Source organism: Sphingomonas canadensis (genome assembly GCF_026013525.1).
Lineage (GTDB): Bacteria > Pseudomonadota > Alphaproteobacteria > Sphingomonadales > Sphingomonadaceae > Sphingomonas > Sphingomonas canadensis.
This window is the reverse complement of the sequence record NZ_JAPDRA010000002.1, coordinates 221,485-277,922: the sequence shown is the minus strand read 5'-3', so window position 1 is coordinate 277,922 and position 56,438 is coordinate 221,485. Positions and strand designations below refer to the sequence as shown.

General features: G+C 68.2%; 53 protein-coding genes and 1 other RNA gene (1 of these 54 running past the window's edge). 12 read left to right on the top strand and 42 right to left on the bottom strand.

Annotated elements, in window-relative coordinates; genetic code table 11:
• Positions 1-100: 100 nt before the first annotated feature.
• Positions 101-1,111, top strand: a complete 1,011-nt coding sequence (locus OM513_RS06340) for a zinc-dependent alcohol dehydrogenase family protein (RefSeq protein ID WP_264943307.1) — start codon at positions 101-103, stop codon at positions 1,109-1,111.
• A 78-nt stretch (positions 1,112-1,189) separates the two neighbouring features.
• Positions 1,190-1,906, top strand: coding sequence for an alpha/beta fold hydrolase (locus tag OM513_RS06335; protein WP_264943306.1), 717 nt, complete (start codon positions 1,190-1,192; stop codon positions 1,904-1,906).
• Between the two features lie 17 nt (positions 1,907-1,923).
• Here the strand turns inward: OM513_RS06335 and OM513_RS06330 are convergent, their stop codons facing one another.
• The 7 genes from OM513_RS06330 to OM513_RS06300 are packed head-to-tail and all read right to left on the bottom strand — an operon-like array spanning position 1,924 to position 7,511.
• A complete protein-coding gene (locus tag OM513_RS06330; protein ID WP_264943305.1) occupies positions 1,924-2,934 on the bottom strand; it encodes an aldo/keto reductase in 1,011 nt (336 codons plus the stop codon).
• Between the two features lie 41 nt (positions 2,935-2,975).
• A complete protein-coding gene (locus OM513_RS06325) occupies positions 2,976-3,368 on the bottom strand; it encodes a hypothetical protein (protein ID WP_264943304.1) in 393 nt (130 codons plus the stop codon).
• 3 nt (positions 3,369-3,371) lie between these two features.
• The gene (locus OM513_RS06320; protein WP_264943303.1) at positions 3,372-4,313 is read right to left on the bottom strand and encodes a Gfo/Idh/MocA family oxidoreductase; all 942 of its coding nucleotides are present in this window, start codon (positions 4,311-4,313) and stop codon (positions 3,372-3,374) included.
• A 57-nt stretch (positions 4,314-4,370) separates the two neighbouring features.
• The gene (locus OM513_RS06315; protein WP_264943302.1) at positions 4,371-5,216 is read right to left on the bottom strand and encodes a class III extradiol dioxygenase subunit beta; all 846 of its coding nucleotides are present in this window, start codon (positions 5,214-5,216) and stop codon (positions 4,371-4,373) included.
• A gap of 2 nt (positions 5,217-5,218) precedes the next feature.
• A complete protein-coding gene (ligA, locus tag OM513_RS06310) occupies positions 5,219-5,629 on the bottom strand; it encodes a protocatechuate 4,5-dioxygenase subunit alpha (RefSeq protein ID WP_264943301.1) in 411 nt (136 codons plus the stop codon).
• Positions 5,626-6,651 (bottom strand): amidohydrolase family protein, encoded by a 1,026-nt coding sequence (locus OM513_RS06305; protein ID WP_264943300.1) that lies wholly within the window; start codon positions 6,649-6,651, stop codon positions 5,626-5,628. Before OM513_RS06305 ends, ligA begins: the two co-directional genes overlap by 4 nt.
• Entirely contained in the window at positions 6,648-7,511 is an 864-nt protein-coding gene (locus OM513_RS06300; protein WP_264943299.1) for an NAD(P)-dependent oxidoreductase, read from the bottom strand. The genes OM513_RS06305 and OM513_RS06300 overlap by 4 nt, the downstream gene beginning before the upstream one ends.
• A 223-nt stretch (positions 7,512-7,734) precedes the next feature.
• Here OM513_RS06300 and ligK point away from each other — a divergent pair, with 223 nt between their 5' ends.
• The 5 genes from ligK (at position 7,735) to OM513_RS06275 (ending at position 13,234) form a co-directional block, all read left to right on the top strand.
• Complete coding sequence (gene ligK, locus OM513_RS06295) at positions 7,735-8,409, top strand: 4-carboxy-4-hydroxy-2-oxoadipate aldolase/oxaloacetate decarboxylase (protein ID WP_264943298.1); 675 nt, start codon at positions 7,735-7,737, stop codon at positions 8,407-8,409.
• A complete protein-coding gene (locus OM513_RS06290) occupies positions 8,402-9,457 on the top strand; it encodes a 4-oxalomesaconate tautomerase (protein ID WP_264943297.1) in 1,056 nt (351 codons plus the stop codon). Before ligK ends, OM513_RS06290 begins: the two co-directional genes overlap by 8 nt.
• On the top strand, positions 9,454-10,335 hold the full coding sequence (locus tag OM513_RS06285) for an amidohydrolase family protein (protein ID WP_264943296.1): 882 nt from the start codon (positions 9,454-9,456) through the stop codon (positions 10,333-10,335). The genes OM513_RS06290 and OM513_RS06285 overlap by 4 nt, the downstream gene beginning before the upstream one ends.
• Positions 10,336-10,337: 2 nt before the next feature.
• Positions 10,338-11,891 (top strand): benzoylformate decarboxylase, encoded by a 1,554-nt coding sequence (gene mdlC, locus OM513_RS06280; protein ID WP_264943295.1) that lies wholly within the window; start codon positions 10,338-10,340, stop codon positions 11,889-11,891.
• Positions 11,892-11,977: 86 nt separating this feature from the next.
• Entirely contained in the window at positions 11,978-13,234 is a 1,257-nt protein-coding gene (locus tag OM513_RS06275; protein WP_264943294.1) for a gallate dioxygenase, read from the top strand.
• 48 nt (positions 13,235-13,282) lie between these two features.
• Here OM513_RS06275 and OM513_RS06270 read toward each other — a convergent pair whose 3' ends face one another.
• The 11 genes from OM513_RS06270 to OM513_RS06220 all read right to left on the bottom strand — a co-directional run bounded on the left by OM513_RS06270 (position 13,283) and on the right by OM513_RS06220 (position 27,100).
• A complete protein-coding gene (locus OM513_RS06270) occupies positions 13,283-14,515 on the bottom strand; it encodes a LysR family transcriptional regulator (protein ID WP_264943293.1) in 1,233 nt (410 codons plus the stop codon).
• Between the two features lie 61 nt (positions 14,516-14,576).
• Positions 14,577-15,872 (bottom strand): MFS transporter, encoded by a 1,296-nt coding sequence (locus OM513_RS06265; RefSeq protein ID WP_264943292.1) that lies wholly within the window; start codon positions 15,870-15,872, stop codon positions 14,577-14,579.
• Entirely contained in the window at positions 15,872-17,029 is a 1,158-nt protein-coding gene (locus OM513_RS06260) for an iron-containing alcohol dehydrogenase (protein ID WP_264943291.1), read from the bottom strand. Before OM513_RS06260 ends, OM513_RS06265 begins: the two co-directional genes overlap by 1 nt.
• 50 nt (positions 17,030-17,079) lie before the next feature.
• Entirely contained in the window at positions 17,080-17,988 is a 909-nt protein-coding gene (locus tag OM513_RS06255) for an amidohydrolase family protein (RefSeq protein ID WP_264943290.1), read from the bottom strand.
• 114 nt (positions 17,989-18,102) lie between these two features.
• Positions 18,103-20,664, bottom strand: coding sequence for a TonB-dependent receptor (locus OM513_RS06250; protein WP_264943289.1), 2,562 nt, complete (start codon positions 20,662-20,664; stop codon positions 18,103-18,105).
• 198 nt (positions 20,665-20,862) lie between these two features.
• Positions 20,863-21,225 (bottom strand): hypothetical protein, encoded by a 363-nt coding sequence (locus OM513_RS06245; protein ID WP_264943288.1) that lies wholly within the window; start codon positions 21,223-21,225, stop codon positions 20,863-20,865.
• A 23-nt stretch (positions 21,226-21,248) separates the two neighbouring features.
• Complete coding sequence (locus OM513_RS06240) at positions 21,249-22,202, bottom strand: AraC-like ligand-binding domain-containing protein (protein WP_264943287.1); 954 nt, start codon at positions 22,200-22,202, stop codon at positions 21,249-21,251.
• A 146-nt stretch (positions 22,203-22,348) separates the two neighbouring features.
• Complete coding sequence (locus tag OM513_RS06235; RefSeq protein WP_264943286.1) at positions 22,349-23,233, bottom strand: amidohydrolase family protein; 885 nt, start codon at positions 23,231-23,233, stop codon at positions 22,349-22,351.
• Positions 23,234-23,294: 61 nt separating this feature from the next.
• Positions 23,295-25,178, bottom strand: coding sequence for a nuclear transport factor 2 family protein (locus OM513_RS06230; protein WP_264943285.1), 1,884 nt, complete (start codon positions 25,176-25,178; stop codon positions 23,295-23,297).
• Positions 25,175-26,185, bottom strand: a complete 1,011-nt coding sequence (locus OM513_RS06225; RefSeq protein WP_264943537.1) for an ABC transporter substrate-binding protein — start codon at positions 26,183-26,185, stop codon at positions 25,175-25,177. Before OM513_RS06225 ends, OM513_RS06230 begins: the two co-directional genes overlap by 4 nt.
• Before the next feature lie 159 nt (positions 26,186-26,344).
• On the bottom strand, positions 26,345-27,100 hold the full coding sequence (locus OM513_RS06220; protein ID WP_264943284.1) for an HpcH/HpaI aldolase family protein: 756 nt from the start codon (positions 27,098-27,100) through the stop codon (positions 26,345-26,347).
• A 175-nt stretch (positions 27,101-27,275) separates the two neighbouring features.
• On the opposite strand from OM513_RS06220, the gene OM513_RS06215 reads away from it, so the two are divergent.
• Complete coding sequence (locus OM513_RS06215) at positions 27,276-27,734, top strand: nuclear transport factor 2 family protein (RefSeq protein ID WP_264943283.1); 459 nt, start codon at positions 27,276-27,278, stop codon at positions 27,732-27,734.
• Between the two features lie 73 nt (positions 27,735-27,807).
• Here OM513_RS06215 and OM513_RS06210 read toward each other — a convergent pair whose 3' ends face one another.
• The 11 genes from OM513_RS06210 to ccoN all read right to left on the bottom strand — a co-directional run bounded on the left by OM513_RS06210 (position 27,808) and on the right by ccoN (position 37,736).
• On the bottom strand, positions 27,808-29,277 hold the full coding sequence (locus OM513_RS06210) for an aldehyde dehydrogenase (RefSeq protein WP_264943282.1): 1,470 nt from the start codon (positions 29,275-29,277) through the stop codon (positions 27,808-27,810).
• Positions 29,278-29,403: 126 nt separating this feature from the next.
• Positions 29,404-29,874, bottom strand: a complete 471-nt coding sequence (locus OM513_RS06205; RefSeq protein WP_264943281.1) for a MarR family winged helix-turn-helix transcriptional regulator — start codon at positions 29,872-29,874, stop codon at positions 29,404-29,406.
• 97 nt (positions 29,875-29,971) lie between these two features.
• The gene (locus OM513_RS06200; protein ID WP_264943280.1) at positions 29,972-30,196 is read right to left on the bottom strand and encodes a hypothetical protein; all 225 of its coding nucleotides are present in this window, start codon (positions 30,194-30,196) and stop codon (positions 29,972-29,974) included.
• Complete coding sequence (ccoS, locus tag OM513_RS06195) at positions 30,189-30,344, bottom strand: cbb3-type cytochrome oxidase assembly protein CcoS (RefSeq protein WP_264943279.1); 156 nt, start codon at positions 30,342-30,344, stop codon at positions 30,189-30,191. The genes OM513_RS06200 and ccoS overlap by 8 nt, the downstream gene beginning before the upstream one ends.
• Positions 30,341-32,440, bottom strand: a complete 2,100-nt coding sequence (locus tag OM513_RS06190; RefSeq protein ID WP_264943278.1) for a heavy metal translocating P-type ATPase — start codon at positions 32,438-32,440, stop codon at positions 30,341-30,343. The genes ccoS and OM513_RS06190 overlap by 4 nt, the downstream gene beginning before the upstream one ends.
• Positions 32,437-32,892, bottom strand: a complete 456-nt coding sequence (locus OM513_RS06185) for a FixH family protein (protein ID WP_264943277.1) — start codon at positions 32,890-32,892, stop codon at positions 32,437-32,439. Before OM513_RS06185 ends, OM513_RS06190 begins: the two co-directional genes overlap by 4 nt.
• Complete coding sequence (ccoG, locus tag OM513_RS06180) at positions 32,889-34,343, bottom strand: cytochrome c oxidase accessory protein CcoG (RefSeq protein WP_264943276.1); 1,455 nt, start codon at positions 34,341-34,343, stop codon at positions 32,889-32,891. Before ccoG ends, OM513_RS06185 begins: the two co-directional genes overlap by 4 nt.
• Positions 34,343-35,221 (bottom strand): cytochrome-c oxidase, cbb3-type subunit III, encoded by an 879-nt coding sequence (gene ccoP / locus OM513_RS06175; RefSeq protein WP_264943275.1) that lies wholly within the window; start codon positions 35,219-35,221, stop codon positions 34,343-34,345. The genes ccoG and ccoP overlap by 1 nt, the downstream gene beginning before the upstream one ends.
• Positions 35,218-35,382 (bottom strand): cbb3-type cytochrome c oxidase subunit 3, encoded by a 165-nt coding sequence (locus OM513_RS06170; RefSeq protein ID WP_264943274.1) that lies wholly within the window; start codon positions 35,380-35,382, stop codon positions 35,218-35,220. The genes ccoP and OM513_RS06170 overlap by 4 nt, the downstream gene beginning before the upstream one ends.
• On the bottom strand, positions 35,379-36,113 hold the full coding sequence (gene ccoO, locus OM513_RS06165; RefSeq protein WP_264943273.1) for a cytochrome-c oxidase, cbb3-type subunit II: 735 nt from the start codon (positions 36,111-36,113) through the stop codon (positions 35,379-35,381). The genes OM513_RS06170 and ccoO overlap by 4 nt, the downstream gene beginning before the upstream one ends.
• 12 nt (positions 36,114-36,125) lie before the next feature.
• Positions 36,126-37,736, bottom strand: coding sequence for a cytochrome-c oxidase, cbb3-type subunit I (ccoN, locus tag OM513_RS06160; protein WP_380916279.1), 1,611 nt, complete (start codon positions 37,734-37,736; stop codon positions 36,126-36,128).
• A 419-nt stretch (positions 37,737-38,155) separates the two neighbouring features.
• On the opposite strand from ccoN, the gene OM513_RS06155 reads away from it, so the two are divergent.
• Positions 38,156-39,802, top strand: coding sequence for an MFS transporter (locus tag OM513_RS06155; RefSeq protein ID WP_264943271.1), 1,647 nt, complete (start codon positions 38,156-38,158; stop codon positions 39,800-39,802).
• Between the two features lie 121 nt (positions 39,803-39,923).
• On the opposite strand, the gene OM513_RS06150 is transcribed toward OM513_RS06155, so the two are convergent.
• From OM513_RS06150 to OM513_RS06125, 6 genes are all read right to left on the bottom strand, one after another.
• Positions 39,924-41,723 (bottom strand): nuclear transport factor 2 family protein, encoded by a 1,800-nt coding sequence (locus OM513_RS06150; protein WP_264943270.1) that lies wholly within the window; start codon positions 41,721-41,723, stop codon positions 39,924-39,926.
• 4 nt (positions 41,724-41,727) lie between these two features.
• Entirely contained in the window at positions 41,728-42,882 is a 1,155-nt protein-coding gene (locus OM513_RS06145) for a sialidase family protein (RefSeq protein ID WP_264943269.1), read from the bottom strand.
• A gap of 146 nt (positions 42,883-43,028) precedes the next feature.
• Positions 43,029-43,952, bottom strand: a complete 924-nt coding sequence (locus tag OM513_RS06140; protein WP_264943268.1) for an amidohydrolase family protein — start codon at positions 43,950-43,952, stop codon at positions 43,029-43,031.
• Between the two features lie 98 nt (positions 43,953-44,050).
• Entirely contained in the window at positions 44,051-46,654 is a 2,604-nt protein-coding gene (locus OM513_RS06135; protein ID WP_264943267.1) for a TonB-dependent receptor, read from the bottom strand.
• Positions 46,655-47,039: 385 nt separating this feature from the next.
• Entirely contained in the window at positions 47,040-48,197 is a 1,158-nt protein-coding gene (locus OM513_RS06130; RefSeq protein WP_264943266.1) for a sialidase family protein, read from the bottom strand.
• A gap of 4 nt (positions 48,198-48,201) precedes the next feature.
• Positions 48,202-49,353, bottom strand: coding sequence for a sialidase family protein (locus OM513_RS06125; protein WP_264943265.1), 1,152 nt, complete (start codon positions 49,351-49,353; stop codon positions 48,202-48,204).
• Positions 49,354-49,598: 245 nt separating this feature from the next.
• On the opposite strand from OM513_RS06125, the gene OM513_RS06120 reads away from it, so the two are divergent.
• The 3 genes from OM513_RS06120 to OM513_RS06110 all read left to right on the top strand — a co-directional run bounded on the left by OM513_RS06120 (position 49,599) and on the right by OM513_RS06110 (position 52,527).
• Positions 49,599-50,972 (top strand): MFS transporter, encoded by a 1,374-nt coding sequence (locus tag OM513_RS06120; RefSeq protein ID WP_264943264.1) that lies wholly within the window; start codon positions 49,599-49,601, stop codon positions 50,970-50,972.
• A 119-nt stretch (positions 50,973-51,091) separates the two neighbouring features.
• A complete protein-coding gene (locus OM513_RS06115) occupies positions 51,092-52,015 on the top strand; it encodes a cupin domain-containing protein (protein WP_264943263.1) in 924 nt (307 codons plus the stop codon).
• Positions 52,016-52,116: 101 nt separating this feature from the next.
• On the top strand, positions 52,117-52,527 hold the full coding sequence (locus OM513_RS06110) for a SufE family protein (RefSeq protein ID WP_264943262.1): 411 nt from the start codon (positions 52,117-52,119) through the stop codon (positions 52,525-52,527).
• Here the strand turns inward: OM513_RS06110 and OM513_RS06105 are convergent.
• From OM513_RS06105 to OM513_RS06075, 7 genes are all read right to left on the bottom strand, one after another.
• Positions 52,512-52,841, bottom strand: coding sequence for a (2Fe-2S) ferredoxin domain-containing protein (locus OM513_RS06105; protein WP_264943261.1), 330 nt, complete (start codon positions 52,839-52,841; stop codon positions 52,512-52,514). The two genes, OM513_RS06110 and OM513_RS06105, sit on opposite strands and share 16 nt — an antisense overlap.
• Positions 52,826-53,341 (bottom strand): J domain-containing protein, encoded by a 516-nt coding sequence (locus OM513_RS06100; RefSeq protein ID WP_264943260.1) that lies wholly within the window; start codon positions 53,339-53,341, stop codon positions 52,826-52,828. Before OM513_RS06100 ends, OM513_RS06105 begins: the two co-directional genes overlap by 16 nt.
• Positions 53,342-53,458: 117 nt before the next feature.
• An RNA gene (gene rnpB / locus OM513_RS06095) (RNase P RNA component class A) lies at positions 53,459-53,854 on the bottom strand.
• Positions 53,855-54,258: 404 nt separating this feature from the next.
• Positions 54,259-54,552, bottom strand: coding sequence for a hypothetical protein (locus tag OM513_RS06090; protein ID WP_264943259.1), 294 nt, complete (start codon positions 54,550-54,552; stop codon positions 54,259-54,261).
• A gap of 102 nt (positions 54,553-54,654) precedes the next feature.
• Positions 54,655-55,278 carry a DUF2306 domain-containing protein gene (locus OM513_RS06085; protein WP_264943258.1) on the bottom strand — a complete coding sequence of 208 codons (624 nt, stop codon included), beginning with the start codon at positions 55,276-55,278 and terminating at the stop codon, positions 54,655-54,657.
• Positions 55,275-55,982 carry an N-acetylmuramoyl-L-alanine amidase gene (locus OM513_RS06080; RefSeq protein ID WP_264943257.1) on the bottom strand — a complete coding sequence of 236 codons (708 nt, stop codon included), beginning with the start codon at positions 55,980-55,982 and terminating at the stop codon, positions 55,275-55,277. Before OM513_RS06080 ends, OM513_RS06085 begins: the two co-directional genes overlap by 4 nt.
• Positions 55,983-56,021: 39 nt before the next feature.
• Positions 56,022-56,438, bottom strand: the end of a protein-coding gene (locus OM513_RS06075; protein WP_264943256.1) for a CheR family methyltransferase. The gene runs 450 nt beyond the window's last position; only the last 417 of its 867 coding nucleotides appear in the window; its start codon lies beyond the right edge, outside the window — the gene reads right to left on this strand; the stop codon is at positions 56,022-56,024.

The following is a 56,438-nucleotide window of genomic DNA, read 5'->3' as shown; positions in this document are numbered from 1 at the left end:
ATCGTCCGCGGCGGCCCAATGCGTGGCGCCGGCCGGATCGTATGACTTGCAAACAATCTTCCGCGCGCGCAGTCTCCGGCGCAACAAGGAGGGGAAGCGCATGAAGGCGTGGCAGCTCGGCAAGGGCGCGAAGTCGCTCGACGACCTGCATCTGGTCGAGCTTCCCACCCCTATTCCCGGCGCCGGCGAAGTGTTGATCCGGGTGCGCGCCTGCTCGCTCAACTATCGCGACCAGGCGGTGGTGACCGGCAACTATTTCGGCGGCGTGATCCAGCAGGACCTGATCCCGCTGTCCGATGGCGCGGGCGAGGTGGTGTCCACCGGCCCCGGCGTCACCCGCTTCAAGGCGGGGGACCGCGTCGCCGGGCTGTTCTTCCAGAACTGGCTGGAAGGGCCGCCCAATCCGGCCGCCGGCCCCGCGCTCGGCGCGCCGCCGGCGCATGGCATGCTGGCCGAATATGTCCTGCTGCCCGAACGCGGCGTGACGCATATCGCCGCCTCGCTCAGCTTCGATCAGGCCGCCACCCTGCCCTGCGCGGGCGTCACCGCCTGGCATGCGCTGATGGAGGGGCCGAAGCATGTGGGGCCGGGCCGCAGCGTGCTGGTACTCGGCACGGGCGGCGTTTCGATGCTCGCGCTCCAGATCGCCAAGGCGGCGGGCGCCTTCGTCATCGCCACATCGGGATCGGACGCCAAGCTGGAGCGCGCCCGGGCGATGGGGGCGGACGCCACGATCAACTACAAGGCGATCCCCGAATGGGGCGCAGAGGCCGCGCGGATCGCTGGCGGCGGCATCGATCATGTCGTGGAGGTGGGCGGCACCGGCACGATCAACCAGTCGATCGCGGCGGTCGGCTTCGGCGGCGAGGTGGCACTGATCGGCGTGATGACGCGCGGCGACACCCAGCCGCACGGGCTGATGATGAAGGGCGCCAGCATCCGCGGCATCTTCGTCGGATCGGGGGCGATGGCCGCGGCGCTGAACCGCGCGATCGACGTCAACGGGATCAAGCCGGTGATCGGCGCCACCTTCGCCTTCGATGCGGCGAAGGAAGCCTATCGCCATGCGATATCGCCGGACCTGTTCGGCAAGACGGTGATCACGGTTTGAACCGGCGGACACGCCGGCAGGGCAATTGGAGGCATTGCGGATGGATATGAAACCGGCCCGGATGCTAGCGGGCGGCGCATGACCACTTTCGTGATGATCCACGGCGCCTGGCACGGCGGCTGGAGCTTCGAGCCGCTGCGCGCGCGGATCGAGGGCGCCGGCCACGCACTCGTCGCCCCCGACCTGCCCGGCATGGGCACCGCCGCGCCGACGCTGGCGCAGTGGGGCGATTTCGCCGCCGCGCTGTGCCGCGCCGCGCGGCCGGGCAAGGTGATCCTGTGCGGCCACAGCCGCGGCGGCATCGTCGTCAGCCAGGCCGCCGAGACGACGCCGGAGGCGATCGACGCGAGCGTCTACATCTGCGCGATGCTGATCCCGCCGGGCATGTCGCGCGCCGACTGGAAGGCGCGGCAGGTACCCAATCCGGCGTTCGACGCGATCATTCGCCCCGGCCCCGGCTACAGCACGATCGACACCGCCCACGCGATCCCGGTGTTCGCCCAGCTAAGCCCGCCCGATGCCGCCGCAGACGCCATGACGCGGCTGGCGGGCGAGCCGAACGGCCCACGCGGCACGCCGCTGATGCTTACACCGGAGCGCTACGGCAGCGTTCCGCGCCACTATATCGAATGCCTGCACGACCGCACGATCCCGATCGCCGACCAGCGCGCGATGCAGGCGATGCAGCCCTGCGCCAGCGTGCGTTCGCTGGAGGCGGATCACAGCCCGTTCCTGTCGGCGCCGGATGCCCTTGCCGACGCGCTGCTGCAGATTGCGGAGACGGTGGCGCAATAGGCCAACCGCCGTGCGGCTCAGGCCAGTTCCTCGTCCGGGAAGGTCTCGGTATCGATCTGCGTCTGCTGGAGTGCCGGATAGCGCGCACCGCGGATCGCGCCGGGGGCGAAGATCGCGTCGATCGCGGCAGTCAGCTCTGGCGTGATCGTCACCTTCAGCGCGCCCAGATCGTCGTCCAGATGGGCGATGCTGCGCGTGCCGGGGATCGGCACGACATTCGGCCCGCGCGACAACACCCAGGCGAGCACGAGCTGCGCCGGCGTACATCCGGTCTCTCCCGCCAGCGCGACGAACCGGTCCACGGCGTTCAGATTGTGCGCCAGATTCGCGCCGTTGAAGCGCGGCATCGCCTTGCGGATGTCGCCGTCCCGGTAATCGTCGCTGCGCACCGAACCCGCCAGCAGCCCGCGCGCCAGCGGCGAGAAGGCGACCAGCGCGATCCCCAACTCGCGGCAGGCGTCCATCACCGCGATTTCCACGTTGCGCGAGGTGGGCGAATATTCGTTCTGCACCGCCGCCACCGGATGCACGGCATGCGCGCGCCGGATGCTGGCCGCGCCCATCTCCGAAAGGCCGATCGCGCCGATCTTGCCCGCCTCCTTCGCCCGCACCAGCGCGCCCATCGAATCCTCGATCGGCACCTTCCGGTCCAGCCGGTGCATGTAATAGAGGTCGATGTGATCGGTCCCCAGCCGCTGGAGCGAGCGATCGAGCGAGGCGGAGATCGTCTCCGGCCGGCCGTCCAGCACGCGCTGGCCGTCGATCAGGTCGAGCACGCACTTGCTGGCCAGCGTGAATTCGCCGCGCCGGTGCATCACCGCCTGGGCCAGCAGCCGTTCGTTGTTGCCGCTGCCATAGAGCGCAGCGGTGTCGAGCAGCGTCACCCCGCTGTCGAGCGCGTGGTTCAGCAGCCGCGCACCGTCCTCGGCGGAGGGCGCCACGTCATAGGCGTGGCTCAGGTTCATGCACCCCAGCCCGATCGCGGACACGGTGAAGGGGCCGATCGTGCGGGTGGGCAGCATGGTCATACTCCTGGAAACCGTTGGGGCGGACGACGCCTTCCCTGACGTCAGCGCCGGTCGAGTACAAGCGCGGAAAGTGCCGATCGCGCCCAGGCGATAAAGGCGCGGTTGGTCTCCCGCACCACCCGCGCGGACTCGCGATATTCCTCGACATATTCGCCGAGCCGGACGGCGGGCCACCGCGCCTGATGGAGCGCCGCGGCCGAGCGCATCTGGGAGAAGCGGTTGCGGAAATCGCGCACGAAATCGGCATCGCCCAGGCCGCTGAAAAACTGGTCCGCCTCACGCCCGACGGCGGAGATCTGATCCGACAGCGCCTTGCGCAGCCGTATCAGATCGTGCCGGCGGTCGTCGTCCGCACGGCCCGCTATCGCCGCGAGATCGGCCTGCACCTTCTCGAGCAAGTCCAACTCCCGCATCAGCGCGGCGCGATCCGCCATCCCTTACCCCTCCAACTGTTTCTCCAGCGCGTCGAGGATGCGGTAGCAGGGCATCACCTGGGCCACCGACGAATTGGGCTCGCGCCCTTCGCGGATGGCGGCGATGAACTCACGATCCTGCAGCTCGATGCCGTTGTTGGAGACGGCAACGCGCGAAAGGTCGACTGGCTCCTCCTTGCCGGTCACCAAATCGTCATAGCGCGCGATCCAGGTGCCGTTGTCGCAGATATAGCGGAAGAAGGTGCCCAGCGGCCCATCGTTGTTGAAGCTCAGCGACAGCGTGCAGATGGCGCCGCTCTCCGCCTTGAGCTGGATGGACATGTCCATCGCGATGCCCAGCTCCGGATGGATCGGCCCCTGCACCGCGTTGGCCGCCACGATCGGCCCGGCCTGATAGGCGAACAGGTCCACCGTATGCGCCGCATGGTGCCACAGCAGGTGATCGGTCCACGAACGCGGCTCGCCCTTGGCGTTCATGTTCTTGCGGCGGAAGAAATAGGTCTGGACGTCCATCTGCTGCACGGCGATGTCGCCCGCCACGATCTTGTCGTGGATATACTGGTGGCTGGGATTGAAGCGCCGCGTGTGGCCGGCCATGCAGACCAGCCCGGTCTCCTGGCTCTTCTTCAGCACAGCCTCGCCATCGGCCAGGCTGTCGCACAGCGGGATCTCCACCTGCACATGCTTGCCCGCGTCCATGCACTGGATCGCCTGGGCGGCGTGCATCTGGGTGGGGGTACACAGGATCACCGCGTCCAGGCCCGGCTGCTCCAGCGCCTCGGACAGTTCGGTGGTGGCGTGCGGGATGCCGTATTTGGCGGCGACGGCCTGGGTCGGCTCCAGCCGCCTTCCGACGACCGAGACCACCTCGACGCCGTCGATATTCTTCAGTCCGTCGAGGTGCTTCTCGCCAAAGGCGCCGGCACCGGCGAGCGCGATCTTCATCATGGGCTCCTTGTCACTTCTGGAGCCCCTCCCCGCGGGAGAGGGGCCGGTGTCGGTTCACGCAGGCTCGAGCACGAGCTGCCCCAGCGCGGTGTTCGACGCCGGGATGTGGTAGAAACGGTGGATCTCCTTGGCCTTCGGCCCCAGCGCGCCGCGCATGATCAGCCACATCACCAGCTCGATCCCCTCCGATCCGCTCTCGCGCAGATATTCGATGTGCGGCATCTGGCGCAGGCGATCGGGGTTCGCGGTCAGATCGTCCATGAACGCGGTGTCGAACGCCTTGTTGATCAAGCCCGCGCGCGGGCCCTGGAGCTGGTGGCTCATGCCGCCCGTGCCCCAGACCTGGACGTTCAGATCCTCCTCGAAGCTTTCCACCGCGCGCTTGATCGCCTCGCCCAGCTTCCAGCAGCGGTTGCCCGAGGGCGGCGGATAGGTGACGACGTTCACCGGCAGCGGGATCACCTTGCACGGCCATTCCTCGGGCTCGCCGAAGACCATCGACAGCGGCACCGTGCAGCCATGATCGACGTCCATCTGGTTCATGATGGTCATGTCGAACTCGTCGAGGATCAGGCTCTGCGCGATGTGCCAGGCCAGGTCCGGGTGGCCGATCACATCGGGCACGGGGCGCGGGCCCCAGCCCTCGTCGGCCGGCTTGAACCGCTCGGCGCAGCCGATCGCGAAGGTGGGGATGATATTCATGTCGAAGGCGGAGGCATGGTCGTTATAGACCAGCACCACCACGTCCGGCATGTTCCCGGGCTGCTTGATCCAGTCCTTCACCCACTGATAGCCCTGGAACACCGGGCCCCAGTAATCGTCGCCGGTCTTGCCGGTCTGGATCGCGGCGCCGAGCGCGGGAATGTGGCTCGACGTGATACCCGCCGTGATACGCGCCATGGTCAGCGTCCTTCCTTGATCGAGCGCTGGCCGTCCGGCGAACGGCCGCCCGCCAGCATCATCTGGGCATATTCGTCCTGCGTCATGCCGGTCATCGAACCCGCGGCGAACTGAAAGCTCTTGCCGTCGGTCGAGAACAGCTTGGACAGGAAATAGATGTTTCCGCCCTCGTCGATCATCGCGTTGTAATCGCGGGCGAGCACGGCCTGCTTGGCGGCTTCCGTCATGTCCCACTCGTCGAGATAGGCGCGCTCGTCCGCCTTGAAGCGTTCGCGGTTCTCCGCCTTCATCAGGCTCATCGCGAACTGGTTCAGCCAATATCCCTTGCGCGCGCGCTTCGCGGTGAACACGCGGGTGCCGGGGATGTCGTCGAACTCGGCGAGATATTCGTGGATGTCCTTCGGGCCGCTCATAGCCCCCTCTCCTTCAGCTTGGCGTCGAGCCGCGGGAAGACGCGGCGGGCATTGCCCTCAAAGATCGCATGCTTGGCCTCGGCGCTGACCGGCAGCGCGTCGACATAGCGTTTGGTGTCGTCGAAATACTGGCCGGTGGTGGGATCGATGCCGCGCACCGCGCCCACCATCTCCGATCCGAACAGGATGTTCTTGGTCTCGATCACCTCGGCCAGCAGGTTCACGCCGGGCTGGTGATAGACGCAGGTATCGAAGAACACGTTGTTCATCAGATGCCCGTCCAGCGCCGGCTTCTTCAGCATGTCCGCCAGCCCGCGATAGCGGCCCCAATGATAGGGCACCGCGCCGCCGCCATGCGGGATGATGAAGCGCAGCGTGGGGAAATCCTTGAACAGGTCGCCCTCGATAAGCTGCATGAAGGCGATGGTGTCCGCCGCGATGTAATAGGCGCCGGTGGCGTGCATCGCCGGGTTGCAGCTTCCGGAGACGTGGATCATCGCCGGCACGTCCAGCTCGACCATCTTCTCGTAGAAGGGATACCAGAACCGGTCGGTGAGCGGCGGATGCTGGAAATGCCCGCCGCCCGGATCGGGGTTCAGGTTGCAGCCGATGAAGCCCAGCTCGTTCACGCAGCGGTCCAGCTCCGCGATCGATCCAGCCATGTCCGCCTTCGGGCTCTGCGGCAGCATGCACACGCCGATGAAGGTCTCGGGATAGAGATCGCAGACGCGCCCGATCAGGTTGTTGGCGTTGCGCGCCCATTCGGTGGCCACGCTCTCGTCGCCCACATGCGGCGCCATGGTGGACGCGCGCGGGCTGAAGATCGTCATGTCCGCGCCCCGCTCCTTGATGAGCTTGAGCTGGTTCTTCTCGATCGTCTCGCGGATCTCGTCGTCGCTGATCGCGGGATAGGGCGGGAAAGCCTCGCCCGCCTTGAACGCCGCCTTCTGCGCATCGCGCCACTGGTCGTGCTGCGGCGGCGCAGTCGTGTAATGGCCGTGGCAGTCGATCACCAGCGTCATGCAGCCTGCTCCTTGTCGTTCGAATCGATCGCGGCGACCTTGGCCGCCAGGCCCGGCTCCGGGGCCAGCCCGCGCTCGCCGATCGCGCGCTGCCACATCACGGTGCCGCGGGTCATCACCGGCTCGACGCCCAGCGCCTCCAGCGTCTTGACCACTTCCTCCATCTCGGCCGCGCGGCGCAGCCCGTGGACCATCATGCGATCGAGGCAGTAATCGGTCCGCGCCGGCCAATCGATGCCCGGGAAGCTGCCGCCCAGCGATCCCATCACCGCATCGGTCACGCCCGCGCGCGCGGCCGCGATGGCGCATTCGGCGGCCAGCGCCTCCATGCCCTTCACCATCACCGAACGCACCATCTTGATCGCCGATGCGGCGCCCACCGGCCCTTCCACCACGCGCGTTCCGGTGAAGCCCGCCGCCTTCAGCGCGGCCTCGCCCGCAGCGGCATGGGGGCCGCTCAGCAGCAGCGGCGCCGCCAGCCTGCGCGGATTGACCGGGGAGAGGACCGCCGTGTCCACATAGCACCCGCCCGCCGCATCGATCGCGGCGGCGGCGGCACGCTTCGTCTCGGGCGCCACGCTGTTCATGTCGAACCACAGCGCGCCCGGCGCCAGCAGCGGCGCGCAGCTCCGCGCAGCCTCCAGCGCCTGATCGGCGGTGACCACGCAGATCACGGCCCCGGCACCGGCAAGCGCCTCGGCCGCGCTGCCGCATGCCTGCACGCCCGCCGCGGCGAACTCCGCCAGCTTGGCTTCGCGCAGCGCGGGCACGTCTGTCTTATGGTCATAGCCGCGCGCGGGCGCGCCGCCCGAAAACGCCTGCCCGGCCTCGCCGAAACCGATGAACGCGATTGCCACCATCGCGCGGATGCTTAGGCCAGCCGCCCCGGCGCCCGCCAATCCAATTCGCGACCGCCATATTGAATTTTACGAATTCCAGAACGGCGAGTGTGCGGATAACACCCCATAAACCGGCCACTTTGCCATAAACATCGTATAAGCTTATGGGCATGCCCAATTTCGGATTGGAGCTTCGCCGCAACGGTCGGCTATCTCCCCGGCGCTTTTTCCGCAGGAGGACAATATGGCGGGTCGTGTGGTTCGGAACATTGCGCGCGCGGCGCCCGAGGTGATCGACGGGCTCGCCGCCTGTGGCGTGGCGACGGTGCATGAGGCGCAGGGGCGGATCGGCCTGCTGGCGCCCTATATGCGCCCGATCTGGCCCGGCGCGCGCGTGGCGGGATCGGCGATCACCATCTCGGCGCCCCCGGGCGACAACTGGATGGTGCATGTCGCGATGGAACTGGTGCAGCCCGGCGACATCCTGGTGCTGGCCCCCACCAGCCCGTGCGACGACGGCTATTTCGGCGACCTGCTGGCGACCCAGGCGATGGTGCGCGGCTGCCGCGGCCTGGTGATCGAGGCGGGCGTGCGCGACGTGCGCGACCTGAAGGAGATGGGCTTCCCCGTCTGGTCCAAGAGCGTGTTCGCCCAGGGCACGATCAAGGGCACGCTGGGCGACGTCAACCTGCCGATCGTGTGCGCCAACCAGGCGATCGAGCCGGGCGACGTGATCGTCGCCGACGACGACGGCCTGTGCGTGGTGAAGCGCGACGCGGCGCCCGAGGTGCTGAAGAAGGCCCAGGCGCGCGAGGCGAACGAGGCCGAGAAGCGCGCCCGCTTCCTGAAGGGAGAAGCCGGCATGGACATCTATGGCTTCCGCGAGCCGCTCGCCAAGCTGGGTCTCAAATATGAGTGACGGCACGCGCGTCATGTGGATGCGCGGCGGCACGTCGAAGGGCGGGTTCTTCCTCGCCGACGACCTGCCGGACGACGCCGCCGCGCGCGACGCGCTGTTGCTGCGCGTGATGGGCTCGCCCGATCCGCGCCAGATCGACGGGATGGGCGGCGCCGATCCGCTCACGTCGAAGGTCGCCGTGGTCCGCAAGTCCGATCGCGAGGGCGTGGACGTCGATTACCTGTTCCTCCAGGTCTTCGTCGATCAGCCGATCGTTACGGACAGCCAGAACTGCGGCAACATGCTGGCCGGCGTCGGCCCCTTCGCGATCGAGCGCGGGCTGGTGGCGGCGCAGGATGGCGAGACGCGCGTGGCCATCTATATGGTCAACACCGGCCAGGTCGCTGTCGCCACGGTGCAGACGCCGGGCGGCGTTCCCGCCTATTCAGGCGATGCGGCGATCAGCGGCGTTCCCGGCACCGCGGCACCGATCCCCCTAGCCTTCCGCGACACCGCGGGCTCTTCCTGCGGCGCGCTGCTGCCCACGGGCAACGGCGTGGACGAGATCGACGGGGTGCGGGTGACGCTGATCGACAACGGCATGCCCTGCGTCGTCTTCCTGGCCAGCGACGTTGGCGTCACCGGCTATGAGGACCGCGACACGCTGGACGCCAATGCGGCGATGAAGGCGAAGGTGGAGGCGATCCGGCTGAAGGCCGGGCCGATGATGAATCTGGGCGACGTGACGGAAAAGTCCGTGCCCAAGATGATGCTCGTCGCCCCCCCGAAGGAGGGCGGGGCGATCGCCGTCCGATCGCTGATCCCGCATCGCGTACACGCCTCGATCGGCGTGCTCGGCGCGGTCAGCGTCGCCACCGCGGCGCTGGTCGAAGGCTCCCCGGCCGCGGCGGTGGCCCGGGTTCCCGAAGGGCGGACCAAGACGCTGGGCGTCGAGCATCCCACCGGCGTCACCGAATGCGTGGTGACCGTGGACGATGCCGGGCAGCCGGTGGAAGCAGGCATGCTGCGCACCGCGCGCAAGCTGATGGATGGCGAGGTTTTCGCATGAGCACCGACGAATTTGGCCGCGTCCGTAGCTGGACGCTTGAACCCACCAAGCCGCGCTTCGTGCCGCCGCCGGGCGCGGTGGACGCGCATTGCCATGTGTTCGGCCCGATGGCCGATTTCCCGTTCAGCGCCAAGGCCAAGTATCTGCCGCAGGACGCCGGGCCGGATCAGCTCTTCGCGCTGCGCGACATGCTGGGCTTCGAACGCAACGTGATCGTCCAGGCGAGCTGCCATGGGACGGACAACAGCGCCACGCTGAACGGCATCGCCAGATCGAACGGAAAGGCGCGCGGCGTGGCCGTGGTGGATCCCGCGATCTCGGAGACCGAGCTGGCGCTGCTCCATGCGGGCGGCATGCGCGGCATCCGCTTCAACTTCCTGAAGCGGCTGGTGGACGATGCGCCCAAGGACAAGTTCCTAGACGTCGCCCGGCGGCTGCCCGCGGGCTGGCACGTCGTCGTCTATTTCGAGGCGGACATCCTGGAGGAGCTGCGCCCGTTCCTGGACGCCGTCCCCGTGCCGCTGGTGATCGACCATATGGGCCGCCCGGACGTGAGCCAGGGGCCGGACGGCGCCGATATGCGCGCCTTCCGCGCGCTGCTCGATTCGCGGCCCGACATCTGGTTCAAGGCCACCTGCCCCGACCGGCTCTCGCCCCAGGGCGAACCCTATGACGATTTCGTCGCCGCGGTGGCGCCGCTGGTCGCCGATTATGCCGATCGCGCGCTGTGGGGCACCGATTGGCCGCATCCGAACATGGAGCATCGCATCCCTGACGACGGCGGGCTGGTGGACGTGATCCCGCGCATCGCGCCCACCGCGGAGCTCCAGCAGAAGCTGCTCGTCGACAATCCGATGCGCCTCTACTGGGCCGATTGACGATGGGCACGATCACCGTCCGCGACGCGGTCTACGCCTTTCTGGCGGATCAGGGGATCGACACCATCTTCGGCAACCCGGGCTCGACCGAGCTGCCGATGTTCCGCGACATGCCCCCGAGCATCCGTTACGTGCTGGGCCTTCAGGAAGGCGTGGTGGCGGGCATGGCGGACGGCCATGCGCAGGCGACCGGCCTGCCCGCGCTGCTGAACCTGCACAGCTCGGCCGGCGTCGGCCACGCGCTGGGCAACATCCACACCGCCTATCGCAATCGCACGCCGATGGTGATCGTGGCCGGCCAGCAGGCGCGTTCGATCCTGCCGTTCGAGCCCTTTCTGTTCGCCGAGCGGCCGACGGAGTTTCCGCAGCCCTTCGTCAAATGGGCGGTGGAACCCGCGCGCGCGGAGGACGTGCCGCTGGCGATCGCGCGCGCCTTCCACGTCGCGATGCAGCCGCCGCGCGGGCCGGTGTTCGTATCGGTGCCGGTGGACGATTGGGACCGGCCCTCCACCCTGCTCGCGCCGCGCAGGGTGAGCACCCGGCTGGACGCCGATCCGGGGCTGCTGACCGAGGCCGGGGCGATGCTGGCGCGCGCCGAGCGGCCGGTGATCGTCGCGGGATCGGGCGTGGGGCGCAGCGGCGCGGGGGCCGCTCTGGCGCATCTCGCCTCGCTCCATCAGGCGCCGGTATGGGCCGCGCCCTTCGCCGCGCGCGAGACGATCGACGAGAACCACCCGCTGTTCGCGGGTTTCCTGCCCGCCGCGCGCGAGCCGATCGTGGCAGCGCTTTCGGGCCACGACCTGGTGCTGGTGATCGGCGCGCCGGTCTTCACCTGGCATGTCGAGGGCTTTGGCCCGGCGGTACCGCCCGGCGCGGCGCTGGTGCTAATCGACGACGATCCGGATTTCGCGGCGCGCGTGCCGCAGGGGCTGGCGATCACCGGCGACATCCCGGCCGCGATCGAGCGGCTGACCGCCACACGCGCACCGGATCGCGGCCCCCCTGCCCCACGCCCCTCCTATCCCGCCCCGGCCGGCGGATCGATCACTTCCGATCTGCTGATCGCGCGGCTCCAGGCGCTGCGCCCGCACGGGATCGCCATCGCGGAGGAGGCGCCCAGTTCGCGCCCGGCGCTCCATCGCCATTTCCGCGTCGGCCCGGGCGATACCTTCCACGCCTGCGCCAGCGGCGGGCTGGGCTTCGCGCTGCCCGCGGCCGCCGGGCTGGCGGTGGCCGGGCGGCCCACGCTGGCGCTGATCGGCGACGGATCGATGATGTATTCGATCCAGACGCTGTGGTCCGCCGCACGCTACGCACTCGATCTGCGTGTGATCGTAGTGAACAACTGCGGCTATGCCGCTCTCGATCAGTTCGGCGAGCAGTTCGGCGTCCAGGGAGCGGAGACGGCGCTGCCGGGCCTCGATTTCTGCGCGCTCGCCCAGGGCCACGGCCTGCCCGCGGCGCGCGTTTCCGATCCCGCCGGGCTCGACGAGGCGCTCGTCGCGCTGTTCGCGCGGACCGGTCCGTCGCTGCTCGAGGTGATGGTCGCACGATAGGGGGCGGAGCGCCACGAGCCCCTAAAATTGTTTGCCTTGCATACTAATTTCGTGCGAAATTCCGCGCAGCAATTCGGAGGGGAACCATGGCAACTATCGTAGGCGGCATAGCCACCTCGCACACACCCACCATCGGCTTCGCGCTCGACGCGAAGAAGCAGGATGATCCCGTGTGGAAGCCGATCTTCGAAGGCTATGAGCCGGTGAAGGCCTGGCTCGCCGAAAAGCAGCCCGATGTGCTGTTCTACATCTACAACGATCACATGACGGCCTTCTTCGCCGACCATTATTCCCACTTCGCCCTCGGCATCGGCGCGGAATATGGCCCGGCGGACGAAGGCGGCGGCCCGCGGGACCTGCCCCCGATCCAGGGCGATCCGAAGTTCGCGCAGCATATCGCCACGGCGCTGGTGGCGGAGGAGTTCGACCTCTCCTACTTCCAGGGCAAGAACCTTGATCACGGCGCGTTTTCGCCGCTGTCTGTGCTGCTGCCGCACGAGAATGGCTGGCCGGTCCGGATGATCCCGCTCCAGTGCGGCGTGCTGCAGTTCCCGATCCCCTCGGCCAAGCGTTTCTGGAAGTTCGGCAAGGCGCTGCGCCGCGCGATCCAGAGCTATCCGGAGGACATCAAGGTCGCGATCGTCGGCACCGGCGGGCTTTCGCACCAGGTCCATGGCGAGCGCTGCGGGTTCAACAACACGCCGTGGGACATGGAGTTCATGGAGCGGCTGACCAACGATCCGGAATCGCTGATCGACACGCCGATCGCCAGGCTCGCCGAACTGGGCGGGCTGGAAGGTGCCGAGGTGGTGATGTGGATGCTGATGCGCGGCGCGCTGGCGGAGAAGGTCACCAAGCTGCACCAGACCTATTACCTGCCGTCGATGACGCCGATCGCCTGCATGATCCTTGAGGACGCTTCGGACGAGAAGCCGGCGGAGAGCGACGCCGCCTTCGCCGCACGCATGAACCGCGATCTGGCGGGGATCGAGAAGCTGGAGGGCACCTATCCCTTCACCATCGAACGCAGCGTGAAGGGCTATCGCATCAACCATTTCCTCCACTCACTGGTCGAGCCCGAAATGCGGCGGCAGTTCCAGGAGAATGAGGAGGAATGCCTGGCCCAGGCCGATCTGACCGACGAGGAACGCGGCCTCATCCGGCGGCGTGACTGGATCGGGATGATCCATTATGGTGTGATCTTCTTCATGCTCGAAAAGCTCGGCGCGGTGACGGGGGTGGGCAACATCCACATCTATGCGGCGATGAAGGGCATGAGCATCGACGATTTCCAGAAGACCCGGAACGCCGCGGTCACCTATGGGGTCGCCGGGAAGCAATAGGTTCGCCCGATTGCCGGGGCTTCGGCCCCGGCATTTGGCGGAGGGGGTTCATTCCGCTGTCAACGGGCCCCCTCCGCCTACCCATTCCCGCTCAAGCTCGGCCGCAGCATCGTGCAGCAACGCCAGGAAGCGCCGGCCCACCGCGCCGGGCCGCGAACCCTTGCGCGTGGTGACGCCGATCTCGCGCTCGACATGCGGATAGGGGCCGGCGATCGCCTCGAGCAGCCCGGCAGAGGTCTCCAGCGCGATCTGGTCCGGGGATAGCAGCGTGAGGCACTTGCTCTTGCTCAGGATGCCGCGGATCGTGGTCACCGATCCGCACTCGATCGGCGCCGGGGGCAACGGCCGCCCCTCGAACAACCGCTCCCATCGCGCGCGCAACGGGGTGCCCGGGCGGCCGACGATCCAGGGATAGGCCGCCAGATCCTCCGGCTGCGGCCGCGTTCCGGCCAGCGGATGCCCGGCGCGCGCCACCACCACCAGATGCGAGGTGAACAGCGGCACCTGTTCCAGATCGGCGGGCGGCTCCGGCCGCAACGCGCCGATCATCAGGTCGATCACGCCATCGCGCAGCAGCTCGACCAGCTCGCTCCACGACCCATCGACGATATCCACCGATGCGCCGGGCACCGTCTCCACCAGCCGCGCCACCGCGCGCGGGATCAGCTCCGCGCGCGAAAGCGGCATGGCGCCCACCACGATCCGGTCCCCGTGCGGCGCGCGATCGGCGGCGATCTCCGCCAACGCCAGCTCGATCTCGCGCTCGGCGATGCGCACCCCGCGCGCCAGCCGCCGCCCGGCCTCGGCGATCGCCACGCCCCGTCCGCTCCGCTCCACCAGCGGCCCGCCGCATATCCGCCCCAGGTCGCGCACCGCCCGGTGGAGCGCCGGCTGCGACAGCCCGGTCGCCGCCGATGCCGCGACGAAGCTGCCGCCGTCCACCAGCGCCAGGAAGGCGCGCAACTGCGTCGCGGTGATCGCCTGGCACGCGACCGATCGGCCGCCGCCCGGCGCCGCCGCGCGCGCCGCCGCGTCCAGCCCGTCGAAGGCCGCCGTCACGCGCTCGGCAAGCAGCCGCCCCTCGGCGGTGGGCACCACGCCGCCCGGCCGCCGCCCGAACAGCGTCAGGCCAAGCTGTTCCTCCAGCCGTGCCAGCCCCTGGGTCAGCGCGGGCTGCGACAGCGCCACGACATCCGCGGCCGCGCTCATGCTGCCGCGCGCGATGATCACCGGCAGTGCGCGCAGGTGCCGCAGGTTCAGATCGAACGGCGCGAGCGTCATGCCCGCACCCTTAGAGCGATAATCCGCCGATGGGGAGGCGCCGCGCGCGGCTGCCCCGCGATCAGTGCCGGTCCAGCTCAGCCAGATCGCGCCCCGCGGTTTCGGGAAGCAGCAGCGTGGCCAGCACCGTGCAGATCACGCCCGCGAAGCCCATCAGCATCATCCCCGTCGAAAGCGCCATCGCCCCCGCCAGCAGCGCCACGCCCTGGATGAAGATGAAGCTGAACGCCCGCCCGAAATTATAGGCGAAGGCCTGGCCGTTGGCGCGGACCTCGGTTGGGAACAGCTCGGTGAAATAGGGGCCGAACGAGGCATAGATGCCGAACTGGAAGAAGCCATAGATGCAGCCCGCCGGCATCAGCGTCCACGCCGAGCTGCCGAGCGGCGCATAGAGATAGAAGGCGGAGGTCAGCACGAACCCCAGCCCGAACAGCCGGAATATCGTGGCGCGGCCCAGCCGGTCGCTCAGATAGGCGTTGACCAGGAAGCCGAAGAACCCGCCCACGCTGTTCACCAGCACGAAAAACCCGGCGGCCGAGATCGTCAGCCCCCGCTCCTGCGTCAGGAAGGTGGTGAGATAGTTGCTCACCGCATAGCCCGATCCCTGCGCGCCCAGCGCCAGCAGCGCGGTGAGCGCGGTGATGCGCAGGTAGCGCGGGTGGAAGATCAGCAGCGGGGAGCTGTGCCGCCGTTCCTTCAGCGCACGCTCGCGGGCGGCCTTGAACAGCGGCGAATCGTCGTTGCCCCGGCGCAGGAAAAACACCAGCGCGGCGGGCAGCAGGCCGATCCAGAACACCACGCGCCAGCCCAGATCCTGCGGGAACAGCATCACCACCGGCCCGGCCAGCAGCGCCGCCAGCCCCGATCCGATCGCGGCGCCGCTGTGGACCACGCCCAGCGCCTTGCCGCGATGGCGCGGCGAGATCATCTCGCCCAGCAACACCGCGCCCACCGCCCATTCGGCGCCAAAGCCCAGCCCCTGGAGGATGCGGATCGCCAGCAGTTGCTCGTAATCCTGCGCGAAACCGGAGAGGAAGGAGAAGAAGGAGAACCACAGGATGGTGATCTGGAGCACGCGCACGCGGCCGAAGCGATCCGCCAGCCATCCGCCCATCCAGCCGCCCAGCGCCGACGCGAAGTAATTGGCGCTGGCGATCGAACCGGCCTCCGCCAGCGTCATGCCGAACGCCAGCACCAGCACCGGGATGAGATATTGATAGACCAGCGCGTCCATCGCATCGAGCGCCCAGGCGGCCGAGCAGGTCCAGAACACGCGCCGCACCGGCGGCGTCGATTCCGCATACCAGGCGGAAACGCCTTCGGGCGCGGCGCCCGGTTCCGGTGTTGCAGACGACATCAATAGGCCTCTTCGTAGATCCGGATCGCGTCCTCGCGATGCACCTCGCGCACGTTGCGCTCCAGCAGCCGGGTGACGGTCATCGCGCCATCGGCCATGCGCGGAATCGAATCGCGCGTCACGCCATGGAGCGAGAGCTTGAGCGGGATGCCGCAATCCTCGCTCAGCCGCCGCACCCGGTCCAGCCCGCGCCGCGCCACCGCCTCGCGGCTGCCCGCCGGATCGCAGCCCAGCGCCTCCGCCACCAGCGCATAGCGTTCGGTGGCCGCCGGTAGGTTGAACGCCAGCACGTGCGGCAGCAGCAGTGCGTTGGAGATGCCGTGGGCGATGTGGAACTCGCCGCCCAGCGGATAGGCGAGCGCATGCACCGCCGCGGTGTTCACCGGCCCCAGGCACAGCCCGCCATACAGGCTGCCCCGCGCCATCGCCGTGCGCGCGTCCAGATCCTCCCCGTCGCGCACCGCGTCGAGCAGGCTGGCGGCGATCAGACGGATGCCCTCGATCGCCAGCGTGTCGATCATCGGATGCGCATAGCGATTGGCGAACGCCTCGATGCAATGGGTGAGCGCGTCGAGCCCGGTCGATGCCGTCACCGCGGGCGGCATCGAGAGCATCAGCAGCGGATCGACATAGGCCGCGTCGGGCACCAGATGCGGGCTCACCACCCCCTTCTTGAGCAGCGCGTCCTCATCCAGCACGATGGCGATCGGCGAAACCTCGCTGCCCGTACCCGCCGTGGTGGGGATGCAGGCGAGCCATGCCGAACGGCCCTTCAGCCGGTCGACGCCCGATATTTCCTCGATATCCTGCGTGCCGTCGAGCAGCGCGGCGACCAGCTTGGCCAGGTCCATGGCGCTGCCGCCGCCCAGCCCGATCACCGCGTCCACGCCCGCATGCCGCGCGATGGCCAGCACATTGTCCAGGTCGCGGCGCGCGGGCTCCTGCAGGCAATCGTCCCAGATCACCACGCGCCCGCCCTCGCGCCGGATATCCAGCGCCAGCCGCTCGGCATGGCCGCGCGTGGGCGGCGTGGTGACGATGCAGACCGATGTCAGCCCGGCGCGGGCCAGGTCGTGCGCGACCTGGTCCATCACGCCCGCGCCGAACGCCAGCCGCCCGACCTGTTGCAGCGATATGGTGGTTTCGAGTTCCGGCACCGGCGCTTACCCTGGAAAACGCGGCGCGATCCGCCTGGATTGCATCGCCCTTATGCCTTCCAGTTCAGCGCGCGGCGCACGGCGCCGCTGAAGATCTGCTCCTTGTCGGACTTCGAGATCTCGTTGCTGTGGAGCATGTAATAGAGCGCGTCGGCATAGGGCTTCCAGTCCTTGCGCGGGGGGAAGCCGTCCGGTCCCTGGGGCGTTTCGGTTCCCCAGCGCTGGCGCGTGAAGTCGCTCGCCCACATGCAGCGGCCGGGGCCGAAGGCGTGCAGGATCTTGTGGATGTGCGGCCAGATATCCTTGTAGGGATAGGGCTTGGTCGAGATGATCGGCGTGCCGCACAGCTTGACGAACACATTGGGATATTTCGCCAACGCCAGCAGCCCGGGCAGCGCGTTCCAGCGATCGGGCGTCGGCTCCACCATCGACTGGGTGACGCCGAAATGGTCGATGATGATGGTCAGGTCCGGATGGCGCTCCGCCACCATCGCGGCCACCGAGGCAAAGCCGTGCGCGCCGAAGAACATCGGGATCTTCAGCTTGGCGGCCAGCGCCCAATAGCGATCGAACGCGCCCTGCTCGATCAGCGGGGTGCGCTCCAGCTTGGCGCCCGGCACGCGCCACACCTTGGAATAGTTGGTCAGCAGGATCCGGCAGGCGAGCATGCCCGGCGTCGCCTTGAACGCCGCCATCTGCTCCTCAAGGTCCGGCGCGGCATAATCGAACACCTCCACCGCACCGAACAGGGCGGGATAGCGGCCGACGGCGGCGCGATTGAACTCTCGCCGGGCATAGACGATCGCCTTGTGCGCGCCGACGCAATCGATCGCCTCGCGCGCAAGCTCGACGTTGATGAACAGCTCAAGCTCGGGCGTCAGCTCGAATTCCTTCGGCTTTTCCGCCCGCATCCCGCCGCCGATATGCGGCTCGTGAATCTGCGCGTCGATGATCTCCATGCACACTCTCCAAATATCGTCTCGGCCTGCGCCGGCGCGGCGCCCGGGGCGTCCCCCGGATCAGATGCGTCGCGGCCGGCCGCCGGGAAGGCCGGCCGCGACGATAGGCAGGTGTCAGAAGCGCTTCGATACCGTCAGCGACCATTGGCGCGGCGGCGCCGGCTGGGCGTTGATCTGCGGGAAGCCGATGTCCTTGTAGACGAAGAAATTCCGCCAGTAGAAGTTGTTGAACAGGTTCACCACGCCCAGCGAGACCGAGAAATCCTCGTCGTCGTTGTTGTACGTCAGGCGCCCGTTGAAGGTGGAATAGCCGGGCTGATTGGTCTCCAGCCGGGTGATGCTGTACTGCATGCTGCCGGTGTAGAACCAGTCGAGGCGCGGGGTGATCGATCCCTTCAGCATGGGGAAGGGAATCTCATACTGGATGCCCGCGCTGGCGGTCCATTCGGGGATGTTCGCCAGCCGCTTGTTCGATGTCGCCGGGCGCGCGTCGAGATCGGCCGAGCTGAACTTCGAATAGCCAACCGTGGCGGAGATCGACAGGCCGTCGATCGGCCGCGCATCGATTTCGGCCTCGAAGCCCTTCACCTTACCCGGCGTGTTGAGGAAGAAGGTGCGCGAGGTGCAGGTATAGCCCGGCGTGCCCACGGGCGCCGGCTGGCACAGCGTGGTGCCCGGCGTGCCGCCCGGAACCTGGACCTGGTTGCCCGGAACCGGATTGCCGCTGGCATCCAGCAGATATTCGGCGCCGCCGGTGCTGGTGATGCGGGTCTTGTAGTCGGTGTAGAAGCCGGTGGCGTTCACGCGAAGCCGGCGATCGAACAGATCGGTCTTGATGCCCAGCTCATAGGTGACGATCTCCTCGCCGGGATACTGGCCGACCTGGCTCGCCTGGAACGGGCGCGAGTTGAAGCCCGGCAGGCGGAACCCCGTCGCCGCGGAGGCGAAGATCATGGTGCGATCAGCCAGCTTGTAATCCAGCCCCACCTTCCAGTCGAAACGCTTCTCCGAAAGATCGATCACGAAGATCGTGCTGCCGGTGGGCGCGATCGTATAGGACGTGGACGAGGCGTTGGTGCCGTCGAGCACGGTGTAGAAGTCCACGCCCTTGCTGTCGTCGGAGTAACGGCCGCCCAGCGTGACGCCCAACCCTTCGAACGGGCGCAGCGTGGTGTTGGCATAGACCGCCTTGCTGGTCGGCTTGTAGTTGTTGTTCTGGCTGCGCAGCGTGTTGTTGTAGGGCGAGGTGCCGGTGAAGCGCTGGTTGCCCTCGCCGTTATAATAGAACAGGCCGACCACCCAATCGATCCAGTCGCGGCTGCCGGCCACGCGAAGCTCGCCGGTCCAGTCCCAGTGATCGACGTCGTTGCGGTTGTTCTCCATCGCCACCGGCGATGCGTCCACGTCATAGGCATAGGTCGCAGCAATCTCGCGATAGCCCGCGACCAGGATCACGTCGATGTCCGGCGCCACGGTGTACACCGCCTTGCCCGAGAAGCCCCAGCTATTGAACGGGCTCTCCGTCGGGTTGCGCACGCCGCCGCGGAAGGGCGAGCCGTTGTAGAACTGGTTGCCCGGGATCGCGGTGCCCGCGGCGACCGGATCGGCGAAGGTGGCATAGGTGGTGTAGGGATCGCCGGTCACGAAGCGCGTGTCATAGGCGAAGGTCGGGCCGCCCGGGCGCGTCCAGGTGTTGAACAGCGTCGTGACGTTCGGGCGCGCGGCGGAAATCGCGGGATCGACGGTGAGCAGCGAATCCGCCGGAACCTCCGAACGATCCTTCAGCCAGTCGGCGGTGAAGGTGATGCTGAGGTTCGACGCGGGTTCCCAACGGAGCTGACCGCGGATCGCGTTCACGTCCTCGCCGCCCTGATAGCCGATCGTGCAGTCGTCGGGCGCGCCCAGATGAGATCCGTTGATCAGGTTCGCGTCCTGGAACGGGAAGTTGCCCGCCAGTTCGGGCGTGCCGCGGCGGATCATCTCGCAGCGGAAGTCCAGCCGGCGCTGATAGCCGCGCCGTTCCTTGTACAGGCCGGAGATCGCGATCGCGACATTCTCGGCGATCGGCATGTTGATGCCGGCGCGGACCTCGCGCAGGTCGTAGTTGCCGGCGGAAGCCTGGAAATAGCCCGAAGTCTCGTCGAGGCTGGGCGCCTTGCTGACGATGTTGATCGCACCCGCCAGCGCGTTGCGGCCGAACAGCGTGCCCTGCGGCCCGCGCAGCACCTCCACATGGTCGAGCTCGAGCAGGTCGAACATCGATCCGAACAGCAGCGGATAATAGACGTCGTCGACATAGAAGGCGACGGCGGGCTCGCCCGCAAGGCTGGTGTCGACGGTGCCGATGCCGCGGATGAACGCCGACATGCCCGGGCCGTACACGCCCTGCGAACGGCGGAACGATGCGTTGGGGATGACGCTGCCCAGATCGGCCGCATTGGCCAGGCCGCGCTGCTCGAGCAGTTCTGAGGTGACCGCGGTGATCGTCACCGGGGTGGACTGGAGGTTGGTTTCCTGGCGGGTGGCGGTGACGACGATATCGTCGAGGCCCTGGCCTTCCTCCGCGCCGGCCCCGGACTGCGCCGGCTCTTCCTGAGCGCTCGGCTGCGCATAGGCGGCCTGGGCATAGGTCAGCGCCAGCAGCGACGCGGACAACGCCGAAATGGTTCGAATCATGTCACCCCTCCCTGGGATTTTAGGCATTGTGGTCTTCAACGAGGCCCAGTTAGGCGGGGGGACGGCTCTGAATCTTGCAGAATGCGGCAGTGATCAAGGAACCTGTCGGCAACGCGCGATCAATCGGCAGGCCCTGAAACGCCGACGCGGGGCACCTTTCGGAGCCCCGCGTCCATGGCTTGCCGCGCCGGCGCGCGATCAGAGAATGTTGCGCACCATCGGATAGGGCAGCGCCGGCCCCTGGCGCAGCCGGAAGCTGCAATTGGCCGAATAGAGATCCACCGAATCGCGCACCGCCAGTTCGCGGCTGACGCGGAAATTTCCGTTGAGCAGGCGCACGTTGCCGCCTTCGTTGCGCGCCACCACGCCTTCGCGCGCCACGCGCACCGGGCGGCCGTCGAACAGCGCCTGCAGCGCCTCGGTATCGTCATGGACACCATCGGCGTGCAGCAGCGGCGCGGGCCGCTCCGCCGCGGCGGCGGAAAGCGGGACGAGCGTGGCCGCGCCCAGAGCTACGGTGCCGCCGATCAGGCCGCGGCGCGAGAGGTTGGTGCGATCCATTCTGATGTCCCCTTCGATCGGCGTCAGTGCCGGCTGCCGCGCGTGCGGCGGAATTCGGTGGCGGTCATGCCGTAGCGCTGGCGGAAGGCGCGGGCGAAATAGGCGGAGCTGTTGAAGCCCCATTTGAACGCGATCTCGGTGATCGTCAGGTGGCGCCAGCCCTCGCTCGCGATCTGCGTCGCGCACTCCTCCAGCCGCCGCCGCAGGATATAGGCCGACACGCTCTCTGCATCGTCGGCGAACAGCATGCGCAGATAGCGCGGGGAGATGCGCAGCCCCTCCGCGATGGCACCCGAGCCCAGATCGGGGTCCTGCAGCCGCTCCTCGATGAACTGCCGCGCGCGCGCCTTGCGCAGCCCGACGATCGTCGAGTTGGTCATGCGGTGGCCCAGGCCGATCGAATAGGCCGTGGTCACCATGTCGAGCAGATGGCCCGCGATGCGATCGCCATAGCCGTCGGGAAGGCCGCGCTCCATCTGGCTCCAGATGCTCTGCGCCATCGCCGCGGCGGTGGGGGTCATCCCATGCTGCGCGGGCAGCTTGAGCCCGCAGAGCTGCTCCGGGCAGGGCAGGTGGTTGCGCAGCAGCGCGGGCGTGGCGCGCATCAGCAGCAGGCGCGAATCCGCCTCGAAATGGATGCGATGCGGCGCAGCATTGTCGCACAAGGTGAAGTCGCCCGCGCGCAGCTTCTCCTCATGGCCATAATGGTTGAACGTCGCCGACCCGCGCACCAGCAGCAGGAACGAGAACAGCCGCGACGTGGAAAGGTTGATGTGGGTGGGCGTGCGTTCGATATCGGTGCTGCTGGTGCGGATATCGGCCATCACCAACGATCCGAGCGGGCTCATCCTGAGCTCGGCGTCGAAATCCTCGCGCGCGGGCATGAAGGTGACCTGCGCGAACTGGTCGCGATAGATGTCGTTCCAATAGGCCGCCCGTCTGGTGTTCGGGCAATCCGCGGTGCGAAAATGTTGCATCCTGCTCCCCTTGCGGTCCCGCTTGTATCCCCGGGTGCGCGTTCGAAATGCTGTCCGGCCCGGGATAGCGCAGCGTGCCGCAACCTCCCAACGCTTTCGCCCTTTCGTTATCCGCGCGAAATCTTCCCGGGCGCTTCCCCTTCCCTTCAGGCGAAATAGAGCCGCAGCGCGGTGCGCGACATTTCCGCGCGCATCGCCGCATCGGGCACCCATTCGCGAAAACACTCGAGCGCGCGCGCATAGGTCACGCGCCCCTCATAGCCCACGAAAGGGGCATCGCTGCCCCACAGCAGCCGGTCCGGCCCCACCTTCTCGATCAGCCTGCGCGCCACCAGCGCGGCGATCGCGCTGCCGTCGGCGTCGGGCACCGTCTGCCAGGCGCTGGGGCCGAGCAGGCGGAAGCCCGCCGACATCTTGATCCAGGTTCGGCCGCGATCGACCGATTCGAGCATCGCCGCGATGCTGTCGCAGCCGAGCGGATCGGCGGGGTCGGGATGGCCGAAGTGATCGACGACGATGTCCACCCCGGTCTCGTTGAGCGCATCGAGCACCGGGCGCAGCGCCTCGCCCTCGATCGCGACATGGACGTGCCAGCCCAGATCGCGCACGCGGCGGAACAGCAGCCGGTATTCGTCGTCGCGGAAATCGGGCAGCGAGGTCGCCCGCGCGAGCTGGAGGCGGATGCCCACCACGCCATCGGTACGCATCTGTTCCAGGATGTAGCGATCGGTGTTGGGCGCCACGATCGCGGTGCCGCGCAGCCGCGGATGCTGGCGCAGCTCCGACAGCATATAGTCGTTGTAATAGCCCGCGATGCTGAGGCCGGAGATCACGCCGAAATGCACGCCATGCTGATCGAGCGTGGCCAGGAAATCGGCGGCGGTGAAGGCATAGTGGGTCTGCGTCCACGCCCGGCTGGAAACGGGCATGTCGTCCAGGAAGATGTGCGCGTGGCAATCGACGATCGGCGCGTCGGCGGGCGCGCGCGCTGCGGTGCCATCGGCATCGGCAAGGGGTGCCGCGATGTTCATGCGGGCATCCTGCGGGAACGGGAAAGGTCAGTTGCGTGCAAGGCCGGGTCTCCTGCGCATCTCAGCTCCGCCGCCCGTCCGACCAGCCGAGCAGCAGCGCGGGCGCGCGGCCGCTGACCGGATTGCGGAAGTGGAAGCCCATCGGCGCGATTTCGGGAAAGGGTGCGAACTGGACGCCGCGCAGCGGGGCGTCCGGGGGATATTTGGCCACGGCCTCCGGCGTCGGCGCGAAACGGCGGCTGGAGCCCGGCTCGATCGCCGCCCATCCGCCGGTATAGCTGGCGAGCCAGACGTAATCGAGATCCATGCCGTGGATCCGCCACACGCCGTTCTCGCGCGTCACCTGGTTCTCGTAGATGCCGGAGATGTAGGAACCGTCGCCGTCGCGCTGGCTGTTGAACTGGAACAGCCGGAGGCGGATGTTCACCCGCGCGCCGTCTTCGGAGATGCTGACGAAGGGCTGCGTCTTCTGGTGGATCGCCAGGAATCCGGGCGACCGGCCCTTGTTGCCGTACCGGCTGAACAGCGATCCGCGCACCCGCTCGCGGCCGACATAGGTACCGATATAGGAAAGCTCCTTCCAGCCATCGGCGGCGAAAAGGTCGGCGGTGTCGTCCCAGCGATATTCGTCGATGTAATAGCCATAGGCGTTGGACACATTTTCGGCGCCGTCGAACGCCTCGGCGAAGTCCAGGTCGCGGCGGATCGCGTTCCAGTCGGGCGCGCGCGCGGGCTTCGCCGGCGGGGCGAGCCGGGGCGCCAGAGCGGCGCGCGGTCCGGCGGCGGCCGGATAGGCCGCGCTGCCGGGAAGCTCCGGCAGGTCCTTCGCCCAGCCCGCGGCATAGTCCGCGCGCATCCGCGGGGTGCGCTTCATCGCCGCTATCCGCCAGACGCCGTCGCGCTTCTCGAACCGGTTGTCATAGATCGCTACCGACCAGAAGCTCTTGCCGCGATGCTGCCCCGTCTGGCCGATCTCGATGCCGCGCACCCGGGCGGAGCGCCCGTCCGCCGCGACGGTAACCACCGGCACTAGCTGGGGCCGGTCGTTCAGCTCGCCCTCGGCCAGCCCGGATGCGCCCAGGCTGGCGCGGATCGCCGCGCGCCCGCGCATCACCGCGCCGCCATCCTCCAGAACGCCATCGGGCGCGAACAGATCGGCCACATCGTCCCACAGCTTGCGATCGGTGTAGAAGCCATAGGCGGCCTGGAGGTTCTGCACATGGGTGGCGGCGGCAAGCACCTCCGCGTCGCCGGCCAGCCGGGCCAGGCGGCGCGACGCGCTGCCCTGTACCGCCGCCGCGATGCCCGCGGGAATGGGCGTGCCCGCGCCATCGGGCGTGTAGTGATAGGGCACCAGCGGCACCTCCGCCGCCACATTGCGCCAGCCAGGCTGATAGGGGCCGGCGAACTGGGGGTGATAGCGCAGCGCCTTGATCTTCCAGGCGCCGTCCTCGACGACATAGTCGTTCTCGTGGATGCCGCCCGCCCAATCGGCGCGCGCGCCATGCTCACCGGTCATCGCGACCTCGTGCCAGCGGCCTTTGGCGCTCCGGCAATCCGGCGCGAGCGTGATCACGGGGCTGAGGAACAGGCGCACGTTTAGCCTGCCCGGCGCCAGGTGCTTGGCGCCGCCGCCCATCGTCTCGACGATCCAGGCGTGGATCGCCGCGCGCCCCTTCACCACCGCCGGGGGCACCGACAGCTCGGCATCCTCGGCCACCAGCGCGGCCATCTCGGCCCATTGCCCGGCTTCCGCGAACTGCGCCCAGGCGTGCTGGAGCCGCTTCACCTCGCGCACCGCCCGGATCCCCGCCGCCCTGCCCTCCAGCGCGGCGAGCTCCGCGGCCGAAGGGGGCGACGGAGCGGGCTCCGCCGCGCGCAGCACCGCTCCCGGTCCCGCGACGAGCGCAGCCGTTCCGGCAAGGAGCAGCGTGCGGCGGTTCACTTCGCCATCGCCTCCTTGTAGACGCTGGTGTCGATCAGCTTGGCCAGTTCCTCGCGGCTGCGCGGGGTGCGCTTGTCCTGGATCGCCAGCCACTTCTCCTCCTCGACCAGCACGTCGAGCAGATCGGGGACGAGCATCGCGGGATAGCGCTGGTGCTTCCACGAACGCTTGGCCTGTTCGGGCGTGTGGCCGCCATATTTGACCAGCAGGCCCTGCGCCTCGGCGGGATCGCTGCGCAGCGCGGCCGAAGCCTGGATCACCGCGCGGACGAAGGCGACGATCTTCTTGCGCTCCTCCGGATTGTCGAGGTTCGCCTGGATGGTGTTGAGGCCGAAGATTTCGCGATAGATGCCCTTGCCGGGGAAGACGATCGCATCATCGCCCAGCAGCGCCTCTGCGTCCGCGCTCATCGGTTCCCAGATGGCGATCGCGTCGACCCGGCCCTCCGCCAGCGCCTTGGGCATGTCGCCCAGCGGCGAAACCGGCACCAGCGTCACGTCCGCCTCGGTCAGACCGGCCGACTTGAGCATGTTGTGGAGGAAATAGCCCGCGGAGGTGGGCGGCACGGTTGCGATCCGCTTGCCCTTCAGGTCGGCGACGCTCTTGATCCCCGCCGACTTGCGGCCGACGATGCCATAGATCCCCTCCGACACGGTGAGGATCACGCGCAGGTCCGGCCGCTTGAGCGAATAGCGCAGGATCTGCGTCTCCGCATGCGTCGCCACATCGGCCACGCCGGGCGATCCGTATCCCGGGATCGGCTCGGCACCGAGCAGGTTCGGGATGCCGCCCATCTTCACCGTCGCCGGGCCGGGATAGAATTTCTCCGCCGCCAGCAGCACCGGCGCGATCTCGAATGTCTGGATGTTGCCGTGGACCGATACCGGGGGCATCGGCGCGGCGGCGGGCGTTTCGACCCGCGACTGCGAACCGGCGCAGCCCGCGGCGGCCAGCCCGGCCGCGGCGATTACGAACATGCGGCGATAATCGCCCAGCAATTTCAGCATATGCACCCTGGCAGCCTCCCCGCGGCGGATGGCCGCCGTCACTTCTTCGGGGTCTGGCTAGACAGGGCCGCCGGGTGCGGCAATTCAAATGGGGGGCGATTGCCCCGCAGATAAAACTTTGCTTCCGATAGGGTCAACGCAAGGGCCGGACCCGCCGGTTCAGCCCCGCGCCTCCGCCACCGCGCCCGCCGCCGCGCGGCCGAACAGAGTCGCGTCGTTGCTGACCATCACCAGCGAAAAGCCCATGTCGAGGTAGATGCGCGCCTCCTCCGGCGTGCCCGCCGCGGCACCCGAGAGGATGCCGGCCGAACGCGCCATCTGCGCCACGCCGGCGGACAGCGCGCGCACCTCCGGATCGGACGCGGGCCGCCCGCTCGACAGGAACAGGTCGCCATGACCGATGAAGATGCCGTTGACGTGCGGCAGCGCGGCGAACTCGGCCGCGCGCTGGAGCGAGTCCCAGTCCTCCAACTGGATCATCCGCACGCATTGCCCGTTGCCGTGGCGCAGATAATCCTCGACGGGCTTCAGCCCCCAGCGCCCCGCGCGCGAGGTGGAACCCAGCCCGCGCGTCCCTTCCGGCGCGAACACCATCGCGCGGGTGATCTCCCGGGCTTCCGAAATCGAGGTCACGCGCGGCACCAGCAGCCCGTCGGCGCCGCCGTCCAGGATGCGCTGCACCTCGGTCTCGCTGCGATCGGGCAGGCGGACGAGCGCGCCCATTCCCATTTTCTGCGCCGCGAACACCAGCCGGTAGACCAGGTCGCCGGGGTGCGGCGCATGCTCCATGTCGATCACCACGAAATCGAACCCGGCATGGCCCAGCAGCTCGACCGTCTCGAACGAGGGGATCTTGACCCAGGTGCCCAGCAGCCCCCGCCCGGCGCCCGCCGCCCGCGAAAAGAAACCTTCCATCCTGCTCCCGTCCTTTCGAAGCCGTGCGCCCGCACGCGCAGCCGCAGCGATAGGATTAGCCGCGCGGACGGGCTTGCCCAAACCGGAACCCGCGCTTGCCCCGCCCGCTTGACTCCGCCGGGCTGCGGGATCACATCGACATAATAACAATTGATACGGTTCCTGAGGAGAGACGATGCGCCCGACCCACGTGATCCTTGCCGCCGCCCTCGCCTGTGCCGCCAGCCCTGCGCTCGCCGCCGTGCCCGACGCGGAATGCACGCTCACGCCCAAGGAGGTCGTGACGAAGTTCGTGACCGAATTCTACGTCGGCAAGAAGGTGCGCCAGGCGTTCGAGACCTGGGTCGATCCCGGCTATATCCAGCACAATCCGATGGCCGCCTCCGGCCGCGACGCCGCGATCCGCTTCCTGGAGCCGTTCTTCGCCAACAACCCGGATATCAGATACGAGATCAAGCGCATCATCGCCGACGGCAACCTGGTGGCGGTCCACACCCATGGCCGCTTCTCGAACGAGGATCGCGGCATCGCCGTGGTCGATATCCTGCGCGTCGAGGGCTGCAAGGTGATGGAGCATTGGGACGTGGTGCAGCCCGTTCCCGAAAAGGCCGCCAACGAAAACGGCATGTTCTGAGCCCTGCGCTTCGAAGGCATGAAGGTCCTGCTCCCGGACGGCAACGCCGGGATCGGCCCGGCGGCGGCGCTGCTCAAAGCGCCGCCGGTTCCGCGTCCAGCAGGATCGTCTTGCTCTCCAGATAGGCCAGCATACCCTCGATCCCGCCCTCGCGTCCGAAGCCGGAGGACTTGAACCCGCCGAAGGGCAGCGCGAAATCCAGCCGCATGCCATTCTGGCCGATGCCGCCCGTGCGCATGCGGCGCGCGACGCGATAGGCCGCGTCGGCATCGGTGGTGAGCACCGATCCGGACAGGCCATAGGCCGAATCGTTCGCCACCCGGATCGCGTCTTCCTCATCCTCCACCGGGATCAGGCTGAGCACCGGTCCGAAGATCTCCTCCTGTGCGATGCGGCTGCTGTTGGAGACATTGGCGAACAGCGTCGGCTCGATGAAATAGCCGCGGTTGAGATGCTTGGGGCGGCCGCCGCCGGTCACCAGGTCGGCGGTCTTCCTGCCCTCCTCGATGAACATCTCGATCCGTTCGAGCTGGCGCTTCATCGCCACCGGGCCGAGCTGGCTGGCGGGATCGTCCGAATGGCCGATCACCACCTTCTCCATCTCCTCCTTGATCGCCTGGGCCAGCGCATCGTGGCGATGGCGCGAGACGAGCACCCGGCTGAGCATCGCGCAAATCTGGCCGCTCATCATCACGATCGTGCCGGTCAGCAGCTTGGCGGCCGCGTCGATCGGGAAATCATCGCGCACGATCGCGGCGGACTTGCCGCCCAGTTCCGTCGTACAGCGCGCCAGCCGCTCGCCGCACACGCTGGCGATGCGGCGCCCGGCGGCGGTGGAGCCGGTGAAGCTCACCTTGTCGACGCCCGGGTTCTGGACCAGATGGTCGCTGGCGTCGCGATGACCGCAAACCAGGTTCAACGCGCCCGCGGGAACCCCCGCCGCCTCGGCCGCCTCGGCGATGATATAGGCTTCCAGCGGGGTTTCGGGCGATGGCTTCATCACCACCGTGCAGCCCGCGGCGAGCGCATAGGCCGCCTTGGCGAGCATGATGCCATAAGGCGCGTTCCACGGCGCGATCGTGGCGGCGACGCCGCACGGCTCATAGGCGAGCACGGCCGTATGGGCGACGGCGCTGGGACGTATCTGCTCGAACTCGAAATCGCCGGCCAGACGCAGGATCGTGCGCATGTTCGCGGTGCCGCCGGCCTGCATCGGCACGGAGAAGCTGGCGAGCCCGCCGATCTGCGCGGTCCATGCACGCGCGATCTCCGCATTGCGCGCCTCCAGCACGTCCGCCATGCGCGCCAGCACGGCGAGCCGCCCGGCCTTGGACGTGCGCGGCCAGGGGCCGTTGTCGAAGGCGTCGCGCGCGGCCGCGACCGCCGCATCCATGTCCGCCTCATCGGCCTCCGCCACAGCGCCGACCACTTGCTCGGTGTCGGGCGATATCAGCTCGATCATCCGGCCCGAATGCGGCGCCCGCCACTCGCCGCCGATCCACACCTTGTCCGGGTGCCGCACGTCCACGCCTTCGGGCTTCATCGCTCTCCGTCCCCTTGGGAATCGTCCGATCCGATTGTTATACTAATTCGTATACAGAAACCGCACAAGCCGGGGCGGCCTGGGTTTCATCGCGATGGCCGCCGGCGGGCGCGACGCAGGGGAAATTCAGGCGGCGCGGGGCGGCGAAGGCCAGTCCGCGATGCGCCGGTCGAGATGTTGAAGCGTCGCATCGAACCGCGCCCGATCCGCGGCGGAAAGATCACCGAGGAGGAAATCGGACAGGCTGGCGATGCGCGCCTCAGTCTCGCGGAACCTGTCCCAGCCTGCCTGGGTGAGCTGGTGTGGCTTGCGGCGGCGGTTGCGGGTATCGGCGACGGGCTCTACGAGCCCCAGCTTCTGCAAAGCATCAAGCGAGCGGCTGACGTTCATCGGCAGCATGCCGATCCGGTCGGCCAGCTCGAAACCGGCCATGGCGCCTTCGCCGCCCAGCGCCATCAGGATGCGAAGATCGTTGGGGGCGATCCCGATCGGGATCGATGCGCCGTCGCGGATCGGCTTCTGGATCAGCGAGGCCACCTTCAGCAGCCGCATCAGCGCAGACATCTCGCCCGGCCTTTCGCCGCCGTTTTGCTTCATCCCGTCCTCCGGACCCATGCGCATAGCGGTGCCGCGCCCGCAAAGCCAAGGGGCAAAGGCAGCAGGCCCGCCGGTTCGCGGGAGCAGGACGGGCGGTTCAGCCGGGGCGCTTCTTGCCGCGGCCGGGCTGGCAGATGGCGTGGCAGGCGACAGGGCATGGCTGTTTGCCGTGCCCGTCCTGCCCATCGCCTCCGCCGACCGGCACCTCGACGCTGCCGCCGTTGCACAACGGCATGCGGATCGTCCGCTCCGCCCCCAGCACCGGGGCAGGCAGCGCCAGCAGCAGCGCGGGCGCGATGCGGATCAGCGACCGCCTATTCATCGGCCGGGCCGGTATCGTCGATCAGGATGCGCAGCGCCGATCCGTCCGGATCCTCGAACTGGCCCGATTGCAGCGCCCACAGGAACGCCGCCAGCCCGGCGAAGCCGAGCAGCAGCGCGATGGGGATCAGGAACAGCAACCCGTTCATCGCGCGCACCTCCGCAGCCTGAGCGCATTGGCCACCACCACCAGCGACGAGCCGGACATCGCCAGCGCGGCGATCAGCGGCGTCACCAGCCCGCAGATCGCCAGCGGCACGGCGAACAGGTTATAGCCCACCGCCAGCGCGAAATTCTGACGGACGATATTCTGGGTGCGCCGCGCGGCGCGGATCGCGGCCGGCACGGGCAACAGGCTGTCGCCCAGGAACACCAGGTCCGCCGCCGTCTGGCCCACGTCGCTGGCCGATGCCGGCGCGATCGAGACGTGCCCCGCCGCCAGCGCCGGGCCGTCGTTCAGCCCGTCGCCCACCATCAGCACGCGATGGCCCTGGCGATGCAGCCGTTCGATCTCCGCCAGCTTGTCCTCGGGCGTCAGCCGCGCGGTGGCGAACATCCCCAGCGCGTTGGCGACGGTGCGCACCGCCTCCGGCCGGTCGCCCGAAAGGATCGCCGCGTCCAGCCCCAGCGCGCGGATCTCCGCCACCGCCGCTTCCGCATCGGGGCGGACGGGATCGGCAAAGCTCAGCACGCGCGGCGGATTGTTCCCCAGCGCAAAGGCGGTGACGAGCATCGACTGCGCCGCCTCCACCCCGATCCAGCTCGGGCGGCCCAGCAGCGCGGCCTGGCCCCGCCAGCGCCCGGCGACGCCGATGCCGGGAACTTCCTTCAGATCCTCCACCGCGGCGGCGCGCACGCCGCGCTCCTCCAGGGCCTGCGCCAGCGCGCGGGCGATCGGATGGCGGCTCGCCCGCGCCAGCGCCAGCGCGACCTCGGCCTCTTCGCCCTCCAGCCGGCCGGCGTCCTCGGGCACCGGGCGGCCCAGCGTCAGCGTCCCGGTCTTGTCGAAACGCACAACATCGGCCTCGGACAGACGCTCCAGCGCCGATCCGTCCTTCACCAGGATGCCGCGCCGCATCAGCGCGCCCGCCGCAACCACCTGCGCGGCGGGAACGGCCAGGCCCAGCGCGCACGGGCAGGTGATGATCAGCACCGCCACCGCGATCAGCAGCGATTCATGCCAGCCCGCGCCCGCGATCATCCACCCCGCGAAGCTTGACGCCGCCAGCGTGTGGACGGCGGGGGCATAGAGCCGCGCCGCGCGATCGGCGATGCGGACATAGCGCGAGCGCCCCTGCCCCGCCGCCTCCATCATCCGCGCGATATCGGCGATGGTCGTGCCCTCGCCCGCAGCGGTGACGCGCACGGTGATCGGCGCGTCCAGGTTCAGCGTGCCCGCCAGCACCTTGCCGCCCTTGGCCACCGGCTCCGGCCGGCTCTCCCCGGTGATCAGCGACCGGTCCAGACTGGAACTGCCCTCCTCCACCACGCCGTCCGCCGCCAGCCGCTCGCCCGCCGCGACCAGCAGGCGCATGCCCGGCTCGATCGCGTCGGCGGCCAGCCAGCGCGCGGCGCCGTCCGGCAGGATCACCATGCCGCCCGGCGCGGTCTCGCGCAGCAGCGCCTCAGCCCCGCTGCGCGCGCGATCGCGCATCACGCTGTCCAGCCAGCGGCCGACCAGCAGGAAGAACAACAGCATCACCGCGCCGTCGAAATAGGCGTGCGGCCCGCCGGTGATCGTCTCGAACAGGCTGAGCGCGGTGGCCAGGATCACGCCGATCGAGATCGGCACGTCCATGTTGGTGCGGCGGCGGAGCGCGCTCCACGCCGATTTGAAGAAGGGGCGGCCCGAATAGGCGATGGTGGGCATCGCGATCAGCGCTGAAAGCCAGTGGAACAGCTCGCGCGTCACCCCGCCCGCGCCGGACCACACCGACACCGACAGCAGCATGATGTTCATCGACGCAAAGCCCGCCACGGCCACCGCGCGCAGCAGATCGCGCGATTCGCGCCGCTCGATCTCGCCCGCGCGGGCCAGCGGCTGCGCCTCGAACCCGATCGCCTCGATCGCCTTGCGCAGCGCCTCGGGCGTCAGATCCTCGTCATGGTCCACCAGCACGCGGCGGGTGGTGAAGTTCACGCGGGCGCGGCGCACGCCCGGCATCGGCGCCAGCTCGCGCTCGATCTTCGCGATGCAGCCGGCGCAGCGGATGCCGGGGACGCTCAGCTCGCTGTGGACGGTCATGCCGCCACGTCGCGCAGATAGTCGGCGGCGCGGCCGTCGCGCTCGATGCGGATGCGCACCCGCCAGCGCCCGGCGGGCAGCCGCGTGGCGGCGACGAAGCGGCCGGGCTCCGCCTCATTGAACGCGAGCGGGATATCCGCCGCGCGGCCCAGCGGGTGCATCGCCACCGCGGTCACGCGCGCGCCGGTCAGCGGCGCGGTGGCCGATTGCGCACCGATCACCAGCCGCCCGTCGATGGCCTCCGCCTCGGCCTTCCAGCCCAGCTTCTGCTGCGCGTCGGCCTCGGCCAGCCAGGTGTTGAACTGCTGGCTGGCGACATAGCTGTTCTTGACCACCGTGCCGCCGAAGGTGCGCGCCGCCAGTGTCGCCATCGCGACGTTCACGGCGATCACCACGCCGAAGAACCCAACCATGCACGCCAGCATGTGCCAGCCGGTGAAGCGGCGCGTCATTGTCCATCCTCCGGGCGATCGAACCGCGTTTCCTCGCGGTCGGTGTTGGGCGTGTCGTCGCGGCTTTCGACGCGGAAGGCGAAGTCGGCCGGTGCAGGGCCGGATCGCGGCGCGCTGACGTAGATGCGGCGCTTGGTCACCTGGTCCGCGCCGACGGTGAATTCCATCACCTGCGCGGCCTTGTCCTCGCTCTCCAGCGAATCCCACATGCGCGCGCCGGGCAGGCCTTCGATGCTGATCCGCACCGGGCGCTCGCGCGTCTCCATGTTGCGGACCTTGACGGTGTAGGCATTGCGCACCTCGCCGCTCGAAAGCTGGACGTAGAGCGGGTTGCGCTCCTGGCCCACCGACAGATCGAGCCGGGTGCGCGCGCCCAGCGAGGCGAGCATCGCCACGCCCACCGCGACCCACAGGCCGAAATAGATCAGCGTGCGCGAACGCAGCAGCGTGCGCTTGATCGGGACCGGAGCCCCGCCCTTGCGCTCCACCTCGCAGTCCTCGAACGTCGCATAGTCGATCAGGCCGCGCGGACGGCCGATCTTGGCCATCATCTCGTCGCAGGCGTCGATGCACAGCGCGCAGGTGATGCAGGCGAGCTGCGGCCCGTTGCGGATGTCGATGCCGGTGGGGCACACCGCGACGCAGGCGTTGCAATCGATGCAGTCGCCGGTCTTCTGGCCCTCGACGCGCTTCAGGCCATGGCTGCGCGGCTCGCCGCGCCAGTCCTTGTAGGTCACCGTCAGCGAACGCTCGTCGAGCATCGCCGACTGGATGCGCGGCCACGGGCACATATAGATGCACACCTGCTCGCGCATCCACCCGCCGAAGATATAGGTGGTGGCCGTGAGCACGCCGATCGTGCTGTAGGCGATCGGCGCCGCCTGGCCGGTAACCAGATCGCGCAGCAGCGTGGGCGCGTCGGCGAAATAGAAGATCCAGGCGCCGCCTGTCAGCACGCCGACCGTCAGCCATGCGGCATGCTTGGTCACGCGCTTGGCCACCTTGCCCACGCTCAGCGGCGCCTGCTTCAGGCGAATCTGGGCGTTGCGGTCACCGTCGATGAAGCGCTCGATATGGAGGAACAGGTCGGTCCACACCGTCTGGGGGCAGGCATAGCCGCACCAGGCGCGGCCCACCGTGGCGGTGAGCAGGAACAGGCCGATCCCGGCCATGACGAGCAGGCCCGCGACGTAATAGAATTCGTGCGGCCAAATCTCGATCGAGAAGAAGTAGAAGCGGCGGTTGGCCAGATCGACCAGCACCGCCTGGTCCGGAGCATAGGGTCCGCGATCCCAGCGGACCCAGGGCGTGACATAGTAGATCGTCAGCGTGACCGCCATGACGATCCACTTCAGACGGCGGAAGAAGCCGTCCACCGCGCGCGGGAAGACGTCGGGGCGGCGGGCATACAGCCCGCCGCCCTTGCCCGTCCGGTCCTTGTGGCTGGACATCATTCGCCGCCGCCCAATTGGTGGACATAGGCCGCCAGCATCTTGACGGTGACCGGGTCCAGACGGCCTTCCCACGACGGCATCACGCCGGCGCGCGCGTTGGTGACCGTCTGGGTCAGCGCGTCGCGGCTGCCGCCATAGAGCCAGATCGGATCGGTCAGGTTCGGCGCGCCGAACTGGCGGCCGCCCTTGGCGTCGTTGCCGTGGCACGCCGCGCAGTTGGCGGCGAACAGCGCCTTGCCGCGCGCGGCCGACTGGCTCGGCTTCTCCTGCTTGGAGAGGTAGCGGACATAGGACACGACGTCGTCGATCTGCACCGGCGTCAACAGTTGGTCGCGGCCGAACGCGGGCATCTGGGACACGCGCGTCAGGTCGTCGCCGGGCTGGCGGATGCCATGGCGGATCGTCTGGTAGACGGTCTTGATGTCGCCGCCCCACAGCCAGTCGTCATCGTTCAGGTTGGGGTAGCCGGGGCTGCCCGCCGCGCCCGAACCATGGCACTGGACGCAATTGACCTTGAACGCCGCGCGTCCGCCCTCCACCGCCGCGCGCATCAGCGGCGAATTGGGGTCGATCGCCTCGATCGGCGTTTCGGCCAGCGCCTTGTTGGTGGCGGCGCGGCCGGCCTCGGCGGCGGCCATCTCCTTGTCCAGCGCGCCCCGGCTGGTCCAGCCGAAGGTGCCGGCCGTCGCGTTCTCCACCAGCGGGATCGCCGGATAGACCACGCAATAGCCGATCGCGAAGACGATGCAGGCATAGAAGGTCCACAGCCACCACCGCGGCAGCGGCGTGTTCAGCTCGCGGATGCCATCCCATTCATGGTTCTTGATCTCGCTGCCGGTGGCGGGATCGATGGCCTTGGTTTCTTCGTCGCTCATTTCCCCGGTTCCTCGTCACGCAGCACCACGGTGCGCGCATGTTCGTACTCGTCGCGGGCGGAGGGGCGCAGCGCGCGTCCCACGGCGAACAGGAAGACGCCGAACAGGAAGACCAGCCCCCAACTGTCGGCGAAGTGGCGTGCCACGTCATAGGCGCTCATCGTGCCTGCTCCTTCGGCGCGGCCTTGCTGGTATCGACCAGCGTGCCCAGCATCTGAAGATAGGCGACCAGCGCATCCATCTCGGTCACCCGCTCCGGATTGCCGTCGAAATCGCGCGCCTGTGCCTTGGGATAGCGTGCGATCAGGTCCGCCGCATCCGCCCCGGGCGTCGCCTGGGTGCGCACGTCTTCGTCGGCCTTGGCGACATCGGCGTCGGTATAGGGCACGCCCACCCGGCGCAGCGCCGTCAGATCGCCGCCGAAGCCCTTGGTGCGCAGCTCGCGATCGGCCAGGAAGCTGTATCCGGGCATGATCGATTCCGGCACCACGGAACGCGGGTCCTTCAGGTGCTGCACGTGCCATTCGTCCGAATAGCGGCCGCCGACGCGCGCCAGATCAGGCCCGGTGCGCTTCGACCCCCATTGGAACGGATGGTCGTACATGCTCTCGGCCGCCAGGCTGTAGTGGCCATAGCGTTCGACCTCGTCCCGGAAGGGACGGATCATCTGGCTGTGGCAGTTGTAGCAGCCCTCGCGGATATAGATGTTGCGGCCCGCCTGCTCGAGCGGGGTGTAGGGACGGACGCCCTTCACCTTCTCGATGGTCGAGTCGATCCAGAAGAGCGGCGCGATCTCGACGATGCCGCCGATCGCCACCGTGATCAGGCCGAGCACCATCAGCAGCGTGACGTTGCGCTCGATCTTGCCGTGGTCAAAGAACTTGCTTGCCATTTTTTCGCGTCCTTATGCGGCAGCCGGAACGAGCGGCTTGTCTGCGGCGGGATTATAGGTGGCGTCGTGCATCGGCGCCTCCTCGCGGACCTTGCCCTTGATGGTCATCCAGATGTTCCAGACCATGAACAGGCTGCCGAGCAAGTAGAGCAGGCCGCCCGCGGCGCGGATGAGGTAGTAGGGATGCATCGCAGCCACGACCTCGGCGAAGGAATAGACCAGGTAACCGTCCTGACCATATTCGCGCCACATCAGGCCCTGCATGATGCCCGCGACCCACATCGCCGACGCATAGAGGACGATGCCCGCGGTCGCGCACCAGAAGTGCCAGTTGATCATCCGCAGCGAATAGAGCCGCTCGCGCTTCCACAGCTTCGGCGTCATGAAATAGACCGCCGCGAAGCTGATCATGCCGACCCAGCCCAGCGCGCCCGAATGCACGTGGCCGATGGTCCAGTCGGTATAGTGGCTCAGCGAGTTGACGCTCTTGATCGACATCAGCGGTCCTTCGAAGGTGCTCATGCCGTAGAAGGCGAGCGCCAGGACCTGCATGCGAATGATCGGATCGGTGCGGATCTTGTCCCATGCGCCGGAGAGCGTCATCAGGCCGTTGATCATGCCGCCCCAGCTCGGCATCCACAGCATCACCGAGAACACCATGCCCAGCGTCTGCGCCCAATCGGGCAGCGCAGTATAGTGGAGGTGGTGCGGACCCGCCCAGATGTAGAGGAAGATCAGCGACCAGAAGTGAACGATCGACAGGCGATAGCTGTAGACCGGGCGCTCGGCCTGCTTCGGCACGAAGTAATACATCATGCCCAGGAAGCCCGCGGTGAGGAAGAAGCCGACCGCGTTGTGGCCGTACCACCATTGCGTCAGCGCGTCCTGCACGCCCGCGAAGGCGGAATAGCTCTTGGTACCGAAGATGGTGACCGGCATCGACAGGTTGTTGACCAGGTGCAGCATTGCCACGGTGACGATGAAGGCCAGGTAGAACCAGTTGGCGACATAGATGTGCGGCTCATGCCGCTTCACCAGCGTGCCGACGAAGACCGCCAGATAGGCGACCCAGACGACCGTCAGCCAGATGTCGACATACCATTCGGGCTCGGCATATTCCTTGCCCTCGGTTACGCCCAGGACATAGCCGGTGGCCGCCAGCACGATGAAGAGCTGGTATCCCCAGAAGACGAAGCGCGCGATGCCCGGGAAGGCGAGCCGCGCACGACAGGTGCGCTGGACGACGTAGAAGCTCGTCGCGATCAGCGCATTGCCGCCGAACGCGAAGATCACCGCCGAGGTGTGCAGCGGCCGCAGGCGCCCGAAGCTGCTGTACTCCAGCCCCAGGTTCAGCGCCGGAAAGGCGAGCTGCAAGGCGATGTAGAGCCCGACCAGGAAGCCCACGACGCCCCAGAAGACCGTGGCAATGGTGCCCCAGCGGATGACGTCGTCGTCATACTCGCCGGGCTTGGGCGCGGCCGGTGCGTCACCGGCGCTCCGCATCGAGAGGAAGGCCGCAAGGAAACCCGCGGCGGCGAAGATCGCGGCATGCACCGCGAAGGCAGGATCCACCGTCACCGCCGCGGCGAACACCGCAAGGATGGCGAGGGAAAGCCAGGTCATGCTCCTGGCAACATATGCGTCCATTCGATGGGCCCCCTGGCTCGTCGTGCGCTTGCAAAAATTGGGTGAGGTTCGCGGGAAAGCGTCCGCCAAGATGGACCGCTCCCCAGCGCTCCTCGCCCGGGCCGCTCTTGGAACCGGGGGGCTGGGCCGGGTATACGTAATGGTCCGAACCGGGTATCAAGCGGAGTGGCCGCCCGCGCAGAATCAAGGCCTTAGGAACGCGAGGTCCGTCGGGCGCACGGCCCGGCTGCGGCCTGCGCGGGGCAACGGCGCCGCGATCATGCAGCATGCCTGCGCCGCCCGGCGTGGCCGCGGCGGGCACCGCGGTACGCGAAGCCCGCGGAAGCGGCCCAAAAAACATGCCGGAAGGCGCTTTTCGCTTCCCCTGGCAGCCGGGTTGCCGCATCGGGGAGCGCATGGCTCCAGCGTCGCATGCGCCAGATTCCGGCGCAGTCCCGTCGCCCTTATCGATCCCGATCTTCCGCGCGGTATGGGCGGCGAACCTGGCCGCCAACCTGGGCGGGATGATCCAGTCGGTCGGTGCCGCATGGACGATGGTGGCGCTGGCCGGATCGCCCCAGCTCGTCGCGCTGGTGCCGGTGTCGATATCGCTGCCGATCGTACTGCTGGCGCTGCTGTCCGGCGCGGTGGCGGACAATTTCAACCGGCGCCACGTGATGCTGGCGGCGCAGGGATTCCTGTTCTGCGTCTCGATCGGGCTGGCGCTCTGTTCGTGGTTCGGGCTGCTCTCGCCCTGGCTGCTGCTGGGCTTCACCTTCCTGGTCGGCTGCGGCACCGCGCTCAACAGCCCGTCGTGGCACACCTCGGTGAGCGAGATGGTGCCGCGCGCGGCGCTGCATTCGGCGGTGGCGCTCAACAGCATGGCGTTCAACATCGCGCGCACGCTGGGGCCGGCGATCGGCGGCGTGATCGTCGCCACGCTGGGCGCGACGGCGGCGTTCCTGGTCAACGCGGTCAGCTATTTCTGGCTGGCGGCGGTGCTGTTGCGCTGGCGCCCCGCCACGCCGGAGCGGACCACCCCGCGCGAGCCGATCCGCGCCGCGATGGCGGCGGGCGTGCGCTATGTCGCGATGTCGCCGCACCTCACCATGGTGCTGGGCCGCACGCTGCTGTTCGGCAGCGGGCTGGCCGGGGTATCGGCGCTGCTGCCGGTGATCGCGCGCGACCTGATGGGCGGCGGCCCTTCCACCTTCGGCATGATGCTGGGCGCGTTCGGGCTGGGCGCGGTGGGCGGCGCGGCGGCCAGCGGCAGGCTGCGGCGGCGCTTCTCGAACGAGACGATCGTGCGCCTCGCCTCGCTCGCGCTGGTGCTGTCCACGGCGGCGGTGGGGGTCAGCCGCAACATGGTGTTCACCCTGCCCGCGCTGATGCTGGGCGGGGCGAGCTGGCTGCTGGCGCTTTCCACCTTCAACGCGACGATGCAGCTCGCCGCGCCCCGCTGGGTCGTCGCGCGGGCGCTGTCAGTCTATCAGATGTGCGCGTTCGGCGGGCTGGCCGCCGGAAGCTGGGGCTTCGGATGGGTGGCCGAGCACCATGGCATCGTCACCGCGATCTTCGCCGCGGCGGGCTGGCAGGCGGTCAGCGCGCTCGTGGGGCTGCGCATGCCACTGCCCAAGGTGGACGACCTGAACCTCGATCCGCTGCGCGACTGGCGCGAGCCGGAGACGTCGGTGCCGGTCGAGCCGCGCAGCGGGCCGGTGGTGGTGCTGATCGAATACCGGATCGCCCCCGGCGACGTGCCCGCGTTCCTGGCGGCGATGAGCGAACGCCGCCGGGTCCGCCGCCGCGACGGCGCCTATGGCTGGTCGCTGCTCCACGACCTGAGCGACGCGGAGCTGTGGCTGGAGCGCTATCATGTGCCGACCTGGGTGGACTATGTGCGCCACAACCAGCGCCGCACCCATGCCGACGCCGCCAATTTCGCGCGCATCCTGGAATATCACCGCGGCGAGGAACGCCCCCGCGTCCGCCGCATGCTGGAGGTGGAAACCGGCCCCCCGCCCCGCGACACAGGCCCGCACGAGCTGCCGGGGACGGTTTAGACGGGCTCCTTTTACCTCGCCGAAACGGCGGCACCCACGGCAAGGACGCGGCCGCCCCGGCTCCACGGGAGTCTGCGTTCAGCCGGACAAGGAACCCAACTCAGGCTTGCGGCGCGATGCTCTAAAACCGCCCGTCGCTCCAGTGGAAGCGCAACGCGGGTTCGCGGCCGCTCACCGGATTGGCATAGTGGAAGCCCAGCGGCCCGATGTCCGGATAAGGCGCCACCGGCAGCCCGCGCAGCGGGCCGTCCGGCCGGGGCTCGAACGCCGCGATCGCCTCCGGCGTGGGCGAGAATTTATATGCCAGCCCCGGCTCCACCCCGGCCGGGCCGGTGCGATAGTTGGAGAGGACGATATATTCCAGGTCCATCCCATGGATGCGCCAGATGCCGTCCTCGATCACCGCCTGCTCCTCATAGAGCCCCGCGATCGTGCTGCCCTCTCCCTCCCAGGCGCTGTTCACCTGGAACATCTTCAGCCGGATCTGCGCGCGCTGGCCGTCTGGCGAGACGCTGACATAGGGCTGGGTCTTCTGGTGGATCGGCAGGAAGGTCGGGCGGCGGCCGTTGCGGCCATAGCGGCCGACCAGCGAATCGCGGATGCGCTCGCGGCCGATATAGGTGCCGATGAAGGACAGCTCCTTCCACCCGTCGCGCGCGAACAGCTCCGCGCTCTCGTCCCAATGCGCCTCGTCGAGGAAATAGCCATAGGCGCAGGCGACATTCTCCGCCCCGTCGAACGCCTTGCCCACCGCCAGCGCGGTGCGCGCCGCATCAAGCACCGGGTCCGCCACCGGCAACGCCGCGGGCGCCGGATCGCGCACCGGATGAGCAAAGCCGATCGCCGGCCCGCGCGCCTCCGGATATCCGGCCACGCCGCCCGCCAACGGCTCCAGCCCGTCCGCCCAGCCCAGCGCATAATCGGCACGCAGGCGCGGCGTGAGCTTCAGCGCGGCGAAGCGCCATACACCCCCCGCCTTCGCCAGCCGCGCCTCGGCGATCCGGATGCCCCAGAAGCCCCGCCCGCCGTGATCGGCGAGCATCTGCAACTCGATCGCGCGCAGCTCCGCGCTGGTCCCATCCTTCGCGATGGTGACCACCGGCATCAACTGGAGGTGATCGAAGAACTCGCCGTGCCGCAGACCGGCGGGGCCAAAGAGCTCCAGCCCGGCGCGGATCGCCGCGGGGCCGCTCCAGGCCCCCTCGCCCGCCACCTCCAACATGCCGTCGGCGTCGAACAGATCGGCGATGTCGTCCCACATCTTGCGGTCGCAATATTGGCCATAGGCGGCCTGGAGGTTCTGGATCAGCCCCTCGTCCACCAGCCGCTGTGCCCGCGCGGCCAGCGCGGCGGGATCGGAACCGTCGTCCAGGCCCGGCTCCGGCGGCACTGGAATTCCGGCGCTGTCCGGCGTGAAGTGGAATGGCACCAGCGGCACCGCGTCGGAGACATTGTTCCAGCCCTCGGCGTAATCGCCCGCATATTGCGGATGATAGCGGAGCGCCGCGATCTTCCACGCGCCCTCCTCCAGCACATAGAGGTTCTCGTGGATGCCGCCGGACCAGCGCGCGGTGGCGCCGTCGCGTCCGGTCATCGCCACCTCGTGCCAGCGTCCCTGGGCGCTCAGCCCATCCGCCGCGATCGAGACGACCGGCGACATCATCAGCCGGACGTTGAGCACGCCCGGCCCGGGCGCTGCATCGCCCTGCCCCATGGTTTCGCCGAGCAGCGCCAGGATCGCATCGCGCCCCTGCGCCTCGGCGGGCGGCAGCACCAGCCGGCCGTCGCGCGCGAACAGCTCCGCCAGCGCGGCCAGATCGCCCGCCTCGGCATAATGGCCCCAGACGTGCTGGAGCCGCTTCACCGCGCGCACTGCCTCGGCGTTGGCCAGGTCGGCCGCCAGCTCCGCCCAGCCGCTCATGCGCTCAATCGATCGAGAAGAAGCTGCGCGCGATGTGCCGCACGCCGCCATTGGCCTGCACCGGATCGTGCTTCGAGTTGAAGTAGTAGATCACGCCTACGCGCCCGTCGTCGGTGGCCCAGGCGTTGGGATAGCCCAGGTCCCAGCTTCCGCCATCGTCGCGCACCACGATCTCCGGACCCCAGGTCTTGCCCTGGTCCTCGCTCACCACCGCGCGCAGGCCATAGGGGCGCACGCGATAGCCATAGACCACCACCAGCCGCCCGTCCGGCATCTGCACCAGGCTGCCCGGCGCGCCGAAATCGTTGACGCGCGACAGGAAGCCCCAGGTCTGGCCGCCGTCGTCGCTGTAATAGACCTCGCTCCACATCACGCCGGTGGGATCGCGCTGGCAGCGCATCATGCACAGGATGCGGCCGTTGGGCAGCATCTGCCCGCGCGGATAGAACCAGCGGTGCCCGCCGAAGCGATAGGTGCAGTTCCAGTTGCCGTCCGCGGCGCCATAGGGGTCCTGCTTGGGCGTGACGAACGACATGAAGCGGAACTCGGACCCGTCGTCCAGGCTGCCATAGACCAGCGGGCGCCGGTTCCACCCGTCCTCGCTCACCTCCGTCAGGAACAGCAGCACGCGACCGTCCGGCCGCACCATCGACGAGTTGATCGCGGAGAGCGAGAAGAGCCCGTCCAGCGGCAGCTCCGCCGGCGGCGTCCAGCTATGCCCCGCGTCCTTGGAGATGCGGATGAACGAGCGGCTTTCCGGCTTGCCGAATTCCCAGCTCCCGTTGGCGACGATGGTGTCGGCGTCCAGGAAATCGAACGGGCCATATTCGGCCAGGTTCTTCGGCTCCCCCTCCTTCGGCGCGGTGAGGCGCGGATAGAGATCATAGACCGGATCGCCCCAGGTCTTGCCGAGGTCGGACGAACGCACCGTCACCATGCGCGTGGCGCGGCCGCCGCGTTCGCCAAGCTGATCGTGGCTGATCTTGGCGGGATCGCCATATTCGGCCTCCATCGCCATGAAGTTCTGCACCAGCTCGCCCGCGCCGGTCTGCCAGAAGCCCATGGTGTGCGGCCAGGCGCAGAACTCGTTCTCGCGGCGATAGACGATGGCGTGATCGGCATCCTTTGCGGGACGCGGCGGGCTGAACTTCTTGATCATCATGTCCTCTGGTTACGCCTGCGCTGCCCCTTCCCGGCGGAGAAGGAGTGGGGGATGTGGAAGCCTCTCCGCAAGCCTTTGCTGCGGGTGGGCAAGGCCACCCCCAGCCCCTTCCCTTTGCGGGAGGGGATCGTTGCGCGCCCGTGTCAACCCGCGGCCGAATAGACCCGCGCGGCGTTGTCGTGGAGGAACTTGCGCGATTCCTCTTCGGTCAGGAAGTCGGCGGCGGCGCGGGCCATCGCCGCCTTTTCGGTATAGTTCCACAACATGCTCTGGCCCACGTCGGAGCCCCACATCAGCCGGTCCGGGCCGAAGCTGTCGACCATGCGGCGAACGATGTGCGCGGGGCGCACGTCCTCGGCCACCAGCCGCTCCATATTGATCTCGGTGATCTTGAAATGGACGTTGGGCACGTCCTCGAACAGCGCGATGGTGGTGTCGATGCCGAAATGCGGCGCCTTGGGCATCACCACTTCCTCGCCCGCCTGCTTGGCCAGCCCGACCTCATATTGGGTCATTCCGAACGGCATGCCGCCGTGATCGAGCAGGATCGGCAGATCGGGGAACTGGCGCGCGATGATCTTGATCAGCGGCAGCAGATAGGGAAGCTGCTTCATGAACAGGATCAGCGTCATCGGCGTGCCCAGATCGGCGCAGGTCTTCCAAACCTCCATCGCGGCGGGCGAGCTGATCCAGGCGGTGTCGAGGATATAGGGCCGCGTGTGCGCCATGCGGAATCCGCGGACGTGGCGGTTCTTCACCATGTCGCGATAGGCGCCCGGCGTCTCCGGATCCTGCGGGTCCAGGATCACCACCGGATGCAGCCGGCCGGGGAAGCGCTGCGCGGAATCCAGGATATAGCTGTTGTCATAGCCATAGAGGTGGCCGCGCTGGACGAGGCAGGCGTCGCTCACATTGTGCGCGTCCATCATCTCGATCAGCGCCTCCACCGTCACGGTGAAGTTGGTGCGCGCGGGCGTCGGCAGATCGGGCCGCAGCGCCTTGGGCTGATATTTGTCCCAATCGTCCGAAATCAGGTGGGCGTGCGTGTCGAACAGCGGCAGATCCATGGCCCTTGGCTTTCCCTTCAAGGTCTTGCGGGTGGCGGCGCACGGGCGCCGCGGGTTGCCCGCCGCGGCTGCCGGTGCAACCGCGGCGCGCGATCAGGTCAGAACTTCTTCGAAAGGCTCAGATACCATTCGCGGGGCGGCGCGGGCTGCCCGTTGAGACCGGCGTTGCCGATGTCCTGGTATACGAAGAGGTTGCGATAGTAGAATTTGTTGAACAGGTTGGTCGCACCCAGCGACAGATCGAAGTCATGTTCTTCGTTGTGATAGGTGATCCGGCCGTTGAAGGTCGAATAGCCGGACTGGTTCGTGTCCTTGCGGGTGACGCTGTAGACCATGCTGCCCTGGTAATACCAGTCGAGGCGCGGCGTGATCGATCCGCCCAGCATCGGCACGGGCAGCTCATACTGGATGCCCGCGCTGGCGGTCCAATCCGGCACGCGCAGCACGCGCTTGTTCGACGTGGCGGGCAGCGCGTCCAGATCCGGCGCGGAGAACTGGCTGTAGCCGAAGCTGCCGTTGATCACGAGGCCGTCCACCGGGCGGATGTCGATCTCGCCCTCCAGGCCTTTCACCTTGCCCGGCGAGTTGAGGTAGAAGGTGCGCGAGATGCAGGTCACGCCGATGCCGGCGGCCGGATTGCGCGCGCCGTCCGTGCCCGCGCTATAGGCGCGGCAGGTGGTCGCGCCGTCCTGCGCCATCGGGATCACGGTGGAGTTGCCGGTCACCGGGGCGCCGGCGTTGTCGAGCCGGGCCTCCTGGCCCGCCACGCTCAGCACGCGCTCCTTATAGTCGATGTAGAAGGCCGCGAAGTTCACCCGCACCTTGCGATCGAAGAAGTCGGTCTTGGCGCCGATCTCATAGCTGACCAGATTCTCGCCCGGGGTCGGGCCGGCCTGGCTGGGCTGCGAGGGGCGGACGTTGAAGCCCGGCAGGCGATATCCGGTCGCCGCCGAGGCATAGACCATCACATCGTCGCTGAACTCGTAGTTGACGCCCAGCTTCCAGTCGAACCGGGTTTCGCCCGGCACGGTCACGAAGCGCGTGCTCTGCGGCTCGTTGGGCACGAACACGGTCGATCCGGGGGGCGTACCGTCAAGCACGTTGTTGAAATCGACCGCCTTCTTGTCGTCCGAATAGCGGCCGCCCAGCGTGAATGACAGGCCATCCAGCGGATGCACGTTCAGGTTGACATAACCCGCCTTGGAGACCGGATCATAGGTCGTGTCCTGATAGCGCTGGGTGCCGTTCTGCATGCCCATCGGCTGGGCGCCGTTGAAGGCGTGGCCGTCATAGTAAAAGAAGCCCGCGACCCAATCGAGCCAGTCCATCTTGCCCGAAAGCCGCACCTCGCCGGTGAAATGGTCTTCCTTGATCCGGTGGAAGATCAGCGTCTCCGAAACCGGCGAGCCGTCGTTGTCGAACGAGAAGCTCAGGTCCATCTTGCGATAGCCGCCGACCAGCGTCAGATCGATGTTGTCGGCGATGCCATAGACGACCTTGGCGGAAACGCCCCAGGTCTTCAGCGGGGAATCGCGCCCGTGATCCAGCCCGCCGCGGAACAGCGAACCGTTGTAATAGGTGTTGCCCGCGATCACCGTGCCCGCCGGGATGGGATCGCGGAACGTGGCATAGGTGGTGAAGGGATCGCCGGTGATGAAGCGCTCGTCATAGCGGAACGCAGGCTGCCCCGCGACCGACCAGCGCGCATAGGCGGTGTCCAGATTGGCCAGGCCCGCCGCGGTCACCTTCGAACGATCGATGGCATAGACATAGTCGGCGGCGATATCGTCCTTGTTGTCGATATAGTCGCCGATGATCGAGACCGACAGGTTCGCCGCCGGCTCCCAATAGAGCTGGCCGCGCACCGCGCGCTGATCCTGCCCGCCCAGATGATCCATCGTGCAATCGTCGACCGATCCCGAGGTCCAGGCCGTCGCCGCGCTGGCGAACGGGAAGCTGCCGGCGAGCTGCGGGGTGCCGCGGCGATACATCTCGCAGGTGAAGTCCAGGATGCGCTGATATCCGGTGCGCTTCTTGGAGAGCATGGTCGCGCCGATCGCCATGTTCTCGGTCAGCGGCACCGAGAAGGAGGCGCGGAAATCGCGGCGGTCATAGCTGCCGACCGTCACCTCGATCTTGGCGCTGGCCTCGTCGAAGCTGGGGCGCTTGCTCACCATGTTGACCGCGCCCGCCAGCGCGTTGCGGCCGAACAGCGTGCCCTGCGGCCCGCGCAGCACCTCGACATGGTCCAGGTCGAGCAGGTCGAAAGACGATCCGAACAGGAACGGATAATAGATGTCGTCGATGTAGAAGGCGACCGCCGGCTCGCCCGACAGCGCCGAGTCATGCTGGCCCACGCCGCGCAGGAAGGCGGTGACCGCCGGGCCATAGGCGCCCTGCGCCTGGCGGAACGATGCGTTGGGAACGATGTTGCCCAGGTCCGCGGTGCTGGTAAGCCCGCGCGTCTCCAGCGTCTCGGCGGTCACCGCGGTGATCGCGATCGGCGTGTCCTGGACGAAGGTGGCCTGGCGCGTCGCGGTGACGACGATCTCGCCGTTGCCGGAGCCGTCCTGGCCGGCGGCGCCGTCCTGCTGCTCCTCGGCGGCAGGTGCGTCCTGCGGCGCGGGAGCCTCCGCCGCCGCCGCCTGGGCCGCGACCAGCGTCGCCAGCGACACGGTGGCCATTGCGAGTTTCTTGATCAAATTCCCCTCCCTCACATTTCTTACGTGCGGTTCTACGATTGGCCGGAAACTAGGAAGGGGCCGGGAAGGCCGCTTGACCGGGACGGCTCAAGAATTTTGCTGAGGGCCCGGCCCGTCCGGATGCCGCGCGGCACCCCGATCCGGCACCGTGCGCGGCGCCTGATCGGTTCGAAATACGGAATATAAAATATTGATTCATAATAATTTTCATAAACCGGGATGCCCCCGCCCGGTTCGGCCATCCGTGCCGGCCCAGCGCATCCGGCCCCGCTTCTGACAGCCCAGGCGGCGCCGCACCACTCAAGAATCGCGGCGTTACGTGCAAGTCCGCGGCGCGGGGCGGGGCGGGACGGCGCGCCGCCCTCCCCGTCGCTGCCGCGCGGCATCAAGGGGTGAACACGGTCCGCGCGATATGGCGGACGCCGCCGTTCATCTGCACCGGATCGCTGGCCAGGTTCATGTAATAGACGGTCAGCAGCCGGTTGGGCGCGATCTCGATCACGCGCGGATAGCCCAGGTCCCAGCTCCCGCCGTCGTCGCGCAGGATCATCTCCGATCCCCAGCTCCGCCCGCCGTCCTCGCTCACCCGGTAACGGATGCCCGACGGCATCAGCCGGTAGCCATAGACGCACACGATCCGCCCGTCCGCCATCTCCACGATGTCGCCGGGCGCACCCCAGTCGTTGACGCGCGACAGGAAAGCCCAGGTACGGCCGCCGTCCAGGCTCTCGTGGATGTCGGTCCAGATCACGTTGCGCGCGTCGCGCTGGTATCGCAGCGACGCCAGCACCCGCCCGTCGCGCAGCACGATCAGGCGGGGATAGAAGTGCGGCAGCGGCGAAAAGGGCGATTTGAGCACATAATAGGGCGACGGCGGCCGCTCCGGCGTCATGAAGCTCAGGAACTGCCAGTCGCTGCCGTCCGTGGTGCCATAGACCAGCGGCCGCGGCGAAAGCGCGTCGGGCGCGTTGGTCTGCAACCCCAGCAGATGCACCCCGTCCGCGCGGGTGGCGTACATCGACGATCCGAAGTGGGTCAGCGATCCGAGCTCGAACTGCGGCAACAGGATCGGCCGCCGCCAGCTCCGCCCGCCATCGGTGGAGGCGCGCAGCCAGGCCTGGGCGTTGCGCGCGAACAGCGCGGGAATGCCCCCGCCCATGATCAGCGTGTCACGGCTGGCGAAGTCGATCGGCGGCAGCCCGGACCAATCGTCCGCGCCGCCGCCGGGCAGGTCCTCCGCCCGGGCGGTGTCCATGTCGAACACCTCGGTCACGCTCGACGGGTCCCAGCTCGCCCCGCCATCGCGCGAGCGGATGGTGACCAGATGCCCCTTCTTGCGCGCGATCTGGCCGTGATCGACATTGTCATAGGCGTCGTAGCTGGTCTGCACCCGCTTGAACCCGGCGACCACGCTGCCGTCGGCGACCTGCCACAGCCCGCAGTAGAACACCCAGCCGCAGAACTGGTTCTCGTTGCGATAGACGATGCCATGCTCGGCGCTGGCATCGTGGCGCGGGCGGGCGAAACGATCGGTGTGCGTCATCGCGTCAGGGTCTCCAGCGCGTCCAGGCGATGTGACGGACGCCGCCGTTCACCTGCACCGGATCGCTTGCCAGGTTCATGTAGTAGATCGCCAGTATCTCGCCCGGCGCGCACTCGATCACGCGCGGATAGCCCAGGTCCCAGCTCCCGCCGTCGCCGCGCAGGATGATCTCCGATCCCCAGGTCCGCCCGCCGTCCTCGCTCACGCGGGCGCGCACCCCCATCGCGGGCGGGACGCGATAGCCGTAGACGCAGACTATCCGTCCGTCGCTCAGCTCCACGATGTCGCCCGGCGATCCCCAGTCGTTGACGCGCGACAGGAAGTCCCAAGTCCGCCCGCCGTCCAGGCTCTCATACACATCGGTCCAGATCGCGTTGCGCGGATCGCGCTGGTAGCGCAGCGTGCTGATCACCCGCCCGTCGCGCAGCACGATCAGCCGGGGATAGAAATGCGGCGCCGGGGCGAACGGCGATCCGCCCGGATAATAGGGCGAGCGCGGCATCTCCGGCGTGACGAAGCTGAGGAAATACCAGTTGTTGCCGTCCGCCGAGCCATAGACCAGCGGGCGCGGCGAGCGGCTGTCGGGCATCATCGTGTTGAGGCCCAGCAGGTGGATGCCGTCCGCCCGCGTGGAATACATCGACGATCCGAAGCCGGAGAGCGCGGGCAGCTCATAGCGCGGCAGGATCGCCGCGGGACGCCACGTCCGCCCGCCGTCGGTGGAGGCACGCATCCAGGCCTGGCCGCCCGGCGCGAATAGGCGCGGCAGCCCGCCCGACATGATCAGCGTGTCGCGGCTGTCGAAATCGAGCGGCGGCAGGCCGGACCAGTCGGCCGCGCCGCCGCCGGGCAGGTCCTTCTCGTCCTGCACGTTCATGTCGATGATCTCGACGAAGCTCTCCGGGTCCCAGCTCCGCCCGTCGGCGGAACGGATCACCCAGATCTTGCCCATGTTGCGCGTCAGCTTGTTGTGATCGACGTCGCCATAGGCGCCATAGTCGCACGGAATGCGCTTGAAGCCCGCCGCGAAGCCCCCGTCGGCGGTCTGCCATAGCCCGCAGTAGAAGGGCCAGCCGCAGAACTCGCCCTCGTTGCGATAGACGATGCCGTGTTCGGCGCTGTCCGCCGGCCGCGGGCGATCGAAACCCTTTGTCACATCCTGCTCCCGCTGCGTCGGCGCGGCGCCCTGCCCGGACTCCGCATCATTGCCGGCTATAAGCGGGCCTGGCCGGAATCTTTATCGAATGGGACGCAAAACTTGCCTGGCTGACGCCCCTCCGGTCAAAAGCCGGTCCAGTCAAAAGGTTGAGCCGTGCCGCCCCTCACGCTCGCGCCCCGCTCCTGCTAAAGCCTGCGCCGCCTGCAACGATACCGGACACGGGATCCCGGAGAGGAGAATCAATGGCTCAGTTCACCCCGCGCGACGAGGATGTGGCGTTCCAGCCGCCGCCGATGACCTGGCGGAGCTGGTACACGGTGGTGATGCTGGGCGTGATCCTGATGCTGTCGCACATCGATCGCGGCGTGATCTCGCTTCTGGTCCAGCCGATCAAGAAGGACCTGGGCCTCAGCGATACCGAGATGAGCGTGATCATCGGCATCGCCTTCTCCTCCGCCTATATCGTCGCGGGCCTGCCGCTGTCGCGCCTGGCGGATCATGCCAGCCGCAAGCTGATCCTGGTCGCCGGGCTGTCCTTCTGGAGCGTCGCCACCGCGGCTTCGGCGATGGCCAACAGCTTCGGCGCGCTGTTCGCGGCGCGCATGGCGATCGGCGCGGGCGAATCGGTTCAGGCGCCGGCATCGCTCTCGCTGATCTCCAATGTGGTGCCGCGCCACCGGCTGCCGCGCGCCTTCTCCATCTATTCGACCGGCGGCTTCGTCGGCATGGCGGCGTCGATGGTGATCGGCGGCGTGCTGATCGGCCATCTGGCGGAGATGCCGGACATCACCCTGCCGGTGCTGGGCACGCTGCACGACTGGCAGATGGTGTTCCTGATCTGCGGCATTCCCGGCCTGATCGTCGCGACGCTGTTCTTCTTCACCGTGCCCGAGCCGCCGCGCCCGCCGAAGAGCGCGGCCACGCCCAAGAAGCAGCTTCCCGGCCGCGACGTGTTCGATTTCCTGAAGGACAATCGCGTCTTCTACATCCCGATGTTCCTGGGCGCGTCGCTCTGGTCGATCGAGGCGCTGGGCATGACGGCGTGGCGCGTCGCCTTCTTCGAACGCAGCTATGGCTGGGGGCCGCAGACCGCCGGCCCGCTGCTGGGCATCATCGGCATCGTCACCATGCCCTTCGGCCTGGCGGCGGGCGCCGCGATCGGCGAATGGCTGGACAAGAAACGCTATCCGGATGCGATGCTGCGCCTCTATTGCTGGTCGCACGCGCTGATGCTGCCGCTGTCGATCCTGGCGGTGCTGGTGTGGGACCCCTGGGCCGCGGTGATCCTGTGGGCGCTCTCGAACTTCTTCACCGGCGTCGGCCATCCGGGCATGAACAGCGCGATCCAGATCGTGACGCCCAACCATCTGCGCGGCCAGGTGAGCTGGCTCTACCTGTTCTTCGTCAGCATCGTGGGATCGGGCATGGGGCCGATGATCGTCGCGCTGACCACCGATTATGTGCTGCAGGACGAGGCGCAGCTTCGCTGGGCGATGGTACTGGTGGCGGGCACGCTGGGGCCGCTGGGGCTTTACCTCAGCTTCCGCTCGATGAAGCCCTATGGCGAGATGGTGAAGCGCATCTGGGCCGCCGAGGAGGCCGCCAGACCGGCATAGCCGCCGCGCCGCCGCTGCAAGCTTTGTATCCCTTTCGGTCAAGCATGCGGCGGCGGCACGGGCTAGCGGTGTCGGGATAATGGCGCCGGGGGTGCTCCGGCACCACTTGGGAGCCCGAAATGTACGAATCCGATGATCCCCGCTCGCGTCTCTCCTCGACGGGGTCTGCACCGCCGCCCGTGACGCGCGCAGCTCCGGGCGGCGGCGCCTTTTCCGCGTCGAGCTATGCCCGCTTCTACGCCGAGGCGCCCCAGGTGGCCGAAGGCGGCGCGAAGAGCTGGTACGCGCGCGGCGCCAACTTCGTCGTCGCCTGGTCCGAGGTGGAACCCGGCACCCGGCTCGATCGCACCGGTCAGGACGACGAATATGTCCTGCTGATCCCCGATGCGGAGACCCGGGCGGTCGTCACCGCCGGCAACGATCGCCAGGATATCCCCGGCTTCACCATCACCATGATCCCGCCGGGCGACAGCAGCGTGGAGATCACTACCGGCGGCCGCATCGTTCGCCTGTTCTCCGCCCGGACCGCCGATATCGCCGCGCTCGCCTCCAACGCCGATGCCTATGCGGAGCCGCCCGCGCACATCCCGCCCTTCGAATATTGGCCCGATCCCGAAGGCGGCTTCCGCATCCGCAGCTACAGCCTGGACGTTCCCGACGAGGAGGGTCGCTTCGGCAAGATCTGGCGCTCCACCAACTTCATGGTCAACGTGTTCCAGCCCCAGATCGGCCCGCGCGATCCGGCCAAGCTGTCGCCGCATCACCATGACGATTTCGAGCAATGCTCGCTGTGCATCGGCGGCACCTATGTCCACCATCTGCGCTGGCCGTGGACCGCCAACCTGGCCGATTGGCGCGACGACGAGCATGAGACCTGCGGCACGCCGTCGATCTGCGTCATCCCCGCGCGCGTGATCCACACCTCGGCCGCGGTCGATCCCGGCGTGAACCTGCTGGTCGACATCTTCTCCCCGCCCCGGACCGATTTCTCGAACATGCCGGGCTGGGTGCTCAACGCCGCCGATTATCCGATGCCCGAATAGCGGGCAGAACCTTTGAAGCGGCACAGCAGCCGTTCCGGCGTCGCTGAAACACCCGCGGCCTTGGCGGTTGGAATGGCAGGCGCGGCCGCTATATGCCGCGCATGACCAGCCTTGCCGACCTCCGCGACGAATATGCGTTCCTCGATGCGGACGATCGCTATCGCCTGCTGATCGACCTGGGCCGCGCGCTGGAGCCGATGCCCGGCGCGCTGAAAACCGACGCGACGCTGGTGCGCGGCTGCTCGGCGTCGGTGTGGGTCTATCCGATGGCGGCGGAGGGCGGGCGGCTCCACTTCCTGGCCGATTCGAACGCGGCGATCACCAAGGGCATCATCGCGCTGGTGCTGCTGGCGGTGCAGGACAAGGCCCCGGCGGAGATACTGGCGACCGACATCGCCGAGGCGCTCGACCCGTTCGACCTGCGCAACCAGCTCAGCTCGAACCGGACGCAGGGCATCCCCAACATGATCGCGCTGATCCGCGAGACCGCGGCGCGCTATGCGGCGGGCTGATCCTCCAGCCCCAGTTCGGCCGCCACCGCGTCCAGCGCCATCCCCGCCGGCACGATCAGCCATTCGCGGCTGGCCGCGCCGTTCAGCACCGTCACCGCGCCCTTGGGGCATACGCCCAGGCACTTGACCTCGACGATGCCGGCGCGCGCCTTGCGCCCCTTCTTCAGCCGCAGGTGCTTGCGCAGCGCCTTGGCGAGCGGCTGGCGCCCCCTGGGGCCGAACCCGCCGTCCAGCTTCTTGGAGCATTTGGCGCAGACCAGGACGGCGTCGTCCCAGTTCGAGCGAAGGCGCAGCGCCTTCAATCGCCCTTCCACGTCCGCCGCTCCTCGGCGGCGCGCAGCACGTCATAGGCGGCCTGGATCGCCTGGAAACGCTGCGCCGCATCGGCATCGCCGGGGCGCACGTCCGGGTGGTTCGACTTGGCCAGGCGGCGCCAGGCGATGCGCACCGCCTCGAAATCGGCGTCCGCCTCCAGCTCCAGCACCTCCAGCGCGCGCATCTCGTCGCGCGATCGGCTGCCGTCGCCGGGGCCGGCCCAGCCATAGTGCGAGGCTTCGGCAAAGCCGTTCGCCTCGCGCCGCTCCTGCGCCTCGCGCTTGGCGGCTTCCTCGGCGGTCAGGCCTTCGAAATAGTTCCAGTTGCGGTTGTACTCGGCGGCATGCGCCTCGCAGAAATACCAGCGTTCGCGGCTGTTGGGCGATTTGGGCGCGGGGCGGTCCCCCGGCTTGTCGCATCCGTCACGATCGCACATGCGCACGCGCGCGGCCTCACGCTCGGCGCCATAGGCACGCCAGCGCGGGAATCCCCAGTCCATGGTTCGCGAGTTCCGCGCCATCGCGCCGAGATAGGCCGCCAAGGTTACGAGCGCCAGCGCGGGAACGCGCCGGAAACACAAAAATCCGTCCCGCCGCGGGCGGGCGGTCCATGAAAAAACGCCAGAGGGCCTGTAAGCCGGGTTCTGTCCACCCCCGGCTTGCACCGGGGGATGGGCGGCCATTCCTCTAGGACGGCGCTCACGCGCCGCCTCAAGCAACCAACCCGGGCGACGAGCCGGAACAGGCCCATATGCCGCCCCTATTCGGTCTTGCTCCCGGTGGGGTTTGCCGTGCCGCTTCCGTTGCCGGTCGCGCGGTGCGCTCTTGCCGCACCCTTTCACCCTTGCCCTCACCCCGGCTTGCGCCGGGGCAGTGGGCGGTCTGCTCTCTGTGGCACTTTCCCTAACCCCCGCCTGAGCGGGGGCCGGCGGGCGTTACCCGCCACCGTCGTTCCGTGGAGCCCGGACTTTCCTCGCGCACCCGAAGGCACCCGCGGCCGCCCGGCCCTCTGGCTGGGGCCGCTATCCTTCAACCTGTCGAATAGAGCAAGAGGAACCGGCCAGCGCCGCCCGCAACCGCTCCGACAATTCCGCGCTGCCAAACTGCAGCCCGTCACTCGTTACGAGAACCGCTTCACCCTGAGCGGTATGGAGCATGGAATAGGCGCCCCCGCAGCGCCGCAATTGGGCGGCGCTCTCGCGAAGACCGGCCCGCCACCCCAACATCTGGAATGCGTGTTGCGAGCGTACCGAACAGCTCTGCCTGAAGAGGCAACATCGCCCCGAGCGGTGTGAAAGAAAACGGCGATAAAAACCGATCGCCCGGCATGCCCACCGTGCCGCATGCGCGTCGAACCGGGCCGGGACGGGATCATGGCGAGCCAGCAGGAATACCAGCGCCACCACCAGGCGGCCGATCATCTGAGCTTGACCGCGGTTCCCCACGCATAGACCTCGAACGAGGGTTGCACGCCGTTGCAACCCATCTGCTGCGTGGACATGCGATAGTCGTAACCGACGTGAATCAGTGCGTCGCCGCCAGACCGGGCTGCGGCTTCCTGCAACGAACCCGTCACGTCCCGATAGGCAGCCTCGATCGCGATGCCGGCCGGCGAACCACAACCGGCCTTCTCCGGTACTCGGGAAGCTGTCGCGTGGACTATTCCTATCACCTCATAGTCCTGATTGATGTTTCCTGCCGCTGTCAACATGCGCTTCCTTCCCCCGTACATTTGGAACGACAGTTGGAAGAGTATCAATTCCAATTGAATTGATACATATCATTCGCACGTCATAAATAGTCCAATTCAGAACTACTCACGCGGTCCACGAAAAACCCGCCGCGCCGCGGGCCACCAGCCGAGATATGCCTCCGCCGCCAGCAGCGGCAGCACGAAGGCCAGCCACCCGCGCGAGGCGTAGCGTAGTTCCGGGCTCTCCAGGAACCAGAACAGCCGGTCCTCCCAATCCTGCATCAGGTGGAGCAGCAGGAACGAGGTGGCGATGGCGAAGCTGCGGATCGCGAAGGCGCGGTGCGTCGCAAAATCGCGCCGCCGCGCCGCCTGCCAGGCGATGGCGCAGAAGCCGATCCACACCAGCCCGAACAACATCAGCGGAAGCTGGGTGCCCTCGTGCGGCATGGTGGCGCCCAGCCAGATCGCGAACAGGCCGGAGAGCATCGCCGCGCCCAGGAAGACCTGTCCCAGCGCGCGGTGGAGCCCCGGCCGCGCGCGGCGCAGCGCGCCGACGAACTGCAACGGCGCGATCAGCACCAGCGGCGCGGCGGTTACCACATGGCCCAGATAGCCCGGCTCGCGCGGCTCGCCCGAATAGGGCCGCTCCGCGCCGATGCGCCACAGGTCGCCCGCCAGATACCAGAGCGCGGCGATCGCCACCGCGCCCCAGAACGCCGGCCCCAGCCAGCGGGGCAGGCTCAATCGTCGCCCTGGGGCTTGGGCAGCAGCAGCGCGAGGAGGATGCAGCGGCACTCCATGTCGATCGTGCCGTCCACCAGCTCGGGCCGGAACCGCCGCTGGAACGCCACCACCGCCGCCAGCGGATTGGTGACGTCATAGCCGAAACGCTCCAGCGCCATCAGGAAGCCCGCGTCGGTCCAGCCCGGGTCCATCAGGTTCTTGGTCGGCCGTGGCAGCGCCAGGCGGAGCCGCGCGAGCTGGCCCCAGGGGAACAGCTCGCCCGGATCCTGCTTGCGCGCGGGCGCCACGTCCGAATGGCCCACCACATTGCCGCGGGTGATGCCGTACCGCTGCTTGATGTCGGAGACGAGCCAGATGACCGACGCCATCTGCGCGTCCGGGAACGGCCGGTATCCCCATTCATGCCCCGGATTGACGATCTCGATCCCGATCGAACAATCGTTGATCCGGTCGGTCCCGCGCCAGTGCGACTTGCCGGCGTGCCAGGCGCGCTTGTCCTCCGCCACCATGCGCACGATCACGCCGTCCTCGGCGACCAGATAGTGACAGGATACCTTCGACACCGGATTGGCGAGCCAGTCGATCGCCGACTGCGCGTCCTGCATGCCGGTATAGTGCAGCACGATCACGCTGACGGGCGACGGGCGCTCGTCGAAATTGGGCGACGGCGTGTCGATGAATCTCAGGCCGTTGTCGGGTTCCATCGCCCCATGGATAGGAGCGATTGCGCGCGAGCGCCAGCGTCAGCGAAGCGCCAGCCGCGTGGAATGCGCCGGAGTGCCCGGGTCCACCGCCTGATACAGCCCCCGGAACCGCTCGGACGGCACGAAATGATCGCTCAGCCCGATCACCGTCTCGCCCGCACCCAGCACCAGCAGACCGCCTGGGCGCACCGCCGCGGCCAGCGTGTCGAGCACCTTGCGCCGCAGCGCCGCCGAGAAATAGAGCAGCACGTTGCGGCACAGCACGATATCGAACCGGCCCGGCGGCGGGCCGTCACCGGCCAGGTTATGCTGGCGGTATTGCACCTTGCGCACCAGCTCTGGATTGGCGACCCATTCGCCGCCGCTCCCCTCGAACCACGAGATCATGCGCAGCACGGAAAGCCCGCGCTGGATCTCGAACTGCGAATAGCGGCCGGCGCGGGCACGCGCGAGCGC

What these genes read in the sequence shown, in the direction of transcription:
- OM513_RS06225 (WP_264943537.1), bottom strand. Translation starts at nt 26,185, where the DNA reads ATGCTGAAATTGCTGGGCGATTATCGCCGCATGTTCGTAATCGCCGCG.
- OM513_RS06275 (WP_264943294.1), top strand. Translation starts at nt 11,978, where the DNA reads ATGGCAACTATCGTAGGCGGCATAGCCACCTCGCACACACCCACCATC.
- OM513_RS06250 (WP_264943289.1), bottom strand. Translation starts at nt 20,664, where the DNA reads ATGATTCGAACCATTTCGGCGTTGTCCGCGTCGCTGCTGGCGCTGACC.
- OM513_RS06115 (WP_264943263.1), top strand. Translation starts at nt 51,092, where the DNA reads ATGTACGAATCCGATGATCCCCGCTCGCGTCTCTCCTCGACGGGGTCT.
- OM513_RS06150 (WP_264943270.1), bottom strand. Translation starts at nt 41,723, where the DNA reads ATGAGCGGCTGGGCGGAGCTGGCGGCCGACCTGGCCAACGCCGAGGCA.
- OM513_RS06210 (WP_264943282.1), bottom strand. Translation starts at nt 29,277, where the DNA reads ATGAAGCCCGAAGGCGTGGACGTGCGGCACCCGGACAAGGTGTGGATC.
- ligK (WP_264943298.1), top strand. Translation starts at nt 7,735, where the DNA reads ATGGCGGGTCGTGTGGTTCGGAACATTGCGCGCGCGGCGCCCGAGGTG.
- mdlC (WP_264943295.1), top strand. Translation starts at nt 10,338, where the DNA reads ATGGGCACGATCACCGTCCGCGACGCGGTCTACGCCTTTCTGGCGGAT.
- OM513_RS06110 (WP_264943262.1), top strand. Translation starts at nt 52,117, where the DNA reads ATGACCAGCCTTGCCGACCTCCGCGACGAATATGCGTTCCTCGATGCG.
- OM513_RS06340 (WP_264943307.1), top strand. Translation starts at nt 101, where the DNA reads ATGAAGGCGTGGCAGCTCGGCAAGGGCGCGAAGTCGCTCGACGACCTG.
- OM513_RS06265 (WP_264943292.1), bottom strand. Translation starts at nt 15,872, where the DNA reads ATGTCGTCTGCAACACCGGAACCGGGCGCCGCGCCCGAAGGCGTTTCC.
- OM513_RS06215 (WP_264943283.1), top strand. Translation starts at nt 27,276, where the DNA reads ATGCGCCCGACCCACGTGATCCTTGCCGCCGCCCTCGCCTGTGCCGCC.
- OM513_RS06285 (WP_264943296.1), top strand. Translation starts at nt 9,454, where the DNA reads ATGAGCACCGACGAATTTGGCCGCGTCCGTAGCTGGACGCTTGAACCC.
- ccoO (WP_264943273.1), bottom strand. Translation starts at nt 36,113, where the DNA reads ATGGCAAGCAAGTTCTTTGACCACGGCAAGATCGAGCGCAACGTCACG.
- OM513_RS06200 (WP_264943280.1), bottom strand. Translation starts at nt 30,196, where the DNA reads ATGAATAGGCGGTCGCTGATCCGCATCGCGCCCGCGCTGCTGCTGGCG.
- OM513_RS06315 (WP_264943302.1), bottom strand. Translation starts at nt 5,216, where the DNA reads ATGGCGCGTATCACGGCGGGTATCACGTCGAGCCACATTCCCGCGCTC.
- OM513_RS06155 (WP_264943271.1), top strand. Translation starts at nt 38,156, where the DNA reads ATGGCTCCAGCGTCGCATGCGCCAGATTCCGGCGCAGTCCCGTCGCCC.
- OM513_RS06130 (WP_264943266.1), bottom strand. Translation starts at nt 48,197, where the DNA reads ATGACGCACACCGATCGTTTCGCCCGCCCGCGCCACGATGCCAGCGCC.
- OM513_RS06320 (WP_264943303.1), bottom strand. Translation starts at nt 4,313, where the DNA reads ATGAAGATCGCGCTCGCCGGTGCCGGCGCCTTTGGCGAGAAGCACCTC.
- OM513_RS06190 (WP_264943278.1), bottom strand. Translation starts at nt 32,440, where the DNA reads ATGACCGTCCACAGCGAGCTGAGCGTCCCCGGCATCCGCTGCGCCGGC.
- ccoS (WP_264943279.1), bottom strand. Translation starts at nt 30,344, where the DNA reads ATGAACGGGTTGCTGTTCCTGATCCCCATCGCGCTGCTGCTCGGCTTC.
- OM513_RS06290 (WP_264943297.1), top strand. Translation starts at nt 8,402, where the DNA reads ATGAGTGACGGCACGCGCGTCATGTGGATGCGCGGCGGCACGTCGAAG.
- OM513_RS06325 (WP_264943304.1), bottom strand. Translation starts at nt 3,368, where the DNA reads ATGGCGGATCGCGCCGCGCTGATGCGGGAGTTGGACTTGCTCGAGAAG.
- OM513_RS06300 (WP_264943299.1), bottom strand. Translation starts at nt 7,511, where the DNA reads ATGGTGGCAATCGCGTTCATCGGTTTCGGCGAGGCCGGGCAGGCGTTT.
- OM513_RS06220 (WP_264943284.1), bottom strand. Translation starts at nt 27,100, where the DNA reads ATGGAAGGTTTCTTTTCGCGGGCGGCGGGCGCCGGGCGGGGGCTGCTG.
- OM513_RS06145 (WP_264943269.1), bottom strand. Translation starts at nt 42,882, where the DNA reads ATGATCAAGAAGTTCAGCCCGCCGCGTCCCGCAAAGGATGCCGATCAC.
- OM513_RS06330 (WP_264943305.1), bottom strand. Translation starts at nt 2,934, where the DNA reads ATGACCATGCTGCCCACCCGCACGATCGGCCCCTTCACCGTGTCCGCG.
- OM513_RS06240 (WP_264943287.1), bottom strand. Translation starts at nt 22,202, where the DNA reads ATGCAACATTTTCGCACCGCGGATTGCCCGAACACCAGACGGGCGGCC.
- OM513_RS06120 (WP_264943264.1), top strand. Translation starts at nt 49,599, where the DNA reads ATGGCTCAGTTCACCCCGCGCGACGAGGATGTGGCGTTCCAGCCGCCG.
- OM513_RS06090 (WP_264943259.1), bottom strand. Translation starts at nt 54,552, where the DNA reads ATGTTGACAGCGGCAGGAAACATCAATCAGGACTATGAGGTGATAGGA.
- OM513_RS06270 (WP_264943293.1), bottom strand. Translation starts at nt 14,515, where the DNA reads ATGACGCTCGCGCCGTTCGATCTGAACCTGCGGCACCTGCGCGCACTG.
- OM513_RS06170 (WP_264943274.1), bottom strand. Translation starts at nt 35,382, where the DNA reads ATGAGCGCCTATGACGTGGCACGCCACTTCGCCGACAGTTGGGGGCTG.
- OM513_RS06080 (WP_264943257.1), bottom strand. Translation starts at nt 55,982, where the DNA reads ATGGAACCCGACAACGGCCTGAGATTCATCGACACGCCGTCGCCCAAT.
- OM513_RS06255 (WP_264943290.1), bottom strand. Translation starts at nt 17,988, where the DNA reads ATGGAGATCATCGACGCGCAGATTCACGAGCCGCATATCGGCGGCGGG.
- OM513_RS06305 (WP_264943300.1), bottom strand. Translation starts at nt 6,651, where the DNA reads ATGACGCTGGTGATCGACTGCCACGGCCATTACACGACTGCGCCGCCG.
- OM513_RS06205 (WP_264943281.1), bottom strand. Translation starts at nt 29,874, where the DNA reads ATGAAGCAAAACGGCGGCGAAAGGCCGGGCGAGATGTCTGCGCTGATG.
- ccoN (WP_380916279.1), bottom strand. Translation starts at nt 37,736, where the DNA reads ATGACCTGGCTTTCCCTCGCCATCCTTGCGGTGTTCGCCGCGGCGGTG.
- ligA (WP_264943301.1), bottom strand. Translation starts at nt 5,629, where the DNA reads ATGAGCGGCCCGAAGGACATCCACGAATATCTCGCCGAGTTCGACGAC.
- ccoG (WP_264943276.1), bottom strand. Translation starts at nt 34,343, where the DNA reads ATGTCCAGCCACAAGGACCGGACGGGCAAGGGCGGCGGGCTGTATGCC.
- OM513_RS06235 (WP_264943286.1), bottom strand. Translation starts at nt 23,233, where the DNA reads ATGAACATCGCGGCACCCCTTGCCGATGCCGATGGCACCGCAGCGCGC.
- OM513_RS06140 (WP_264943268.1), bottom strand. Translation starts at nt 43,952, where the DNA reads ATGGATCTGCCGCTGTTCGACACGCACGCCCACCTGATTTCGGACGAT.
- OM513_RS06185 (WP_264943277.1), bottom strand. Translation starts at nt 32,892, where the DNA reads ATGACGCGCCGCTTCACCGGCTGGCACATGCTGGCGTGCATGGTTGGG.
- ccoP (WP_264943275.1), bottom strand. Translation starts at nt 35,221, where the DNA reads ATGAGCGACGAAGAAACCAAGGCCATCGATCCCGCCACCGGCAGCGAG.
- OM513_RS06245 (WP_264943288.1), bottom strand. Translation starts at nt 21,225, where the DNA reads ATGGATCGCACCAACCTCTCGCGCCGCGGCCTGATCGGCGGCACCGTA.
- OM513_RS06335 (WP_264943306.1), top strand. Translation starts at nt 1,190, where the DNA reads ATGACCACTTTCGTGATGATCCACGGCGCCTGGCACGGCGGCTGGAGC.
- OM513_RS06100 (WP_264943260.1), bottom strand. Translation starts at nt 53,341, where the DNA reads ATGGACTGGGGATTCCCGCGCTGGCGTGCCTATGGCGCCGAGCGTGAG.